The sequence below is a fragment of the Pseudomonas sp. CGJS7 genome, from assembly GCF_036961695.1.
Window position 1 is genome coordinate 1 of record NZ_JBAMDI010000017.1, and the last position, 56040, is coordinate 56040.

Here is a 56040-nt window from a genome sequence, read left to right on the forward strand (position 1 = left end):
CCGACCGTTCGCCGCTGCCGCCGCTACCGTATTCGCGGGTAAACCCGCCCCTACACGTCAGCTCAACGCATCCAGCAGCGCCTGGTTCATTTCCGGCGTACCGATGGTAATCCGCAGGAACTGGGCAATACGCGGCTGCTTGAAGTGACGCACGATCACGCCCTGCTCGCGCAAGCGTGCCGCCAGCTCGCCGGCATCCTGCTGCGGGTGGCGGGCGAAGATGAAGTTGGCAGCCGACGGCAGCACCTCAAAGCCCTTGGCCTGCAGCTGACCGACCAACACCTCGCGGCTGTCTATCACCTTGCGGCAGGTTTCCTCGAAGTACTCACGGTCTTCGAACGCCACCGCCGCGCCGACGATAGCTGCACGGTCCAGTGGATAGGAGTTGAAGCTGTTCTTGATCCGCTCCAACGCCTCGATCAGGTCCGGATGCCCCACCGCCAGGCCCACTCGCAGCCCCGCCAGCGAGCGCGACTTTGACAGCGTCTGGGTAACCAGCAGGTTATCGTAGCGGTCCACCAGGCTGATCGCCGTTTCACCACCGAAATCGATGTAGGCCTCATCCACCACCACCACCGAATCACGGTTGGCCTGCAGCAACTCCTCCACCACCTGCAACGGCATCAGGCAACCGGTCGGCGCGTTGGGGTTGGGGAAGATGATGCCAGCGTTGGGCTTTTTGTAGTCCTCAATGCGGATCTGGAACTGCTCATCCAGCGCCACCTGTTCGAAGGCAATGCCGTACAGGCCACAGTAGACCGGGTAGAAGCTGTAGCTGATGTCCGGGAACAGCAGCGGCGCATCGTGCTGGAACAGGCCGTGGAAGATGTGCGCCAGCACCTCGTCCGAGCCGTTGCCGACAAACACCTGCGCCGGGGTCACGCCGTAGTACTCGGCCACCGCTTGCTTGAGACGGTCACCGTTCGGGTCCGGGTACAGGCGCAGGTTATCGTTCAGCTCGCCGCGCATGGCCTCCAGCGCCTTGGGCGACGGGCCATAGGGGTTTTCGTTGGTGTTCAGCTTGACCAGGCGGGCCAGCTTGGGTTGCTCGCCCGGCACGTAAGGCACCAGGTCCTTGACGAAGGGGCTCCAGAATCGACTCATGCTCAGTTCCCCTTCTCTTGGGTCAAAATACGGTATTCAGCGCTGCGGGCGTGGGCGGTCAGCGACTCGCCACGGGCCAGGACCGAGGCAGTGTGGCCCAGTTCGGACGCGCCCTGTTCGGAGCAGAAGATGATCGACGAACGCTTCTGGAAGTCATACACCCCCAGCGGCGACGAAAAACGCGCGGTACCTGAAGTGGGCAGCACGTGGTTAGGGCCAGCGCAGTAATCGCCCAGCGCTTCGCTGGTGTGGCGGCCCATGAAGATCGCGCCAGCGTGACGAATGTGTGGCAGCCAGGCTTGCGGGTCGGCCACCGACAGCTCCAGGTGCTCCGGTGCAATGCGGTTGGCCACTTCCATGGCCTGCTGCATGTCACGTACCTGGATCAGCGCACCACGGCCATTGATCGACTTCTCGATGATATCGGCACGTTCCATGGTCGGCATCAGCTTGTCGATGCTGGCAGCCACGCGATCGAGGAAAGCAGCATCCGGGCTGACCAGGATGGCCTGGGCGTCTTCGTCGTGCTCGGCCTGGGAGAACAGGTCCATGGCGATCCAGTCCGGGTCGGTCTGGCCGTCACACACCACGAGAATTTCCGAGGGGCCGGCGATCATGTCAATGCCTACCTGGCCGAACACGTGGCGCTTGGCGGTGGCAACGTAGATGTTGCCCGGGCCGACGATCTTGTCCACCTGCGGCACGCTTTCAGTCCCGTAGGCCAGCGCAGCCACGGCCTGAGCGCCACCGACGGTGAACACCCGGTCGACACCAGCGATGCAGGCAGCCGCCAGCACCAGCTCGTTGACCTCACCCCGCGGGGTCGGCACCACCATCACCACTTCAGCCACGCCGGCAACCTTGGCCGGGATGGCGTTCATCAGCACCGACGACGGGTACGACGCCTTGCCGCCCGGCACATACAGGCCAGCACGGTCCAGCGGGGTGACCTTCTGGCCGAGCACGGTGCCGTCGGCCTCGGTGTACTGCCAGGAATCCTGCTTCTGCCGCTCGTGATAAATGCGCACACGGTTGGCGGCCTTTTCCAGGGCCTCGCGCTGGACCGGGGTAATACGGGTCAGCGCCAGTTCCAGGCGCGCGCGATTGAGGATCAGGTCGTCAATCGACTTGGCGTCAACACCATCGAAACGCTGGGTGAATTCCACCAGCGCCGCATCACCGCGTTCACGCACGGCCTTGATGATGTCGAGCACGCGCTGATTGACCGCGTCATCGGACACACTTTCCCAGCTCAGCAGATGATCCAGATGTCGGGCGAAATCCGGATCAGCGGCGTTGAGACGGGCAATTGCAGTGGACACGGTCATGGCGAGGGCCTCGTAATATTAGCGAATGCTCAGGCGCCCTAGGGGATTGTGCGAAAAGTGCCTGCGCGACGATCATGCTACGTTAAAAACAGGCTCGGAATGCTCATTTGCAACCAGCAAAGTCGGGCGCGACCCCGGCCGTTCCTCGCCTGTTTTCGTTCTTGCATGATCGCCGCTCGGCGACTTTTCGCACAATCCCAAGCTACCAGTCCATCCGCGCGGGCACCCGAGAAAAATGGCTATGACGCGGATAGACGGGCGCGACAGCGAAGGTCGCGCGCAGGAGTCAACCGCGGTGTCGCGACTCGACCGCTTGGCGCAGCGTGTCGATCAGGCTCTGGATACGGGCGTGCTGCATTTTCATGGAGGCTTTGTTGACCACCAGGCGCGAGCTGATCGTGGCGATCAGTTCCTGGGGCTCCAGGCCGTTGGCACGCAGGGTGTTGCCGGTGTCGACCACGTCGATGATCTTGTCGGCAAGGTTGATCAGCGGCGCCAGCTCCATCGAGCCATACAGCTTGATGATGTCGACCTGGCGACCTTGTTCGGCATAGTAACGCTTGGCTACGTTGACGAACTTGGTGGCCACACGCAGGCGGCCCTTGGGCTCGGCTGCGCCGACTACGCCCGCGGTCATCAGCTTGCATTGGGCAATCTGCAGGTCCAGGGGCTCATACAGGCCCTGGCCGCCGTACTCCATCAGCACGTCCTTGCCGGCCACACCCAGGTCGGCAGCACCATGCTCGACATAGGTCGGCACGTCGGTGGCACGCACGATCAGCAGGCGCACATCGTCCTGCGTGGTCGGGATGATCAGTTTGCGGCTCTTGTCCGGGTTTTCGGTCGGCACGATGCCGGCCTCGGCGAGCAACGGCAAGGTATCGTCGAGAATACGGCCTTTGGAAAGCGCGATGGTCAACATTGGAACGTCGGTCCTTAAGCGGCTGCTGCCGGCCAGGTCATCGACCTGGCCGCATTCAATTCAAAAGGTGCGTCCTTGCACCCGCGGGGTACTAGCCCGGTACGCGGCGGATTTTCGCGCCGAGCATCTGCAGTTTTTCCTCGATGCACTCGTAACCACGGTCGATGTGGTAGATGCGATCGATCAGGGTATCGCCTTCGGCAACCAGCGCCGACAGCACCAGGCTGGCGGAAGCACGCAGGTCGGTGGCCATGACCGGGGCACCCTTCAGCGCCTTGACGCCAGTGACGATGGCGGTGTTGCCTTCGACCTGGATCTGCGCGCCCATGCGGTGCATTTCGTAAACATGCATGAAGCGGTTTTCGAAGATGGTCTCGATTACCGCGCCAGTGCCTTCGGCAATGGCGTTCAGCGAGATGAACTGCGCCTGCATGTCGGTCGGGAACGCCGGATACGGGGCAGTACGCAGGTTCACGGCTTTCGGCCGCTTGCCATGCATGTCCAGCTCGATCCAGTCCTCGCCGGTGTTGATGTCGGCACCCGCTTCCTTGAGTTTTTCAAGCACGGCTTCAAGGATGGTAGGGTCGGTGTCCTTGACCTTGACGCGGCCACCGGTCACGGCAGCGGCAACCAGGTAGGTACCGGTCTCGATGCGGTCCGGCATGACGCGGTAGTTGGCCGAATCCAGTCGTTCGACACCATCGATGGTGATGGTGTCGGTACCTGCGCCCTGAATGTTCCCGCCCATGGCGTTGATGAAGTTGGCCAGATCGACCACTTCAGGCTCACGCGCGGCGTTCTGCAACACGCTGCGGCCCTTGGCCAAGGCAGCGGCCATCATGATGTTCTCGGTACCGGTCACGCTGACGGTGTCGAAGAAGAAGTGCGCGCCACGCAGGCCACCTTCAGGCGCCTTGGCCTTGATGTAGCCGCCTTCCACTTCGATCTTCGCCCCCATGGCCTCAAGGCCACGGATGTGCAGATCGACCGGGCGCGAGCCAATGGCGCAACCGCCAGGCAGGGCCACTTCGGCTTCGCCGAAACGGGCAACCATCGGGCCCAGCACCAGGATCGAGGCGCGCATGGTCTTGACCAGCTCGTACGGCGCGACCAGGGTCTTGATGGTGCGTGGATCGATCTCCACCGACAGCTTTTCGTCGATCACAGGCTCGATGCCCATGCGCCCGAACAGTTCGATCATGGTGGTGATGTCGTGCAGGTGCGGCAGGTTGCCCACGGTGACCGGGCCATCGGCCAGCAGGGTCGCTGCCAGAATCGGCAGGGCTGCGTTCTTCGCGCCCGAAATGCGGATCTCGCCGTCAAGGCGAGCGCCGCCAGTAATAATCAGTTTGTCCATTGGAGTCTCGCCGCCAAGTTGGCTCAGGTGCGCTCAGCCCAGGCTGCGCTGCTGAAAAATTTCATGGTTACCGCATGGATGCTGCCATTGGCGATCCACGGATTCAGGTGAGCATAGATCGCCTGCTGGCGTTTGACCGGACTCAGGCCAGCCAACTCGTCGCTGATCACGTTCAACTGGAAGTTGCAGCCTTCGCCTTCAACTTCGACCCGGGAACCCGGCAATTTCTCTTCAAGGAAGCTTTTAACTTCTACGGCCTGCATGCTCAACCTCAATCGGCGCCCGATGCGCACGGGTCGGCCATCATACAAAAAAGCCCCTCGCCTGCGAAGCCCAACGAAGGCTTCGCTGACCGAGGGGCCATCATCCGTGCCTGGCCACTAGCTTGCCAGCACTTCATCGAGATCATAGACCTCGGCAATTTCCCGCATGTCGTCAGGCATGCCACGCACTTCGCACGCCTTGCCAGTGGCCTGAGCATCACGCATGTACGCAAGCAATAACGACAAGCCGACACTCGACGACTTCTCGACAGCCGAGCAATCAAGCACCAGTCGCGGCTCGCGCGAGCCATCGATCAGCACCTTGCCTTGCTTGCGCAAGGCCGGGCCGCTGCGGTAATCCAGCACGCCAGCCAGACGCAGCACGCCCGGCTCTGCCATGCTTACAGCGGCCTCGCTCATTTGACGGTCTTCTCTGGCGAGTTGTCGGCAGCCTGCTTGGCCTTGGCCACTTCGCCAGCCCAGCCGTCGATCGTCTTGTCCAGGTCATTGCCGTTGCGCTGCATGGCATCGGCGAACTGGTCACGGAACAGCTTGCCGATGTTGATGCCGTTGACGATCACGTTACGCACCTTCCACTCGCCGCCAATGTTCTCCAGGGTGTACTGCACGGGGTACACGGCACCGTTGTTGCCGGTAACCTTCATGCCGACACTGGCGCGCTTGCCGTCATCGGCTTTAGCCGGGTCGACAGTGATGCCCTGGTTGTTGTACTCGAGCAAGGCATTGCCATAGAACTGCATCAGGCTGCGCTTGAAGTTTTCCTGGAAGCGCTGCATCTGCTCCGGGGTCGCCTTGCGGGAGTATTTCACGGTCATGATGCTGCGCGAGATACCGTCGGCATCCACCACCGGGCCGAGAATGCGGTTGAGCGAGTCATAGAAGGCGTTGGGGTTGGACTTGTACTGCTCCTTGTTGGCCTTGAGGTCACCGAGCAGTTCATTGGTGGTGCTTTGAACCACTTCGTGCGGTGTCTGCACAGCCAGGGCCAGCAGGGGGAAGGCCGCCAGCAGCACCAGCAAGCCACGTCGCAGGATCGAAATCATGGGTACTCCTTAATTAGCCGGTTGCGCTTCTTTCGGTTCCTTGCCAACAGAGTTGAGCAGGAACTTGCCAATCAGATCCTCCAGCACCAGTGCCGACTGAGTGTCATGGATGGTTGCACCATCCTTGAGCACTTCGTCTTCACCGCCAACGCTGATGCCGATGTACTTCTCGCCAAGCAAACCGGCGGTCAGGATCGAGGCAGTGGAGTCGGTCGGCAGGTTATCGACCGACTTGTCCAGCTGCAACGTCACCCGACCGGTGTAGGAATCACGGTCCAGATCGATGGCGGTGACCTTGCCGATGGTCACACCGGCCATGGTCACTTTAGCTCTGACCGTCAAACCGGCGATATTGTCGAAGTAAGCATAAACTTTATAGGTATCGCTGCTCGGGCTGGCCGACAGCCCGCTGACACGCAGGGCCAGCAGCAGCAGCGCCAGGATCCCGGCCAGGAGGAACAGGCCGACACCGATTTCCAGGGTGCGGTTTTGCATCAGAAATCTCCAAACATCAAGGCGGTCAGAATAAAGTCCAGACCCAGCACTGCCAACGAGGCATAGACCACGGTCTTGGTGGTTGCACGACTGATCCCTTCTGAGGTGGGCTCACAGTCGTACCCCTGGAATACGGCGATCCAGGTCGAGACGAAAGCAAACACCAGGCTCTTGACCAGCCCGTTGAGCACGTCGTCAGTGAAAGAAACACTGTTCTGCATGTTGGCCCAGAACGAGCCCTCGTAGACAGCCAGCCAGTCCACCGCTACCCACGAGCCACCCCAGATACCGACCACGCTGAAGATCAGCGCCAACAGCGGCAGCGAGATGAAACCGGCCCACAGGCGTGGCGCAACGATGTACTTGAGCGGGTCGACACCGATCATTTCCAGGCTCGACAACTGCTCGGTAGACTTCATGTTGCCGATTTCGGCGGTCAGCGCGGAACCGGCACGCCCGGCGAACAGCAACGCCGTTACCACCGGGCCAAGTTCACGCAGCAGGGTCAGGGCGACCATCTGCCCTACCGCCTGCTCCGAGCCGTACTTGGTCAGGATGCTGTAGCCCTGCAGCGCCAGCACCATGCCGATGAACACACCGGACACGACGACGATCGCCAGCGACAGCACACCCACCGAGTACAACTGCTTGGTCAGCAACTGGAAGCCGCCGCCAATACCACCGCGACCGACCAGCGCATGGAACAGGAACAGGCACGAACGCCCGAGCACGGCCAGCACGTCGATTGCCGAGCGGCCCAGCAGGCGGACACGTTCGAGTAAGGATTTTCTGCGCATCAACGCGCCCCCAGCAGGTCGGCGCGGTAGTCAGGCGCGGGAAAGTGGAAGGGAACCGGGCCATCCGGGTCGCCTTTCATGAATTGGCGGATCCGTGGATTGTCCGAACCCATCAGCTCATCAGGCGTCCCCTGGCCCAGCACCTGGCCGTCACCTACAACGTAGATGTAGTCGGCGATGCTGGCGGTTTCTGCCAGGTCATGGGAAACCACGATGCTGGTGATGCCCAGGGCATCGTTGAGCAGGCGAATCAGGCGCACCAGTACCCCCATGGCGATCGGGTCCTGGCCGACGAACGGTTCGTCGTACATGAGGATCTGCGGGTCCAGGGCAATCGCCCGGGCCAGCGCCACACGGCGCTTCATGCCACCGGACAGCTCGTCGGGCATCAGGTCGATGGCACCGCGCAGGCCCACGGCCTGCAGCTTCATCAACACGATGTCACGGATCATTTCGTCCGACAGCTGAGTATGCACGCGCAGCGGGAACGCGACGTTCTCGAACACATCGAGGTCGGTGAACAACGCGCCGCTCTGGAACAGCACGCCCATCTGCTTGCGGGCGTCGAACAGGTCGCTGCGCGACAGCGTCGGCAGGTTCTGCCCGGCAACCCATACCTCACCGCTCGCGGGGCGCAACTGTGCGCCCATCAGGCGGAGCAACGTGGTCTTGCCGCACCCCGATGGCCCCATGATGCCGGTGACCTTGCCGCGCGGGATGCTGATGTCCACGTTGCTGAAAATGCTGCGCGAACCACGTTTGAAGGTTACACCCTTCAACTCGACCGCGTAGGCGCTATCCACACTCATCTAGACTCCTTGCTAATGCAGCCTCGTCCTAATGGACGCCGGCCTCCATCTGGAAGGCACACGCACCCCTGACAGGCCGAATAGCGGCGAACTATAGCACCGCTGACAGCCCCGCCCCAAGGCCGGGCAAGCAGTCGTTCAGCCCAGGGACAGGCTTTGGTGGTATTCACTGCAACAATCGAGGAGGTGAGGGTTTTCATCATTGCGCGTATAATCGTCGCCCTTTCATCAGGCATTGCTTTTTCGACATGAGCCAATCCAGCGAGCTGATCCAATCCGCCCAACGCACTCTGCGCCTGGAACTCGAGGCCGTAGAGGCCCTTTTGGCGCGCATCGACGACAATTTCGTCAAAGCCTGCGAACTGATTCTGACCAGCAAGGGCCGGGTCGTCGTGGTCGGCATGGGCAAGTCCGGGCACATCGGCAACAAGATCGCCGCGACCCTGGCCAGCACCGGCACACCGGCGTTTTTCGTGCATCCGGCCGAAGCCAGCCATGGCGACATGGGCATGATCACCCGGGATGATGTCATCCTTGCGCTGTCGAACTCCGGCAGCACCGCCGAAATCGTCACCCTGCTGCCGTTCATCAAACGCCTTGGCATCAAGCTGATCAGCCTGACCGGCAACCCGGACTCGCCGCTGGCCCAGGCCGCCGAGGTCAACCTTGACGCACGTGTCGCACAAGAGGCCTGCCCGCTGAACCTGGCCCCCACCTCCTCCACCACGGCAGCGCTGGTACTGGGCGACGCCTTGGCCATCGCCTTGCTCGAAGCCCGCGGCTTCACCGCCGAGGACTTCGCCTTCTCGCACCCGGGAGGCGCGCTGGGCCGCCGCCTGCTGCTGAAGGTCGAGAACGTGATGCACGCCGGCGACGATCTGCCTCAAGTATCACGCGGCACCCTGCTCAAGGACGCGCTGCTGGAAATGTCCCACAAAGGTTTGGGCATGACCGTGATCGTCGAAGCCGATGGCAAACTGGCCGGGATCTTCACCGACGGTGACCTGCGCCGCAGCCTGGACCGCAATATCGATGTGCACACCACCCTGATCGACCAGGTCATGACCGTTCATGGCAAGACTGCGCGTGCCGACATGCTCGCCGCCGAAGCCCTGAAGATAATGGAAGACCACAAGATCAACGCCCTGGTGGTGGTGGACCGTGAAGACCGCCCGACCGGCGCCCTGAACATGCATGACCTGCTGCGCGCCGGCGTAATGTAAAGGAGCGATGGAATGAACCAGGACCTCATGCAACGCGGCAAAGGCATCAAGCTGGCAGTGTTCGACGTGGACGGCGTGCTCACCGACGGCCGCCTGTACTTCCTCGAGGATGGCAGCGAATTCAAGACGTTCAATACCCTCGACGGCCAGGGCATCAAGATGCTCATGGCCTCGGGCGTGACCACCGCGATCATCAGCGGGCGCAAGACCCCCGTGGTCGAACGCCGGGCCAGGAACCTCGGTATCCCGCACCTCTACCAAGGCCGGGAGGACAAATTGGTGGTGCTTGACGGCCTGCTCGCCGAACTGGGCCTAAGCTATGATCAAGTGGCTTACCTGGGCGACGACCTGCCCGACCTGCCGGTGATTCGCCGGGTGGCTCTGGGCATGGCCGTAGCCAACGCCGCACCGTTCGTACGCCAGCACGCCCACGGCGTGACCCAGGCACGTGGCGGCGAAGGCGCGGCCCGTGAATTCTGCGAATTGATCATGCAGGCCCAGGGCACCCTGGACGCTGCCAACGCCAACTACCTGTAAGGCTGCCCATGCTCAGCAAGAAAGCCCGAAACATTGCGCTGCTCGGGGCGATAGCCGCCCTGTTGGTAGCCATTGGCTACTGGAATGTCAGCCCGGAGAGCTTCCTCGACAAGCCCGTGGCCCAGGTCGACGAAAGCGCCATCGATTACTACGCGATCAACGCCCACAGCGTGCAGTTCCTGCCCGACGGCAAGCTGCAATACGAAATGACCGCCGACAGGATCGAACACCTCAAGACCAGCGAAATCACCCAGGTGACCACACCGGACCTGCACCTGTACCGCGGTACCGAGTACCCGTGGCATGTGCAGAGCACGCGCGCCGAGGTCAATCCTGACGGTACCGAGGTCGAACTGATCGACAAGGTGCGGATTGCCCGCACCGATGAAAAGCAGCGTGAAACCATCATCACCAGCTCACGCATGACCGTGTTCCCGCAGAAGCAATATGCGCAGACCGAGCAAGCCGTTAGAATCGACGGCGCCGGAGGCACCACTACGGGCAAAGGCATGAAAGCGTATTTGAAAGAAGGCAAGATGGACTTGCTCTCTAACGTAAGAGGACAGTATGAGGCTCGTTAAAACCCTCCCCCTTTTGCTCAGCCTGAGCGCAGCACTGGGAAGCGCGAGCGCCCTCGCCCTGCCGAACGACCGTGACCAGCCTATCCGCATCCAGGCCGACAACGCTCACCTGGATGACAAGCAAGGCGTGGCCACTTACACCGGCGACGTGATCATCACTCAGGGTTCTATGATGATCAAAGGCAACACCGTGACCATTACCCGCTCCGCCTCTGGCGATATCGACGTAGTGACCTCGGTGGGCAACCTGGCCTACTTCGAGCAGCAGCAGAGCGCAGCCAAGCCGGACAAGATGAAAGGCTGGGGCGTAACCATCCAGTACCAGTCGCAGAAGGACTTGGTCATTCTCACCGACCGCGCCAAGGTCGAGAGCGAAGGCAATACCACCGAAGGCGAAAAGATCGTCTACAACACTCAGACCCAGGTGGCGACCGCCGGCCGTGGCGGCAATGTGACAACACCCCGTCAGCGCATCGACATGGTGATCCAGCCCAAGAAGAAGGCCGAGTAAATGGCAACCCTCAAAGCCCAGCACCTGGCAAAGAGCTACAAGGGGCGGCAGGTAGTACGTGATGTCAGCCTGTCTATCGACAGCGGCCAGATCGTCGGCCTGCTCGGCCCCAACGGCGCCGGCAAGACCACTTGCTTCTACATGATTGTCGGGCTGGTCCAGGCCGAACAGGGCCGCGTACTGATCGACAACCTCGATGTCAGCCACCAGCCCATGCACGGCCGCGCCCGCGCCGGAATCGGCTACCTGCCGCAGGAAGCCTCGATCTTCCGCAAGCTGTCGGTCGCCGACAACATCATGGCCATCCTCGAGACCCGCAAGGACCTCGACCGGGACGGCCGCCGCAAAGAGCTGGAAAGCCTGCTGCAGGAGTTCCACATCAGCCACATCCGTGACAACCTCGGCATGAGCCTGTCTGGTGGTGAACGCCGCCGCGTCGAAATTGCGCGCGCCCTGGCGACCGCACCCAAGTTCATCCTGCTGGACGAACCGTTCGCCGGTGTCGACCCGATTTCGGTCGGCGACATCAAGCAGATCATCCACCACCTCAAGGCCAAGGGTATCGGCGTACTGATTACCGACCACAACGTGCGTGAAACCCTGGATATCTGCGAAACCGCATATATCGTCAACGATGGCCGACTGATCGCCGAAGGCGACGCTGAAACCATCCTGGCAAACGACCTGGTCAAAGAAGTTTACCTGGGTCACGAGTTCCGCCTCTGACCCGGCACGCGCCTGAAGTACTGGCAAACAGCCCTGAAACTGCGGGTAAAGTTGTTACGGTACTCTAGGCAAACGCTACAATTTAAGGCATAAAACTTGCTTGATCTGGCGCTCCGGCGCCCTCGTGTAGTGGATGGCGCATGCGCGCCGGCGAACAAGGTATTAAGCCCCTGCCATGAAACCATCGCTCGTCCTAAAAATGGGCCAGCAACTGACGATGACACCTCAGTTGCAACAGGCCATCCGCCTGCTCCAGCTCTCTACCCTGGACCTCCAACAGGAAATCCAGGAAGCGCTGGAGTCGAACCCGATGCTCGAACGTCAGGAAGACGGTGAAGACTTCGACAACAGCGACCCGATGGCCGACAACGCCGAGAACAAGCCGGCCGCCGAAGTTCAGGACAACAGTTTCCAGGAAAGCACCGTCAGCGCCGACAACCTGGAAGACGGAGAGTGGAGCGAGCGCATCCCCAACGAGCTCCCGGTCGATACCGCCTGGGAAGACATCTACCAGACCAGCGCCAGCAGCCTGCCGAGCAACGATGACGACGAATGGGACTTCACCACGCGCACATCGGCCGGCGAAAGCCTACAAAGCCACCTGCTGTGGCAGTTGAACCTGGCGCCGATGTCCGACACCGACCGCTTGATTGCCGTGACCCTGATCGACAGCATCAACGGCCAGGGCTACCTGGAAGACACACTCGAAGAAATCTGCGCCGGTTTCGACCCCGAGTTGGATATCGAACTGGACGAGGTCGAAGCCGTACTGCACCGCATCCAGCAGTTCGAGCCGGCTGGCGTCGGCGCCCGCAATCTGGGCGAATGCCTGTTGCTGCAACTGCGCCAGCTGCCCGCTACAACTCCGTGGATGACCGAAGCCAAGCGCCTGGTCACCGATTTCATCGACCTGCTCGGCAGCCGTGACTACAGCCAGCTGATGCGGCGGATGAAAATCAAGGAAGACGAGCTGCGCCAGGTCATCGAACTGGTGCAAAGCCTTAACCCGCGCCCTGGTTCGCAGATCGAGTCCAGCGAGCCGGAGTACGTGGTGCCCGACGTCATCGTGCGCAAGGACAGCGACCGTTGGCTGGTAGAACTGAACCAGGAAGCCATCCCACGCCTGCGCGTCAACCCACAATACGCCGGCTTCGTGCGCCGTGCCGACACCAGCGCCGACAACACCTTCATGCGCAACCAGCTGCAGGAAGCGCGCTGGTTCATCAAGAGCCTGCAAAGCCGTAACGAAACCCTGATGAAGGTTGCCACGCAGATCGTCGAGCACCAGCGCGGCTTCCTCGACCACGGCGACGAAGCGATGAAGCCGTTGGTACTGCATGACATTGCCGAAGCCGTAGGCATGCACGAATCGACCATTTCGCGGGTTACCACGCAGAAATACATGCACACCCCGCGTGGCATCTACGAACTGAAATACTTTTTCTCCAGCCATGTCAGCACCTCCGAAGGCGGAGAATGCTCGTCCACGGCGATCCGCGCGATCATCAAGAAACTGGTTGCGGCGGAAAATCAGAAAAAGCCATTGAGTGACAGCAAGATCGCTGGTTTACTGGAGGCACAAGGCATCCAGGTAGCCCGTCGCACCGTCGCCAAGTACCGCGAGTCCCTCGGCATCGCACCGTCGAGCGAACGCAAGCGACTGATGTAGCCCCTGAGATGTGCCACAGCGTTTTCGTGGCAGGTGCAAGACCTGCCTCTTTATGCACGGGCAACAAAGGAGAAGCTGTATGCAAGTCAATATCAGTGGACAGCATGTAGAAGTCACCCAGCCACTGCGCGATTACGTGCTTGAAAAGCTCGCCCGCGTGGAGAGTCACTTCGACAAGATCACCAACGTGCAGGTAATCATGAAAGTCGAGAAGCTTCAGCAGAAGGTCGAGGCGACCCTGCAGATTCCCGGCGGCGAAGTGGTAGCCAACGCCGAACACGAAGACATGTATGCAGCGATCGACGCCCTGGCCGACAAGCTCGACCGCCAACTGAAAAAACACAAGGAAAAACAGCAAAGCCTGCTGCAAGGTGCAGCTGCCCGCTGATCCCCCTCATCCATGATCCGACTTGAAACCATCCTGACCCCCGGCCGTTCCCTCGTGAACGTGCCGGGCGGCAGCAAGAAGCGCGCCCTGGAAAAGGTCGCCACTGTCATCGCCGACCAAGTGCCAGAACTGGAGATGCAGGACGTCTTCGAAAAACTGGTAGCCCGGGAAAAGCTCGGTTCTACCGGTTTTGGCAATGGCATCGCCATCCCGCACTGCCGGCTTGAAGGATGCTCTGCCCCAGTCAGCGCCCTGCTGCACCTGGAAGCGCCTATCGACTACGACGCCATTGATGGCGCGCCGGTGGACCTGCTGTTTGTGCTGCTGGTGCCCGAAGCGGCCACCGATGCCCACCTTGAACTTCTGCGTCAGATCGCCAGCATGCTCGATCGCAAGGAGGTCCGTGATCGACTGCGTGCGGCCACCAGCAACGAGGCCCTGTTCCAGGTTGTCCTGGACGTACAGAACGAGCACTGAACATGCGCCTGATCATCGTCAGCGGCCGGTCCGGCTCCGGCAAGAGCACCGCCCTCGATGTCCTGGAAGACAGCGGTTTCTATTGCATCGACAATCTGCCCGCCGGGCTACTGCCGCAGTTGGCGGAAAATGCACTGATCAACACCGAATTGCTGCAGCCCAAGGTGGCGGTTTCGATCGACGCGCGCAACCTGCCCAGCCACCTGATGCGTTTTCCCGAGCTGCTTGAAGAAGCCCGCGCCCGGCACATCCAGTGCGACGTGTTGTACCTGGATGCCGATGAAGAGGTCCTTCTCAAGCGTTTCTCGGAAACCCGCAGGCGGCACCCCCTGACCAACGCCAACCGCTCGCTCGCGGAAGCGATCCGCGTGGAAAGCGACTTGTTGGGGCCCATTGCCGACCTGGCCGACCTGAAGATCGACACCACCAACCTGAACCTGTACCAGTTGCGTGACTCGATCAAGCTGCGCCTGCTCAACCAGCCCGAGCCTGGCACAGCGTTTCTGGTCGAGTCGTTCGGCTTCAAGCGGGGCATGCCGGTCGACGCCGACCTGGTTTTTGACGTGCGCTGCCTGCCGAACCCCTACTGGAAACCGGAACTGCGTGAGCACTCGGGCCTCGATCAACCCGTGATCGACTACCTGGCCGCACAACCGGATGTCGAAGACATGTACAACGACATCTCCAGCTACCTGCTCAAATGGTTGCCCCGCTTCGCTGCCAGCAACCGCGCCTACGTAACCATTGCCATCGGCTGCACTGGCGGACATCACCGTTCGGTGTACATCACCGAGCGCCTTGGTCGACAGCTGCAGCAAACCCTGAAAAACGTCCAGGTCCGCCATCGCGACCTCTAGCCCAAGGATCCGCCCCAGATGCCCGCCCGCGAAATCACCATCATCAACAAGCTGGGTCTGCATGCCCGGGCGGCAGCCAAGTTCGTCGGTGTGGCCGGCCGCTTCCCCTGCCAGGTACGGGTGGGTCGCGCCCCGGACAAGCTGGTGGATGGCAAGAGCATCATGGCGGTGATGATGCTGGCCGCAGGCAAAGGCACCCAGGTGCACCTGCATACCGAGGGCGAACAGGACAGCGACGCCATGGACGCACTGGTCGAGCTGATCAACAATTTCTTTGACGAAGGCGAATAGGCCTCGCAAACCTGCGCTTGCACCAGGTCAGGACATCGCGGTATCCATCACCATCATCAGACAGAAGCCTGTACACAGCCCAAGGCTGGCCAGACGATGATGGCCGTTGCTGCGCGATTCGGGGATGATTTCCTGGGTGACCACCAGCAACATCGCCCCCGCTGCACAGGCCAGCCCCAGCGGCAGCAGCAGTTCGGCAACATTTACCAGCCAGGCACAGATCAACGCCGCCAGCGGCTCGACCAAGCCTGAGGCTGCGCCGATCAGGAAGGCCTTGAAGCGCGGCATGCCCGCCCCTGCCAGCACCAGCGCGATCACCAGCCCCTCAGGCACATCCTGCAAGGCAATGCCCATGGCCAGGCTGTCGGCGTCGGCCATGCCACCCCCGGCCGACACACCAATGGCCATACCTTCGGGGATGTTGTGGGCAATGATGGCAATCACGAACAGCCAGATGCGCGCTGCAATCACCGGTTGGTTTGCTGTGCCCACCAACGCCTCCGGCGAAGCCCAGGATACCTTGAGGTCGACCAGGAACAGGCACAACGCCCCGAACATCAGGCCAAAACTGACCAGGCCACCTGCCCCCCAAGGGCTGAAGCCAATAGACTGAGCCGCCGCCAGGCCCGGCATGATCAGGGAAAACGCGGTGGCCGCCAGCATCACGCCAGCACCGAAGCCCAAGAGCGTATCCGCCAGCGCCACCGGCATATTGCGAATGACCAGTACCGGTACTGCGCCCAGTGCCGTACCCAGTGCGCATAAAGCACCGCCCTCCAGGGCGCGCAGCATGCGCGGGTCGAGGTCTAGCCAGGCGAGGCCGCGCGCCACCAATAACGCGGCGCCAGCCAGCAAAAGCAAAGTCCCAAGCGCCAGGCGGAACAGGCGCACACTGCTGACAGACATCACCTCAGAGCGCATACCGGTCCGACTCACTTCAGGGCTTCAAGGTAACGACGTTCAACTTCCACCCAGTCAATGACGTTGTAGAAGGCACCGATGTATTCCGGACGACGGTTCTGGTACTTGAGGTAGTACGCGTGCTCCCACACGTCCAGGCCCAGGATCGGCGCATTGCCGTGCATCAGCGGGCTGTCCTGGTTGCCGCTACTCTCCACCATCAAGGTTTTTTGCGGCGTCACGCTGAGCCAGGCCCAACCGCTGCCGAAGCGGGTCAACGCGGCTTTGGTGAAAGCCTCCTTGAAAGCCTCGAAGCCGCCAAGTTGTGCAGTGACGGCTTGCGCCAGCTGGCCCACAGGCTCGCCACCGCCCTGAGGTGACATGACAGTCCAGAACAGGCTGTGGTTGGCGTGACCGCCGCCGTGGTTGGTCACGGCACCACGCAGGTTCTCCGGCAGTTGCTTGACGGCAGCGACCAGTTTTTCCACCGGCCATTCGGCCCACTCGGTACCTTCGAGGGCGGCGTTGAGGCCGTTCACGTAGGTCTGGTGATGCTTGGTATGGTGGATTTCCATTGTCTGGGCATCAATGTGTGGTTCCAGCGCATCGTAGGCGTATGGCAATGCAGGCAAGGTATGGGGCATGTCAGTGAATTCCGTAGGCATGGTTTCTGGGTGCCACATCCGGCAGGGCAGCGAGCTCGCTGGCCCCGGCGCTGTGGCGGTTGAGCAAGCGCTCGGTACGCGGGTACTGGCCATACTCGGCAATGAAACTCAGCAGCTCGGTGTAAGTGCGCGCACTGTGGCGCAAGGCTGCATCACGCAGCCCCTGAGGCAGGCGCGCTTCCTGGCAGGCCTGCAGCAGTCGCTGGTGAGCAGCGCACAGGTAGTCGGCGCTTTCATGCGGCTGGTCAAGGCGCAGGTGCAGGTCAGCCAGGTTGTGGTGGGCGATGACGAATGCAGCCACCGCTTCGTCCACGTCATGCCAGCGCTCGAACAGCACCTGGGCCAACGCCAAGGCTTGCAGGTAGTGTTCCCGGGCGTCCACCAGTTCGCCTTGTTCGAATAGGCGGTTGGCGGTTTCCGTGGTGCGTTTCCAGTGCTGCATGGTTGTCTCCTGGGCGGTGACGCAGTGTCAGATGCCGCCGGCGGTGAGTTTTTCCGGGTCCAGCAGCGCTTCAAGCTGGTCGCGGGACAGGTCGGTGTGCTCCAGCGCCACATCGATGATTGGACGACCCTGCTTGTAGGCGGTCTTGGCGATTTCGGCGGCCTTGAGGTAGCCGATGATCGGATTCAACGCCGTGACCAGAATCGGGTTGCGCGCGAGGGCTTCCTTGAGTTTGTCTTCGTTGACCTTGAAGCTGGCGATGGCTTTGTCGGCCAGCAAGCGGCTGACATTGGCCATCAGCTCGATGCTTTCCAGCAGGTTGCGAGCGATCACCGGCAGCATCACGTTCAGCTCGAAGTTACCGGCTTGGCCTGCGACGGCGATGGTCGCGTCGTTGCCAATCACTTGGGCGGCGACCATGGCAGTGGCCTCCGGGATCACCGGGTTGACCTTGCCTGGCATGATCGAAGAGCCCGGCTGCAGAGCTTGCAGCTCGATTTCGCCCAGACCGGCCAGCGGGCCGGAGTTCATCCAGCGCAGATCGTTGGCGATTTTCATCAACGCCACAGCGGTGGTCTTGAGCTGGCCCGACAAAGCCACGGCAGTGTCCTGCGAGCCGATCAGGGCGAACAGGTTCTGGCCGGGCGTGAACTCGACCTTGGTCAGGCCACTGAGCTGGCGAGCGAAACCGACAGCGAACTGCGGATGGGCATTGATGCCGGTACCCACGGCGGTTCCGCCCTGGGCCAGCGCCTGCAAGTGCGGCAGTATCCCTTCGATGTGCGCCTTGGCAGCATTGATCTGCGCAGCCCAGCCATCCAGCACCTGGCTCATGCGCACGGGCATCGCGTCCATCAGGTGAGTACGGCCGGTCTTCACGAATTGATGTACTTGTGCCGACTTGACCTCAATCACCTGTACCAGGTGCGCCAGGGCTGGCAGCAACTGCTCGTGCAGGGCCAACGCGGCGCTGACATGGATGGTGGTCGGAATGATGTCATTGCTGCTCTGGCCACAGTTGACGTGGTCATTGGCATTGACCGCCTCACCCAGTACATGGGTAGCCAAGGTGGCGATCACCTCATTGGCGTTCATGTTCGAACTGGTGCCAGAACCTGTCTGAAACACATCCACCGGGAAGTGCTGGATGAAGTCCTCGGCCAGCAGTTGCTCGACAGCCTTGACGATAGCCTGGCCCTGCCCGGCAGACAGTTGCTCCAGTTCGACGTTGGCCTTGGCCGCAGCGGCCTTGGCCAGCAACAAGGCACGAATGAACTGGGCCGGCATACGCTGGCCGCTGATCGGGAAGTTGTCGACCGCGCGCTGGGTCTGGGCGCCGTAGAGGGCCTGGGCCGGCACCTGCAGCTCACCCATGCTGTCACGCTCGATACGGGTATCACTCATCATCAAATCCTTGCATCAGTTCATCGGGAGAAATCGAAGGCAGCAGACGGCAATTGGCCAACTGCAGGGCATAGGGTTGCCAGCGTTGGTTCTGTTCCTGGCGGTCGAGGTTGCGCAGGTCCAGCAGAGGGCGCCACGCCTGATCCAGGCACAGGCAACGCCAATGCCAGGGGAGCATGCGATCGCAGGCGGTATCCAGCAGCAGGCGAAACGCTGTCAGCGCCACCGTCCATGGCGAGGTTTCGGTGCAGCACACCAGATAGCGGCCTTCGGCCAGGTAATGCTCGATCAGGCGCGGCTCGTCGGGGTCGAGCGCACAGCGAATGCGCCGGCTGAGCCAGCGCCAGTTTTCCAGGTAGGGCAGTTCGCGGAGGACGGATTTCATGAACATCATCGCCGGGTTACTGGATAATGATATTAATTATTAAATGATAAACAGAATCACTTCAAGGAGGAGGTGATGAAATAAAAACCCGGCGCGAGGGCCGGGTCTTCGGATTTGCAGGGAAAGGTGTAGGGCTGTGCCGGCCTCTTCGCGGGTGAACCCGCTCCTACAACGGCCTATGTCCTCGCCCCGATGTGCGTCTAATATCGTGTAGGTGATGGATCCGCGCTAGGGCCGGCGCAGGCTAAAGATCAGCTACCAGCAACGGTCATCCGCTCGATCAGCACCGAGCCCGTATGAATGTTGCTACGGGTTTCAAGATCGCTACCGATCGCGACAATCTGCTGGAACATGTCCTTCATGTTTCCGGCGATGGTGACTTCCTGTACGGCATGCTGAATCTCGCCATTCTCGACCCAGAACCCCGCCGCACCACGGGAATAGTCCCCCGTCACCATGTTCAAGCCATGCCCCATCAGTTCGGTCACCAGCAGCCCGCGCCCCATACGGCGAATCAGCGCGGCCTGATCTTCGACACCGTGGCTGACGAACAGGTTGTGCACGCCACCGGAATTGGCCGTACTCGGCAAACCCAGCTTGCGCCCCGAATAGGTACCCAGCAAGTACGACACCAGCTCGCCTTTGTCGACAAACGGTTTGGCATAGGTGGCCAGGCCATCACCGTCGAAGGCGGCGCTGCCCAACGCGCGCGGAATATGCGGGCGTTCGTCGAGGGTCAGCCAGGAAGGGAACAGGCGCTGGCCAATGGTACCCTCCAGGAACGACGACTTGCGGTACAGGTTGCCGCCGGAAATGGCCGACAGGAAGCTGCCGAACAGGCCTCCGGCCAATTCGGCCGAGAACAGCACCGGTACCTCGCAAGTCGGCACCGGCCGGGCGCCAAGGCGGCTGGCGGCACGCTGGGCAGCGCGCAGGCCGATGCTGCTCGGGTCGGCCAGCAGGTTGCCCTGGCGGTTCACGTCGTACCAGTAGTCACGCTGCATCTGCCCGTCGCCTTCGGCAATCATCACGCAGCTCAGGCTGTGCCGGGTCGAGGCGTAACCACCGATGAACCCATGGCTGTTGCCATACACGCGGCAGCCCTGGTGGGTATTGAGGGTGGTGCCATCGGCGTTGAGGATGCGCGGGTCGGCGTCGAACGCCGCCGCCTCGCAGGCCAGGGCCATTTCGATGGCCTTCTCGGGCTCGATATCCCAGTCGTGGTACAGGTCCAGATCCGGGATTTCACGCGCCATCAGCGCTGCGTCGGCCAAGCCCGAGCATTCATCCTCGGAGGTATGCCTGGCAATTGCCAACGCTGCGGCGACGGTCTCGCGAATCGCCTCCGGTCCACTGGCCGAGGTGCTGGCCGAACCTTTGCGCTGGCCAACATAAAGGGTGATACCAAAGCCCTGGTCGCGGTTGAACTCGACCGTTTCGACCTCACGCTGGCGTACGGTGGTGGACAGCCCTTGCTCCAGCGACACCGCCACTTCGCAGGCACTGGCCCCCTGAAGACGCGCCTCGGCGATGATCGCCTCGACCTGTTCCTGCAATGCTGGCAGGTCTTTCGGACCTACGCTCTGGACTGCACTCATGGTTCTCTCCACTCAAATTCTGCGTTCGGCTTGGGGTCATTCTACGACCGGGCCGGACAAGCGGCCCCCGACTGGTTATCATGGCGGCGATTTCTAGCGGACTGCCACCATGGTTGATTCAAACGACGACGCCTTCGACGGCGAAAAAAGCAAAACCCAGATCAAGCGCGAACTGCATGCGCTGGTCGAACTCGGCGAGCGGCTTACCACGCTCAAGGCCGATACCTTGGCGCGCCTGCCTTTGACCGACGAGCTGCGCAAGGCACTGGCCGAGGCCAGCAAGCACACCGCTCATGGCGCCCGTAAACGCCACATGTCGTTCGTCGGCAAGCTCATGCGCGTGCAAGACCTCGATGCCATCCATGCCTTGCTCGAACAGATGGACAGCTCGACTCGCCAGTACAACGAACGTTTCCACAGCCTGGAGCGCTGGCGTGACCGGTTGATCGACGGTAACGACGAAGACCTCGAGCGCTTCGTCAATGAGTACCCCGACACCGACCGCCAGCAGCTGCGCTCGCTGGTGCGCCATGCCCAGCACGAGAAGGCGCGGAACAAGCCGCCTGCCGCCGCGCGCAAGGTGTTCAAGTACATCCGCGACCTCGACGAGTTGCAGCGCGGGTTGCGCTGACGGACTGGGGCCCTGTGGGAGCGGACGTGCCCGCTCCTGCAAGGGCCCCCGAAGCCATCAAGCCCCGGTACCGCCCACGGTAATCGCATCCAGTTTCAAGGTAGGTTGCCCCACCCCGACCGGCACCGACTGCCCGTCCTTTCCGCACGTTCCTACCCCGCTGTCCAGTGCCAGGTCGTTACCGACCATCGAAACCCGGCTCATCGCCTCGGGACCATTGCCGATCAGGGTTGCGCCCTTCACTGGCGCGGTAATCTTGCCGTCTTCGATCAGGTAGGCCTCACTGGTGGAGAACACGAACTTGCCGCTGGTGATATCCACCTGCCCACCACCGAGGTTGGCGCAGTAGATACCCTTCTTCACCGACGCGATGATCTCCTGTGGGTCGCTTTCGCCGGCTCGCATGTAGGTATTGGTCATGCGAGGCATCGGCAGGTGCGCGTAGGATTCACGGCGGCCGTTACCGGTCACCGCCATGCCCATCAGGCGCGCGTTCAGCTTGTCCTGCATGTAACCCTTGAGCACGCCATTCTCGATCAGCGTGGTGCACTCGGTCGGGGTACCTTCGTCGTCCACGCTCAACGAGCCGCGGCGGCCTTCGAGGGTGCCATCGTCGACGATGGTGCACAGGCTCGACGCCACTTTCTCGCCAATGCGGCCACTGAACGCCGAACTGCCCTTGCGGTTGAAGTCGCCTTCCAGGCCATGGCCGACCGCTTCGTGCAACAGCACGCCCGACCAGCCCGAGCCCAGCACCACCGGCAAGGTACCGGCCGGTGCCGGGATCGCTTCAAGATTCACCAGGGCCTGGCGCAGGGCCTCGCGGGCATAGCCCATCACCCGCTCTTCGGTGAAGTAGCGGTAATCGGTACGCCCGCCACCGCCCTGCCCGCCACGCTCGCGACGGCCATTCTGCTCGACGATGACGCTGACATTGAAGCGCACCAGCGGGCGTACGTCGGCGGCCAGGCTGCCATCGGCCGCGGCAATCAGAATGCGTTCCCAGACCCCGGCCATGCTCACGCTGACTTGCTGAATGCGCGGGTCCAGGGCACGGGTGGCGGCATCGACACGCTTAAGCAGCTCGACCTTTTCGGCACGGCTGAGCACGTCCAGCGGGTTGTCCGCGGTATACAGGGCGGCCACTTCCTGGCTGCGGAAGGCTTGCACCGTGCCGTTTTGCCCGGCACGGGAAATCGAACGGGCGGCACGGGCCGCCGAGGTCAGCGCTTCGAGGTTGATCGCGTTACTGTAGGCGAAGCCGGTTTTTTCGCCGGACTGGGCACGCACGCCCACGCCCTGGTCGAGGTTGAAGCTGCCCTCTTTGACGATGCCGTCTTCCAGCGCCCAGGTTTCCGAGATCTGGCCCTGGAAATACAGGTCGGCGGCATCGATGCCGGGGCCAGCCAACTCACCCAGCACGCTCTGCAGGCTGTCCAGGGTCAAGCCGCCTGGGGCCAGGAGCTGCTCACTGACGGTGGATAACATCTGGCTCATAGTCACTCCGAGGTATGCGCAGGCCGCAACGCGCCCTGCGAAAAAAAGCGCCGGTGCGATACCACCGGCATGCGCGTCCGAATGGACGCTTGTTCTTCAATGTCGCGCTCGGCAAGCAGTACCGCTTCACCTTGCGCCTGTTCTGCGAGAATGCGCCCCCAAGGGTCGACGATCGCCGCATGGCCATGGGTCTCCCGTGGGCCAGGGTGGGCACCGCCCTGTGCCGCAGCCAGCAGGTAACACTGGGTTTCGATGGCCCTGGCACGCACCAGCACCTCCCAATGTGCTGCGCCGGTCACTGCAGTAAAAGCTGCCGGTGCGGTGATCAGCTCCGCGCCGGCCGCGCGCAGCGCGCTGTACAGTTCGGGAAAGCGCAGGTCGTAACACACGCTCAGCCCCAGCCGCCCGACCGGCGTATCAGCCACCACCACCTGAGCACCCTGTGCGTAGTCATCCGACTCGCGGTAACGGCCCCGGTTGTCGGCCACGTCCACATCAAACAAGTGCAGCTTGTCATACCTTGCCGCCACCTCGCCGTGTTCATCGACCAGCAGCGAGCACGCATGGGCCTTGGCATCGGGCTGGCCGAACGGTGGCAAGGGCAAAGTACCGGCAACAATCCATAACTTGAGGTCGCGGGCGGTGCGTTTCAACCACGGCAGAATGGGCCCTTCCCCCAAGGCTTCGGCACGGCCGATGGCAGCCGCGTCCTTGCGCCCCATGGCGGCAAAGTTTTCCGGCAGCACCGCCAGCCGTGCGCCGCCCAGCGCGGCCTGCTCCAACAGGGCGCCGGCACGCTGCAGGTTGGTCTGCACGTCGTCCTGGCTGACCATCTGGATTACCGCTGCCTTCATGGGTACTCCTAGCGGGATTTCTCGAAAGGTTTCACAAATGTGATTCTAGGCTCTTTCCACGGCCCTTCGACACGGTAGTGCACGCTGGCAAAGCGTGACACGCGGTCACCGATCAGCCGATCGACCAGGAACAGCGCACCGCCCACCGCCGGCGCGCCGACGATCAACGCCGCCAGCGGCAGGTTGTTGGTCACCGGCAGGCTCACCTGCAAGTCAGCATCGACCCGGTCCCTGACCATGTCCAGCGTGCCGTCGAGCTCGAAGTTGCTCGACGGGCCGGTCACGGTAATCGGTTCGCGGGTCACGTACACGCCACTGCTGGCCACCAGCAAGCCCTTGACCCGGTCATAGGCCAGGCCCTTGTCAAACAGGTCGGAAAAGTCCAGACGCAGGCGCCGGCCAATCGAGTTGAAGTTGAGCAGGCCGAACACCCGCAGTGCCTGTGCGCTGCCTTCGACCTCGACGAACTGGCCGGTGCGCAGCGCCGCATCCATGCTGCCCGAGAAGCGCTTCAGGCCCACTGCGGCCGGCGAACCCGGCCAGCGGCCATCCACGTCCAGGCGGAAGTCGCGGCTGGTCACCGTCGGGGCAAAGCCCCAGGCGCTGAGCACATCCGCCAGGTTCTTGCCGTCAAGGCGCCCTTTGTACCAGCTGCTGGTTTTGCCCGTTTCCCCCTCCCAGCCACCACCGCCATCGATGCGCAGCCCCTTGAGGTCGAGGTCGATATCACTGGCAGTAACGCCACGTGGGGTCGGCCGCAGCTTGATCGCGGCACTACCGTAAAGATCGTCACCGCGATAGAGCTTGTCGATGCTCAGGTCCAGTGCCGGTACTTTGCGCGGATCGAACGAGGCCAGCGGGTCGGGACCGTCTTCAGCCTGCTGTTCAGCGGCGCTGGCGGCAGGCAGCCGCAAGGTCTGCATGCGCACGACCATCGGCGCGCCCTTGGCATCCGGAACGCGTGCGTTACCGATGACTTCCTTGCTGTCGAGGCGCAAATCCCAGGCCGGGCCGCCCCGGGCCAGGCGCACCACGGCCTGGTTCAGGTCCATGCCGAAGGCTTTCAACTGGCCGATGCTCAGGTCGACGCTTTGCAGGTTCTGCCGCGCGCTGCCACCGGGGTCGTCCCCAGCCAGCCGGCCCGCCTGCTCTTGCCAAGGGGCCAGGTCCAGGGTCTCCAGGCGCCCGCGTACCCTCAGCCCCTGGCTGGCAGGTACCCGGGCGTCGCCTGTGCCCAGCACTAGCTCGCCACGGCCCTGGGTCAAGTTTTCAGCCGGTGCAGCATAGGCAAAGCGGGCAAGGTCGGCGTAGGCAGCATCGAATTGCCGCTCCGGGCCCTGAAGGCTCATGCTGAAACGGCTGTCGCGGGTATCTGCTGCCGCTTTGCCGAACGGAGCCGGCAGGTCGATGGCCAGCCCCTTGAGGCTGGAAGTGACACTCAGGCGGTTGTCCCGGCTCCCCAGACTGAGCTGCAACTGATAGGGCAGTTCACCGGAGGCCGGCAAGGCCTGCTTGAACTGCAACCAGTCAGTCAGCGCCTTGAGCGATACCTGGCCATTGGCATTGATGCGGGTCTGCATCTGCCCAGCCTGACCTTCAGCGGTTATTTGCGCCGTTACCGGCTTGCCGAAGGCCTGCAGGCTGATGCCTTTGCCACTCAGGCCCTTGTCGAAGTCGAAGCTGAAGTCGCCCTTCAGGCGATTCAACTCCAGGCTTGGCGGGGCAACTTTCAGGCGCGCATCGTGGGTGGCGAAGTCCACCTGCACCTTTGGGCGCTGCCCATGGGCCAGCGGGATATCGAGCTTGACCTTGCCCTTCAGCGGCCCCTCACCTTCCCAGCCGGCGAAAATTTCACCGGTGCCGATTGGCGCTTCCTTGAGAATCTTCAGGCCATCACCCAGGCTACCGTCGAAGTTGCCATCCAGGTAGAGATGGCTGTGCTGGTCGCCGTCGACATGCGGGATATCGACATTCACATCGCTGACCTTGGTGTCGAGCAGCACGCCCTGCTGAGCCTTGATGCGCACGCCACTGTCCTCGATGAACACATCGCCATCGACATGCTGCACCTGTGGCCAACCGGGCTGGAAGTCCAGCGCGGCGTCATGCACCTTGAAGAACAGGCTGATGCTGCGCGCTTGCGGGGATGCGCCATGGTTCAGCGAGCCCTGATACTGGAAGTAGCCTTCATCCACAGCGCCTTTGACGATAGCGCTGCGCAGCCACTCGTCGAGGGCCGGGCTGAGCACCTCGGGCAGATACTTGGCAGTAAAGCGGCCATCGCCTTCGGTCAGGCCGACGCGCAGGTCCATGTAGTCCTCGCGGCCTTCCTCGAACAACAGGCGAATCAGGAAGTCACCGGCGATCTTGCCCTCCTCGCCCAGCACCTTGAGGTAGGGCGCAATCAGGGTGAAACCGTCTTTGTCCAAGGTCCAGGTCAAGCGCGCATTCGCCTTCTGGTAATGCCAGGGCTTGGCGAAGATCGGGTACAGATGCAGCATGAACGCATCGGTATCCAGGCGCAGCTCGCCGTGGCCCAGGTCACCACTGATGCTGCCACTGACGTTACCGGCCGCCGGGGCGTTGTGATAAGCATCGAAGCCTACCTTCTCCAGGTTGGCTGCGAACTGCAGCCGCTGGTCACCCTCGGCCTTGGGCCTGGCCTCGAGGCGCACATTGCGCAACGCACCGGTCACCTTCAAGCCATCGACCACATCCTTGACCTTGTCCGGCAGGGGGGCCAGGGCATCAATCAGCGGAGTCAGCGGGGTGAGGTCGAGGCGGTCGGCCTGTAACTGCCAGCTTTCATCGGCTGCGCTCTGGCCAGGGCGCTGCTGCAACTGCAGGTGAGACTCCCAGCGGGCCTTGCCGAGGTCCATGGCCAACGAGTCGACGACCACATCGAAGCCTTGCTCCCGGCGCTGGAACCAGGCGCCCAAAGCCAGGTTATTCAGGTTGGCAGCCTTGCGCCCGGCATAGGCCCCCTCCAGCCTGGGTGCATTGAGCCTTACGACGGCCCGTTGCAACTGCCCCTTGCCCCAGCCGATCCAGACCTCACCGCCTGCCCGCAGGGTGTCAGCATGCCACTGCCCCAACACCCTGGGCGGCAACCAATGTGCCCAGTCACTTTGCGGCAGGCTCACATAGGCTTCTACCTCGCCATCACGCCAGGCTTCGGCCGACATACGGCTGTTCAGGCTCAACGCCAGGGGCTGGCCGTCAGGCAGGGTCGCACGCAGATCCAGGGCCTGGCGTTTAGCACCGGCCTGCAGGCCGGCACTCACATATGTCAGGGTCAGCGGGTCGCGCTGCCAGGGGTGCAGGGTGACCAGGCTGTCGAACACATCGATACGCCCCAGCTGGCGCAGGCGCTGCAGCAAGTCGGCAGGGTCCAGCGGCGCGTCGTCCTTCTTCGGCAGGCCTTCCAGGCTCCAGGCGCCCTGCTCGTTCTCGCGAAGGATCAGTTGCAGCCCGCCCAGCTGGATGCGCGCCAGGCGCACTTCGCGGGCGGTGAGGCTGGCCCAGATGTCGGGCACCACCATGACGTCATCCAGCCGGAGCGCCTTGGCGCCTTCGCCCAATTGCAGGTCGCGCACCCGCAGCACAGGGGCCAGTCCGCTCCAGTGCCCTTCCAGGGCACCGACATGCACGGGCAGGCCCAGCGCCTGCTCGGCCTTGCTTTCTACGTCGGCACGGTACTCGGCTACCAGCGGCACCAGTTCCCGACCAAGGCTGACATACAGCGCCACCAATACGGCCAGCAGGGCACATATGCCCAACCCCCAGCGGGTCAGAGCAACAAGAACGCGGTTCAGACGTCCCATGGCCATGGCCCTCCAAGTCGTTTATCCATGATGGCCCGTCGTGCCGGTTTTACCAGCGCGACGATGCAGTGGCGTGTTTCAGAAGGCCTCAGAGCAGCACCACGTCGTATTGTTCCTGCGAATACATCGACTCGACCTGGAAGCGAATGGTTCGACCGATGAAGGCTTCCAGTTCCGCCACGTTGCCTGACTCTTCATCCAGCAGGCGGTCGACCACCTTCTGGTTGGCCAGCACACGGTAGCCTTCAGCCTGATAGGCACGGGCCTCACGCAGGATCTCGCGGAATATTTCGTAACAGATGGTCTCGGGCGTTTTCAGCTTGCCGCGGCCCTGACAGGCCAGGCACGGCTCGCAAAGCACCTGTTCCAGGCTTTCCCGCGTGCGCTTGCGGGTCATCTGCACCAGGCCCAGCTCGGTGATGCCGATGATGTTGGTCTTTGCGTGATCGCGCTCCAGCTGTTTTTCAAGGGTACGCAGTACCTGGCGCTGGTGATCTTCGTCTTCCATGTCGATGAAGTCGATGATGATGATGCCGCCAATGTTGCGCAGGCGCAGTTGTCGGGCGATGGCGGTAGCAGCCTCGAGGTTGGTCTTGAAGATGGTTTCTTCGAGGTTGCGATGGCCGACGAAAGCCCCGGTATTGACGTCGATGGTGGTCATCGCTTCGGCCGGGTCGACCACCAGGTAACCGCCGGACTTCAACGGTACCTTGCGCTCCAGAGCCCGCTGGATCTCGTCTTCGACGCCGTACAGGTCAAAGATTGGGCGCTCGCCCGGGTAGTGTTCGAGGCGGTCGGCAATTTCCGGCATCAACTCGCCGACGAACTGCGTGGTCTTCTGGAAGGTTTCCCGCGAGTCGATGCGGATCTTCTCGATCTTCGGGTTGACCAGGTCGCGCAGGGTACGCAGGGCCAGGCCAAGGTCTTCGTAAATGACCGTGGGCGCGCCGCAGGTCTTGATCTGGGTGCCAATCTGCTCCCACAGGCGGCGCAGGTAACGGATGTCCTGCAAGATCTCCTCGGCACGCGCGCCTTCGGCGGCGGTGCGCAAGATGAAACCACCGGCATCCTTGATGTTTTCGCCATCCATGCAGTCGCTGACCACTTGCTTGAGGCGCTCACGCTCGGCTTCGTCCTCGATTTTCAGCGAAATACCGACATGGCTGCTGCGTGGCATGTACACCAGGTAACGCGACGGAATCGATAGCTGGGTGGTCAGGCGTGCACCCTTGGTGCCGATCGGGTCCTTGGTCACCTGCACCACCAGGGCCTGGCCTTCATGTACCAGTGCGGTGATGTTCTCTACCGCCGAGCCTTCGCGCTGGGAGATTTCCGAGGCATGGATAAACGCTGCGCGTTCGAGGCCGATGTCGACGAAGGCCGCCTGCATGCCTGGCAGCACACGCACCACCTTGCCCTTGTAGATATTGCCGACGATGCCACGGCGCTGGGTGCGCTCGACGTGCACCTCCTGCAGCACCCCGTTTTCCACCACCGCCACACGTGACTCCATCGGGGTGATGTTGATCAGGATCTCTTCACTCATGGCAGGCTCTCGTCAAAGGTTCTTCTAATGATGGATGGCGTATGCACTGCTGGCTACTGCGGGTTTGTTACCTCTGGCGTATGCGCGAGCGACTGCCAGCAGGCGATGCCGAACTGGCCAAGCAAATCGGCCGTTTCACAGAGTGGCAAGCCGACCACCGCCGAATAGCTGCCGGAAAGGCCGCTGACGAAGACCGCACCCAGCCCCTGGATGGCATAGCCGCCAGCCTTGTCAGATGGCTCGCCGCTGGCCCAATAGCGTTGCGCTTCATCGGTGCTGATGGCGCGAAAGCGCACCGTGCTGGTCACGCAAAAACTGTGCACACGCTGGCCATCGTCCAGGGCGACAGCGGTCAGCACCTGATGCTCACGGCCTGACAGGTCAGCCAGCATGGCCAAGGCATCTTCACGGTTTTCCGGTTTGCCGAGAATACGACCATCGAGCACCACGGCAGTGTCTGCGCCGAGCACTACAGCCGGGCCGTCGACACTGTCCAGGCCGGCGGCGGCCTTTGCCCGGGCCAGGCGCTCGACGTAGGCAGGGGCGCTTTCGCTGGGTAGCGGAGATTCATCGACCGGGGCACTGATGACAATGAACGGCACGCCGATCTGCGTCAGCAGTTCACGACGACGGGGCGAGCCTGAAGCCAGGTATAGCGGGGTCATGCAGACATCTCCCTGTCAGTGGCGCGTTGCCGTCAGTTGATGTGCAAGCGTCGACGCAGGTCGCGCAAGGCAAAGCTGATCCACGGCCAGAGCAAGGCGCTGATCACCGCCGACCAGACCAGCGCCAGGGTGGGCAGGCGGTTGCCGGTCAGTGCACTGAGCCACAGCTGGATCAACTGGGCGATACCGAAGATCACCAGAATGACCAGGCTTTGCTGCCACATGGGGAACATGCGCAGACGCTGCTGCAGGGACAGCACCAAGAAGGTGATGAGGGTAAGGACCAGCGCATTCTGCCCCAGCAGCGTGCCATACAGCACGTCCTCGGCAAGGCCCAGCACGAATGCCGTGGTCATGCCGACCTTGTTCGGCACGGCAAGGGTCCAGAACGACACCAGCAAGGCCAGCCACATGGGCCGGAACACTTCCATGAACTGCGGCATGGGGGAAACGCTGAGCAGCAGGCCGATGGCGAACGTAAGCCAGATGACCCAGCCGTTATTGCGGCGTGATGCAGCCATCATTGCCTCCGGGGTTGAGCGGGTGCGGCCGGCGTGGCAGGTGCAGCAGACGGGGCTGCTGGCTGCGCGACCGGAGTGGCCGGCGCTGCCGGTGTGACCGACGCGGCAGGCGTGCCAGCGGCGGGTGCGACCTGATCACGGGTAGCGGCCGGCTGGCCAGCAGGTGCAGCGCCCTTGCGGTCAGCCTCTTCCTGGGCAATGGCGGCATCGGTGGCGCGCTGCTCCGGGCTACGCCGGTCACTGAACACCAGCAACATATAGCGGCTGCGGTTGAGCGCGGCGGTGGGGATGGCACGGACGATGGCAAAGGGCTGGCCGGAATCGTGGATCACTTCGTTGACCGTGGCCACCGGGTAGCCGGCAGGAAAGCGCTGCCCCATGCCGGAACTGACCAGCAGGTCGCCTTCCTTGATGTCGGCAGTGTCGGCCACATGGCGCAACTCCAGGCGCTCCGGGTTGCCAGTGCCGCTGGCAATGGCACGCAGACCGTTGCGGTTGACCTGCACCGGAATGCTGTGGGTGGTATCGGTCAGCAACAGCACCCGCGCGGTATAGGGCATCAACTCTACGACCTGGCCCATCAGGCCGCGGGCATCGAGCACCGGCTGGCCCAGGAACACACCATCACGCTCACCCTTGTTGATCAGAATGCGGTGGGTAAACGGGTTGGGGTCGACGCCGATCAGCTCGGCCACTTCAACCTTTTCGTTGACCAGCGCCGAAGAGTTGAGCAACTCGCGCAGCCGCACGTTCTGCTCGGTCAGGGCCGCCAGCTTCTGCAGGCGCCCCTGCAGCAGCAGGGCTTCGGTCTTGAGCTTCTCGTTTTCGGCAATCAGCTCGGTGCGGCTACCGAACTGGCCGGCCACACCCTGCCAGGCACGCTGTGGCAAATCGGTGATCCAGTACGACTCCATCAGCACCAGGCCCATCTGACTGCGCACGGGTTTGAGCACGTCAAAGCGCGCGTCGACAACCATCAACGCGACCGACATCACCACCAGAACGAGCAGGCGAACGCCCAGCGAAGGGCCCTTGGAGAAAAGCGGTTTAATGGGCCGTTCCTCGTGGACGACTCAGGAGGTCATTGGACATGGAACAACGCACCAGCCTGGTTGCGGGTTGACGGATACGGCGCCCCAAACGGGCGCCAGCCCAGCGCATACAGGTAGCACTGTACGTACTACCTGTAAACCGGGCGCTCGTGAACAGCGAGCGGGATCACTCGCTGGAGAGCAGGTCCATCGCGTGCTTGTCCATCATCTCCAGGGCGCGACCGCCGCCACGGGCGACGCAGGTCAGCGGGTCCTCGGCGACGATCACCGGCAGGCCGGTTTCCTGGGCCAGCAGTTTGTCGAGGTCACGCAGCAGCGCACCACCACCGGTCAGCACCAGGCCGCGCTCGGCGATGTCCGAGGCGAGTTCCGGCGGCGATTGCTCGAGGGCGCTCTTGACCGCCTGGACGATGGTCGCCAGCGATTCCTGCAGCGCTTCGAGCACTTCGTTGGAGTTCAGGGTGAAGGCACGCGGTACACCTTCGGCCAGGTTACGACCACGCACGTCGACTTCACGTACTTCGCCACCTGGGTAGGCAGTGCCGATTTCCTGCTTGATACGTTCGGCGGTGGATTCGCCGATCAAGCTGCCGTAGTTGCGGCGCACGTAGGTCACGATGGCTTCGTCGAAGCGGTCACCGCCAACGCGGACGGACTCGGCATAGACCACGCCGTTCAGCGAGATCAGGGCGATTTCAGTGGTACCGCCACCGATATCGACGACCATCGAACCGCGGGCCTCTTCAACCGGCAGGCCTGCACCGATGGCAGCGGCCATCGGCTCTTCGATCAGGAACACTTCACGGGCACCCGCGCCGAGGGCCGACTCGCGGATGGCGCGGCGCTCGACCTGGGTCGACTTGCACGGCACGCAGATCAGCACGCGCGGGCTCGGCTGCAGGAAGCTGTTCTCGTGAACCTTGTTGATAAAATATTGCAACATTTTTTCGCAGACGCTGAAGTCGGCAATGACGCCGTCCTTCATCGGACGAATGGCTGCAATGTTGCCGGGCGTACGGCCCAGCATGCGTTTGGCTTCGGTACCGACGGCGACGACGCTTTTCTGGTTGCCATGGGTACGGATGGCAACAACCGAGGGCTCATTCAGGACGATACCGCGCTCACGCACGTAAATAAGGGTGTTGGCAGTACCCAGGTCGATAGAAAGATCGCTGGAAAACATGCCACGCAGTTTCTTGAACATGGGAAAGTGACCCTGGGGAAAGCGTGGGTAAAAAAGTGCGGCAAACTCTAACAATGGCAGGGATTTTGGGCAAGGAGCCAATATGTTAAATTGGCTGTTTTTCCGAGCACGCCAGCAGAATTTCGCGGCCGTTAGACCGCCAGAAAGCTGACATGTTCCTCACCGCGGACCCAAATTCCGTTCTTTGTTTCCCTTGGAGATCCTCATGGCGCTTGAACGCTGCGACGTGGAAAAGATCGCCCATCTGGCCCGCCTGGGCCTGAATGATGGCGAACTGCCACGCATTACCGACGCCCTGAACAGCATTCTCGGCCTGGTCGACCAGATGCAAGCGGTCGATACCACTGGCATCGAGCCCCTGGCCCACCCGCTGGAGGCCAGCCAGCGCCTGCGTCCTGACCAAGTCACCGAAAGCAACCAGCGCGATGCCTACCAGGCCATCGCGCCGTCGACCGAAAGCGGTCTGTACCTGGTTCCCAAAGTCATCGAGTAAGGGATAGAGCCTGCCATGCATCAATTGACCCTGGCCGAGATCGCCCGCGGACTCGCCGACAAATCGTTTTCTTCCGAAGAGCTGACCGGCGCCCTGCTGGCGCGCATCAAACAGCTCGACCCGCAGATCAACAGCTTCATCAGCATCACCGACGACCTGGCCCTGGCTCAGGCGCGTGCCGCCGATGCCCGTCGCGCCGCTGGCGAAACCGGCGCGCTGCTGGGTGCACCGATCGCCCACAAAGACCTGTTCTGCACCAACGGCGTACGCACCAGCTGCGGCTCGAAGATGCTCGACAACTTCAAGGCGCCCTATGACGCCACCGTGGTCGCCAAGCTGGCCGAAGCCGGCATGGTCACCCTGGGCAAGACCAACATGGACGAATTCGCCATGGGTTCGGCCAACGAATCCAGCCATTACGGCGCGGTGAAGAACCCGTGGAACCTCGAGCACGTTCCGGGCGGATCGTCCGGTGGTTCGGCCGCTGCCGTGGCCGCGCGCCTGCTGCCCGCCACCACGGGCACCGACACCGGCGGCTCGATCCGCCAGCCAGCGGCACTGACCAACCTCACCGGCCTCAAGCCGACGTACGGTCGTGTGTCGCGCTGGGGCATGATCGCCTACGCCTCCAGCCTCGACCAGGGCGGCCCGCTGGCCCGCACCGCCGAGGACTGCGCGCTGCTGCTGCAAGGTATGGCCGGTTTCGACGCCAAGGACTCCACCAGCATCGAAGAACCGGTGCCGGACTACAGCGCCAGCCTGAACGCTTCGCTGCAAGGCCTGCGCATCGGCCTGCCGAAAGAGTACTTCGGTGCCGGCCTCGACCCACGCATCGCCGACCTGGTCCAGGCCAGCGTCAAAGAGCTGGAAAAGCTCGGTGCAGTGGTCAAGGAAATCAGCCTGCCGAACATGCAGCATGCCATTCCGGCCTACTACGTGATCGCTCCGGCTGAAGCCTCTTCCAACCTGTCGCGTTTCGACGGCGTACGCTTCGGCTACCGCTGTGAAGAGCCCAAAGACCTCACCGACCTGTACAAGCGCTCACGCGGCGAAGGGTTCGGCGTTGAAGTACAGCGCCGCATCATGGTCGGTACCTACGCCCTGTCGGCCGGCTACTACGACGCCTATTACGTGAAGGCGCAGCAAATCCGCCGCCTGATCAAGAACGACTTCATGGCCGCCTTCAACGATGTCGACCTGATTCTCGGCCCGACCACGCCAAACCCGGCCTGGAAGCTTGGCGCCAAGAGCAGCGACCCGGTTGCCGCCTATCTCGAAGACGTCTACACCATCACCGCCAACCTGGCGGGCCTGCCAGGCCTGTCGATGCCTGCGGGCTTCGTCGACGGCCTGCCGGTCGGCGTGCAACTGCTGGCGCCGTACTTCCAGGAAGGCCGCCTGCTCAACGTCGCGCACCGCTACCAACAGGTGACCGACTGGCATACCCGCGCCCCCAACGGCTTCTGAGGAATTCACACATGCAATGGGAAGTTGTGATCGGGCTGGAAATCCACACTCAGCTCGCCACCCAGTCGAAGATCTTCTCCGGCAGCGCTACCACCTTTGGCTCCGAGCCGAATACTCAGGCCAGCCTGGTTGACCTGGGCATGCCCGGCGTATTGCCGGTGCTGAACGAGCAAGCCGTGCGCATGGCGTGCATGTTCGGCCTGGCCATCGATGCCGAGATCGGCAAGCGCAACGTGTTCGCACGCAAGAACTACTTCTACCCCGACCTGCCCAAGGGCTACCAGATCAGCCAGATGGACCTGCCGATCGTCGGCAAGGGTCACCTGGACATCGCGCTGGAAGACGGCACCATCAAGCGCATCGGTGTAACCCGCGCGCACCTGGAAGAAGACGCCGGCAAGAGCCTGCACGAAGACTTCAGTGGTTCCACCGGCATCGACCTGAACCGTGCCGGCACCCCGCTGCTGGAAATCGTCTCCGAGCCTGACATGCGCAGCGCCAAGGAAGCCGTGGCTTACGTCAAGGCGATCCACGCGCTGGTGCGCTACCTGGGCATCTGTGACGGCAACATGGCCGAAGGTTCGCTGCGCTGCGACTGCAACGTATCGATCCGCCCGAAAGGCCAGACCGAGTTCGGCACTCGCTGTGAAATCAAGAACGTCAACTCGTTCCGCTTCATCGAGCGCGCGATCAACAGCGAAATCCAGCGCCAGATCGACCTGATCGAAGACGGTGGCAAAGTGGTGCAGGAAACCCGCCTGTACGACCCGAACAAGGACGAAACCCGCTCCATGCGCAGCAAAGAGGAAGCCAACGACTACCGTTACTTCCCCGACCCCGACCTGCTGCCGGTGGTCATCGAGGACAGCTTCCTCGAAACCATCCGCGCCGGCCTGCCGGAGCTGCCGCCACAGAAGGTCGAGCGCTTCCAGACTCAGTACGGCCTGTCGGCCTACGACGCCAACGTATTGGCCTCCAGCCGCGAACAGGCAGACTACTTTGAACAAGTGGTGAAGATCGGTGGTGATGCCAAGCTGGCGGCCAACTGGGTCATGGTCGAACTGGGTAGCCTGCTGAACAAGCTGGGTGTCGAAATCGATCAGGCGCCGGTCAGCGCCGCGCAACTGGGCGGCATGCTGCTGCGCATTCGTGACAACACCATCAGCGGCAAGATTGCCAAAACCGTGTTCGAGGCCATGGCCGCCGGTGAAGGCGATGCCGACAGCATCATCGAGAGCAAAGGCCTGAAACAGGTTACCGACACGGGTGCGATCGACAAGATGCTCGACGAAATGCTGGCAGCCAATGCCGAGCAGGTCGAACAGTATCGCGCAGCCGATGAGGCCAAGCGCGGCAAGATGTTCGGCTTCTTCGTCGGCCAGGCCATGAAAGCCTCCAAAGGCAAGGCCAACCCGGGGCAGGTGAACCAATTGCTCAAGGCCAAGCTCGAAGGGTGATGGTTTTACCCCTGTAATGCTGCGAGGGCTTCGCCCTCGTTCGCGGCTGAAGCCGCTCCTACACAAGCCAGCGTTTTCACTGTAGGAGCGGATTTACCCGCGAATGGTCGCACCGGAGAGCACCTGACTTGCTAAAACGTTCCCTCGGCACCCTCGCCCTGTTTTCTTTCCTGGCCGGCTGCGCCAGCCATGACATCGACCCGCGCGGCTACGACCAGACGGGCACCGCTTCCTACTACGGCTCGCGCCACCATGGCAAACGCACCGCCAGTGGCGAACCGTTCAACCAGCACGGCCTTACCGCCGCCCACCGCAGCCTGCCCTTCGGCACACGTGTACGGGTGACCAACATGGCCAACCAGCGCAGTGTGGTGGTACGCATAAACGACCGTGGCCCGCACACCCGCGGCCGCCTGATCGACCTGTCTCGCGCAGCAGCGGAAAAAATCGGCATGCTCCGTAGCGGAACAGCGCGCGTGCGAGTACAAGGGCTTAGCGACTGACGCGACAGGAGTCCGACCATTTTCGACCTGGCCACCCTTCCCACTTTTAGCCTGCTGCAAATGGGCGTTGCCCTGCTGTTGCTGGTCGGCGGCGCCGAGCTACTGGTGCGCTCCGCTTTGCGCCTGGCGCAGCGCCTGCACGTGCGCCCGCTGATCATAGGCCTGAGCCTGGTGGCCTTCGGCAGTACCGCGCCACAATTGACCGTAAGCCTGCAGGCCGCCTACCAGGGTGCGCCGGATGTGGCAGTAGGCAGCGTGATCGGCAGCAACATCTTCAACGTACTGGTCATTCTCGGCCTGGCCGCGCTGATCATCCCGCTGCGGGTGTCACGCCAGCTGGTGCGGCTGGACATTCCTTTGATGATCCTTGCCAGCGGGCTGGTGTATGCGCTGTCCGCCAATGCCCATCTGGGCAGGGTTGAAGGGGCACTGCTATTGCTGGGGCTGGCCGGTTACCTGGCAATGCTCTGGCATCAGTCGCGCCATTACGCACGCACCTACCCTGCCCCGGACGCCGCCAGGTCCGGGGCCGGGCGCTTCTGGTCAGGTACGCTGCTGCAGATACTGGTCGGCCTTGGCCTGCTGAGCCTGGCGGGCCACTTGCTACTGGAAGCTGCCATCGAGGTGGCCACCGACCTGGGCCTGTCCGAGCGTATTATCGGCCTGACGGTCGTCGCCATCTGCACCTCCCTGCCGGAACTGGCCGCTGCGCTGATCGCCGCCTTGCGTGGCGAACGGGAGATCGCCGTGGGCACGGTGATCGGCAGTAACCTGTTCAACCTGCTGGCTGTACTGGGCCTGACCGCACTGATCACCCCGGAACCCCTGTCGATCTCGCCTAACGCGCTGTCTTTCGATCTGCCTGTAATGCTCGGCGTTGCTGTCCTGAGCCTGCCAGTGTTCTATTCCGGTTACCGCATCACTCGCGCAGAAGGCCTGGTGTTTCTTTGCCTGTACCTGGCCTACGGCCTTCATGTGGCGGCTTTTACCATGGGTATGCCGCTGGCTGGCCGCCTGGAGCGATTGATGCTGTTCTATGTACTGCCGGTGCTCGCTACGGTGTTGCTGTACACCACTGTGCGTGCCTGGCGGAGGCAGCATTGAGGGGCATGGAAGGGAAACGCGTCAGGGCCGCCAGACGCATGCCTTTAGGCTTTCATCGCCTGTGAGATCGAGCGCCGCCCGCGCGGCGCTTCGCGGGTAAACCCGCTCCTACGTTTGTTTCGGGCCAATTATTCCTGTGGGATTTGCGCGCGAACGCTTTGGCGCATGGCTCGATATCGCGTCGTACAAACAAGGCGGTCGCGCGCGCCTGGCACAGAACGGTTTGTTTCGGGCCAATTATTCCTGCGGGATTTGCGCGCGAACGCTTTGGCGCATGCCTCGATATCGCGTCGTACAAACAAGGCGGTCGCGCGCGCCTGGCACAGGACGGTTTGTTTCGGGCCAATTATTCCTGTGGGATTTGCGCGCGAACGCTTTGGCGCATGCCTCGATATTGCGTCGTACAAACAAGGCGGTCGCGCGCGCCTGGCACAGGAGGGACTGGCCCGAAACAAACGTAGGAGCGGGTTTACCCGCGAAGCGCCGCGCGGGCGGCGCTCGATCTCACAGGCACCGAAAACCTAACGGCATACCCCTTACGAACAAACCCGATCAGCCCTTGGCCTGGCGAGCCTTCTTCAGCTTGAAAGCCACCCACAGCACAGCGATCCATGCCGGGATCAGCATTACCGAGATGCGAATCGGCGGCGTCAGGTACATCACCACCAGGATCAGCACGATGAACGCCAGGCACAGGTAGTTGGTCAGCGGGTGCCCCAGGCTTTTGTAGAAGGGGGTGATCCCGGCGGCCAGCTTGGCCTTGCGGAATTTGAGGTGGGTAATGCTGATGCTCGCCCAGTTGATCACCAACGCGGACACTGCCAACGCCATCAGCAAGCCAAAGGCCCCGCCCGGCATCAGGTAATTGATCAGCACGCACAGGCCGGTCGCAAAGGCCGACACGGCCAGCGCGGTCAGCGGCACGCCGCTACGGCTCACCTTCAGCAACTGACGCGGCGCATCGCCCTGGCTGGCCAGGCCGAACAGCATACGGCTATTGGCGTACACACAGCTGTTGTACACCGAGAGCGCAGCCGTCAGCACCACGATATTGAGGATGGTCGCCACCAGGTCGCTGTCCAGTTCGTGGAAGATCATCACGAACGGGCTGCCGCCCTGCACCACCTTCTGCCAAGGGTACAGCGACAACAGCACTGCCAAGGCACCGATGTAGAAAATCAGGATACGGTACACCACCTGGTTGGTGGCCTTGGGGATGCTCTCGCGCGGGTTGTCAGCCTCGGCAGCCGTGATGCCGACCAACTCCAGCCCACCGAACGAGAACATGATCACCGCCAGGGCCATTACCAGACCCGTGACGCCGTTAGGGAAGAAGCCGCCGTACTGCCACAGGTTGGCCACGCTGGCATCCGGGCCACCATGACCGCTACCCAGCAACCAGGCACCAAAGCCGATCATGCTGACGATGGCTACCACCTTGACCAGGGCGAACCAGAACTCCATCTCGCCATAGACCTTTACCTGGGTCAGGTTGATCAGGTTGATCACCACGAAGAAAATCGCCGCCGTGGCCCAGGTGGGGAAGTCCGGCCACCAGTACTGCACGTAGATACCGACCGCCGTCAGCTCGGCCATGCCGACCAGCACGTACACCACCCAGTAATTCCAGCCTGAGACAAAGCCGGCAAACTCGCTCCAGTATTGGTGGGCGAAGTGGCTGAAGCTGCCGGCGACCGGCTCTTCCACCACCATTTCACCCAGCTGGCGCATGATCAGGAAGGCCATCAGGCCGGCGATGGCGTAGCCCAGCAACACGGAGGGGCCGGCCAACTGGATGGTCTGGGCAATGCCCAGGAACAACCCGGTACCGATGGCCCCGCCCAGCGCGATCAGCTGGATATGGCGATTCTTCAGCCCGCGCTGTAACCGCTCGGGCGTGCTCTGGTCTTGCATGAAGTGTCCTTTAGCTCAGTGAGGCAGTGTTGTTGCTGTTATTTGCAGTCAAGGATCTAGATCCATCCGCCCCACTGCAAGATGAAAATACCAATGTTGGTGGTGATCGCCGCCATTAGCGTGGTAATCACGATGATCGACGCAGCCAGTTCATGATTGCCGTTGGCTGCCCGCGCCATCACGTAGCTGGCCGCAGCGGTCGGGCTGCCTATGTACAGGAACAGGATGCCCAGCTCCGCCCCGCGAAACCCGCACAACCAGGCCCCAAGGGTGCCGAGCAGCGGCAGCCAGAGCATTTTCACGAAGCTGGCATCGATGGCCAGCCGACCACAGTTACGCAGCGCTGCCAGCGACAGCGTGCCGCCGATACAGATCAGCGCCAGCGGCAGGGTCATCTGTGCCAGGTAGTCGCCCGAGGTCAGTAGCCAGTTGGGCAGCGGCACCTGGCCGTAAGCCATGGGCGCGGCCACCAGCACGCTGATGATCAGCGGGTTGCTGAAAATGCTCTTGCAGATGCTCCACGGATCGGACTTGAGGTCCGGGCTGTACACCGCCAGTACCACCGCTGACAGCGAGTTGTACATGAGGATGACCAGGCCTGCGAGTACCGCCCCCAGGGAAATGCCATAGTCACCGTACAGGCTGGCGGCCAGAGCCAGGCCGATCACACCGTTGTTGCCGCGGAAGGCGCCCTGGGTATAGATGCCCCGGTCGGCCATCGGGCTGCGCCAGATGGCCATGCCCCAGGCAATGGCGAAACCGACCAGGGTGGCGACGATGAAATACAGGATGACACCGGGCTTGACCGCTGCGGCCAGGTCGGCGTGGTAGATGCCGAGGAAGAGCAGCGCCGGCATGCAGACGTTGAATACCAGCTGCGAGGCGACGCGGTTGAAGTTGTCGTCGATCAAGTGAATGCGTTTGAGCAGGACGCCCATGAACAGCATGGCGAAAACCGGTGCCGTGATGTTCAGGGTCTGGATAAGAAGGGCGAGCATGCGCAAGCGATCCTGGAGGGGTTGCCGTCAGGCGGCCAATGATACGTCAACGGCTGGGATTTGCGGGGATCAAGCGCGATAAAAGGAAATGTCTTTCAGGTTTTCTGCTGCCAGTACCGGCCGCTTTGCACCTAACCCCGCCCCCCACAGGTACCACGCCGCGATTCATCGGTTCACACAAACCTGTCAGCCATTCACGAAAAGCCCGCAGCAGCCCAGGCCTTGTTCAGCCGCTTCTCCCGCGCCGACGCCGCCAGTGCCATCACCCCTTGGTCACGCTGCCAGATTTGCGCCCAGTGCACCGGCCCTGTCGCCAACGCCGCATCGATCTCCCCCCGCAAGGCCTGGAACTGCGCAAACAACCCGCCAAGCAACAAGTGACAACCCATGCTATCGGCACACTGGCGGCTACCCTCGGCGCAGCCGGCCAACAGCCCAAGCAACTGCAGGCGCAGCCCCTGCGGCCAGGCGCACTCCTGCCCAACGCCATACAACCAGGCGGTCAGCGCCGCGAGCACATACAAATCCTCCAGCGAACGGAACGGCTTCACGTAGGCATCCCAGCCGTCACCGGCCAGCAACTCGCACGATGCCTGCTCCAGCAGCAGCCGGGCGTGCCCGACTTCCGGCATCAGCGGCAGGGTCGGCAATGGCTCCAGTGTCACCCCCGGCTCCCCGGGATAGACCACCGCCAGGCTCAGTTGCGGCGCCGCGCCAGCCGCTTCGCTACGCGCCGCCACCAGCAACCACTCCGCCTCCAGGCCTGCGGTAACGAAGTCTTTGCAGCCCGACAGCCGCAGAGCGTCCAGCCGTGTGTGCATGTCTGCAGGCCGCACGCTGCGCCGCTCGGTGGCACACAAGGCGCCAAGGCTGTGCGGCGCACTGGGCCACAGCACGCGAAGGGCGGCCTGGTAACCCACCAGGAAGGCCAGGCCCGGGGTGGCCATTGCACACCCACCCAGTACCGCCAGTTCGAACGGGGCAACCGGGCCGAGGCGCTCAAGCAGCGCGGCGTAGGTTTCGCCCAGGGTGCCTGTCGGCGCGAGGCGAAGCGGATCGTTGAGTCGTTGCAACCAGGCCATGGAACAGCTCCTTGCTGGAGGGCTTTCAGTTAAGGCTCAGGGTGTGTCACGCAAGCATCACCAAACATTCACAGGGGTGACACTGGGTCTACCTAGGCTGACTTTGCACAACAAAGCCGACCGGCCGCAACCCTTCTTGGCTGGCTTATGGAGACTCGTAATGACTCGGATCGCTACCGCTGGCGACTACAGCACCGAACGCCGTCTGCAAGCCGAACGCCTGGTTGGCGCCGCGGCGTTGCAAGAAGCCCAGGCTCTGCGCTACACCGTATTCAGCGCAGAATTCAAGGCCAAGCTCAAAGGTGCCGAGCAGGGCCTGGACATGGACGACTACGACGTGCACTGCCGCCACATTGGTGTACGCGACCTGAGCACCGGCGAACTGGTTGCCACCACCCGCCTGCTCGATCACCAGGCCGCCAGTAGCCTGGGCCGTTTCTACAGCGAAGAAGAATTCAGCCTGCACGGCCTGTTGCAGCTGCAAGGCCCGATCCTCGAACTGGGCCGTACCTGCGTCGCCCCCGACTACCGCAACGGCGGTACCATCGCCGTGCTCTGGGGCGAACTGGCCGAGGTGCTCAACGAGGGCCGCTACAGCTATCTGATGGGCTGCGCCAGTATCCCCATGCAGGACGGCGGCGTGCAGGCCCATGCAGTGATGCAGCGCCTGCGTGAACGTTACCTGTGCACCGAACACCTGCGTGCCGAGCCGAAGAACCCACTGCCGAAACTGGCCCTGCCCAACAACGTCATTGCCGAAATGCCACCGCTGCTCAAGGCCTATATGCGCCTGGGCGCGAAGATTTGCGGCGAGCCATGCTGGGACGAAGACTTCCAGGTGGCAGACGTGTTCATCCTGCTCAAACGCGACGAGCTGTGCCCACGCTACGCCCGCCACTTCAAGGCGGCGGTCTGATGCCCAAGTTGCGGGTACTGGCCCGCCTCATCCGACTGCTGCTGGTGCTGGCGCAGGGCATGCTGATGGCCAGCATTATCGCCTTGGGCGAACGCTTGGGCTTCAAGGCGCCGATCGAACGGCGCCAGCGCTGGACTTGCCTGTTCATGAAGCGCCTGGTCGCTGCCCTGCCCTTCGACGTCAAGGTAGTCGGCGAACTTCCGCAGCGGCCGATGCTGTGGGTCAGCAACCATGTTTCCTGGACCGACATTCCCCTGCTTGGCATGCTCACGCCGCTGTCTTTCCTGTCCAAGGCCGAAGTGCGCCACTGGCCGGTGGCCGGCTGGCTGGCGGAAAAGGCCGGCACGCTGTTCATTCGCCGAGGTGGTGGCGACAGTCAGCGCCTGCGCGAACAGATCGCCGGGCAACTGGGGCTGGCTCGTCCGCTGTTGATCTTCCCCGAAGGCACCACTACCAGCGGCCGCACGTTGCGCACCTTTCATGGCCGCCTGCTTGCAGGTGCCATCGACCGTGGCGTGGCAGTGCAGCCAGTCGCTATCCAGTACCTGCGTGATGGCCGGATCGACCCGGTAGCGCCGTTCATTGGTGAGGACGACCTGGTGTCCCACCTTATGCGCCTGTTCGCCCTGCCGCGGGGCGAGGTGTGCATCCACCTGCTGCAGCCAATAGGTAGCGTGGGCAAGGAACGTGCGGTGCTGGCGTTGCAGGCACAACAGGCGATTCACCTGGCGCTGTTCGGGGTTGAAGACGTGGAGATGGCGCCACGTCGGCAGGCGCGGGCTGCCTGAATGCGTGTACTGCCTGTTCTGGCCCTTTCGCGGGTGAACCCGCTCCTACACCGAGCGCATTGCCCGTAGGAGCGGGTTTACCCGCGAAGGGGCCAGTATCACCCACACACCTCTAACTGTCAGACATCCGCCCTACCGCCGCAAACGCCTGCAACTGCGGGTAGAACTCGCGAAAATCCGCCAGCAGCGGCTCATACAGCCGCTCCAGCTCCACCATCACCCCGGCCATCCCCTCAGGCCGCGACAAGCGCCGGGCAATGCCGTTGAACACCTGCGCCAGCGTATCGAAGTCGCCATACGCCCCTAGCCAGTCATCCGCTGCCATGAACGGCGCAATCCGCGCCAGCCGCCCAGGCAGCTCAGGCTCTGCCAGCAATATTCGATAGAACGCGCCAGTGAACTGCTCCAGCGGCTGATCGGCGTAGTTGCCCCAGTGCCGTGCCAGGCAATGGTCGAAAAACACATCCAGAACGATGCCGGCAAAACGCCGCCGCTCGCGCGGAAAACGTGCCAGAGCCGCCAGCACCACTGGGTGCCGGTCAGTGTAACTGTCGATTTGCCGGTGCAGCCGGATGGCCGCCTCCAGCGCAGGCGGAAAGCGCCCTTCCAATGAGCCTTTGACAAAGTCGCCATACAGGCTGCCAAGCAGTTGTTGCGGCGCCGGGCCGCCCAGGTGCAAGTGTGCGAGGTAGTTCATGAGCGCAGTCTAGCATCGTCACCGAACATATCGTTATAACGCGATATATCGATTCGTGCTCAGCTCAGAACACGTTCGTATTTGTATATCGGAATTCAGCGAACTATATTTCGCCCCATCGCGATATACCGCTACAACGAGCCTCAAACCATGCCACTCGATCTCGACGAAATCATAAAAGCACTGGCCCACCCGGTCAGGCGAGAAATTCTCAGTTGGCTGAAAGACCCGGCAACCCAGTTCCCGGACCAGTACCACAGCACCGAAAACGGTGTGTGTGCCGGGCAGATCGACCAACGCTGCGGCCTGTCGCAGTCGACCGTCTCTGCCCACCTGGCCACGTTGCAGCGCGCCGGGCTGATCAGCAGCCAGAAGATTGGCCAATGGCACTTCTTCAAACGCGACGAAGCCACCATACAGGCGTTCCTCGAACAACTGCGCCAAGCACTTTGACAAGGCAGGTAACCGCTATGACCACACTTTTCGATCCGATCAAACTGGGCGACCTGCAACTGCCCAACCGTATCATCATGGCCCCGCTCACCCGCTGCCGCGCCGATGAAGGCCGCGTGCCCAATGCGCTGATGGCCGAATACTACGTACAACGTGCCAGCGCCGGGCTGATCCTCAGCGAAGCGACTTCGGTCAGCCCCATGGGCGTCGGCTACCCAGATACCCCCGGCATCTGGAACGATGAACAGGTACGTGGCTGGAACAACGTGACAAAGGCCGTGCATGCTGCGGGCGGTCGCATTTTCCTGCAGCTGTGGCACGTGGGTCGTATCTCCCACCCCAGCTATCTGAATGGCGAACTGCCTGTGGCCCCCAGCGCGATCCAGCCCAAGGGCCATGTGAGCCTGGTGCGCCCACTGAGTGACTACCCTACCCCACGGGCGCTGGAAACCGAAGAAATCAACGACATCGTCGAGGCCTACCGCAGTGGCGCCGAAAATGCCAAGGCTGCCGGTTTCGATGGTGTGGAGATCCATGGCGCCAACGGTTACCTGCTCGACCAGTTCCTGCAAAGCAGCACCAACCAGCGCACCGACCGTTACGGTGGCTCGCTGGAAAACCGCGCGCGCCTGTTGCTGGAGGTGACCGATGCGGCCATTGAAGTGTGGGGCGCACAGCGCGTAGGTGTGCACCTGGCACCGCGTGCCGACGCCCACGACATGGGCGACGCCGACCGCGCCGAGACCTTCACCTATGTGGCCCGAGAGCTGGGCAAGCGCGGCATCGCCTTCATCTGCTCACGAGAACGGGAAGCCGACGACAGCATCGGGCCGCTGATCAAAGAGGCATTCGGTGGCCCGTACATCGTCAACGAGCGGTTCGACAAGGCCAGTGCCAATGCGGCCTTGGCCAGTGGCAAAGCGGATGCCGTGGCGTTTGGTGTGCCGTTCATCGCCAACCCCGACCTGCCGGCACGGCTGGCAGCGGATGCGCCGTTGAACGAGGCACATCCCGAAACCTTCTATGGCAAGGGGCCGGTGGGTTACATCGATTATCCGCGGTTGTGATTGAGGGCCATTCGCGGGCATGCCCACCACCGGTACAGCGACAGGCTTGAAAGCTGCGCTTGATCCTGTGGGAGCGGGCTTGCCCGCGAACAAGGCTCAGCTGATGTCACGGACGGGCGTTGATCTGTTGCTGCAGGTTCTGAATCTGGCTCTGCAGCGTATTCAGGTTACGCGTCATCTGCGCACGGAAGGCATCGAACTCCTGCACCGAAGCACCACCGGATGACGCCGCAGCCGGGCGGTTGTCGACCTGGCTCTTCAAAACCAGCATGTCCTGCTGCAGGCTCTGAATGTCAGCGCTCGGGTTGCCCTGTTTCTTCAAGGCCGCCACCTCGCTACCCAAACTCTTGAGCTGGCCGTCCAGCTGAGCGCCATCCACCTGTGAGGCCTTCAGCGCGGCAACCTGCTCGCTCAGGCTCTTCAACTGGGCATCCAGCTTGCCACCATCGACCTGGCCCGAACGCAGCGCCGCCAACTCGCCATTCACCAGCTTCAGTTGCGCCTGCAACTGGCTTTGCAGCTCGGTCACAGCCTTCTGCTGTTCTCGGGTATCGGCCAGCACCTGCTCCAGACGCTTGCCCAGGTCGCCGGTCTGCCCGGCAACACCCTGCTGCAACTGGCGCAGCTGTAGCTTCAATGCCTCGCTGCTGGTAGTGGCGCCAGACTCACTGGCCGCCACCTTGCCACTGATTGCCTGAAGGCGGCCAGCCGCCTCTTCACTGATGCGGGCAAAGCTTTCCTGGGTCGCCACCAGTTGCTGCTCCATCAGCGAGATCTGCTGGAAGCTCCACCAGCCCAGACCCGCCAAGGCGATGAACGAGGCACCGAGCAATGCCCACAACGGCGCCGTGCTGGCCCCGCGGGCGGCTTTCTGGCGGCTGCGCATCACATGCGCCGGCATCAGTTCGTCATCATCAACGGTGCCCGCCCGCAAGGCAGGCACGTCATCAAAGTCATCGTGAGCATGGTTACGCATGGATACATTCAACCGCGGTAGTCACAAAGAGGCACGAGTATAAACCGCCAGCGCAGCGCATTGATGACCATTGTCAGCCGGGCGGCAAATGCTTCCACCAGCCGCAGAATTCATCCACCGCCGTCCACAGGCTGACCTTGGGCTGGTAGTCCAGGTACTGCCGGGCACGGCTGATATCCAGGGTGAAATCACGGCTCATCACCTGCATCCCCAGGCGCGACAAGGTCGGTTGCGGGCGCCCTGGCCATAACATGCAGGCCGCCTCGTTCAGCGCGGCCAGGCTGTAGGCAAGGCCATAGGAACGGTAGCGGGTCACCTGGGGAAGCTGCATCTGGCGCATCACGTAGTTGACCACGTCCCACAGCGGCAGTGGCTGGCCGTTGCTTATGTTGTAAGCCTGGCCCAGCGCCCGGTCATCAGCGAACAATGCACTTAGCAGCGCCTCGTTGAGGTTGTGCACACTGGTGAAATCGACCTTGTTCAGGCCGTTGCCGATGATCGCCACACGCCCTTTGCGCTGCATCTGCATCAGCCGCGGGAAGATACTGGCATCGCCCGCGCCGGTGACGAAGCGCGGGCGCAGCGCCAGCACTTCAAGGCCAAACTCCTGGGCGCCGAACACTTTCTGCTCGGCCAGGTACTTGGTTTGCCCATAGTGATCGTGGAAGCGACGCGGTACCTGGTCTTCACGGACGTCCAGACGCGAACGGCCATTGAAGTAGATCGACGGCGAAGACAGATGCACCAGGCGCCGTACGTGCTCTTTCAGGCAGCCCTCGACCACGTTCTCGGTCACCACCACGTTGCCTTGGTAGAAATCCTGATAGCGCCCCCAGTTACCCACTGCGCCAGCGCAGTGCACCACGGCTTCGACACCCTGGCACAAACGCCGGGCCAGCTCGGCGTCACCCAGGTCGCCCGGGATGAACTGTGCGCCACGCTTGACCAGATGCTCGACCCCTTCGGCACGGCGGCCGCTGACGCGCACGTCCAGGCCTTGCTCCAGGGCGAAACGCGCAAAGCGCCCGCCAATGAAGCCACTCGCGCCGGTGACCAGAATTCGCATGTAACACTCCGTCTTGCCAGATTTCAGATGCAACTGACGCCAGCCATGGCTACAAGGGCACCAGCCAATGCTGTGCGGTGTGCCGCAGGTGGTCGGTCAGTTGCGCGAGCAATTGCCCGCCATTGCGCCAATGATGCCAGTACAGCGGCACATCGATAGGGGTATCGCGGCAGATTTCCACCAATTGCCCACTGGCCAGTTGCTCCCGGGCCTGCAATTCGGGCACCAGGCCCCACCCCAACCCGGCCTCGGTCATGCGCAGGAAGCCTTCGGATGAAGGGCACAGGTGGTGCAGGAAACCACCCTCTATGCCCAGCGATGCCAGGTAGCGATGCTGCAGGAAATCGTCCGGCCCGTACACGATCGCTGGCGTACGGGCCAGGCGGCTGGCGACAAAACCTTGGGGGAAGTGCCGCGCCATGAACACGGGACTGGCCAATGCCCGGTAGCGCATGGCCCCCAGTGGCAAACTGCGTGCGCCGGCTACCGGCCGCTCACTCCCACACAGGCAGGCCGCCACTTCGCCGGCACGCATGCGTTTCAGGCCCACTTCCTGGTCCTCAACCACCAGGTCGGTCAGCACGTTCTGTTGTGCGCAGAAGTTGCCCACCGCGCCGGCCCACCAGGTGGCCAGGCTATCGGCGTTGAGGGCGATGCGCAGGCGCTCCGGCATGCCCTCTTCGTCCAGCGCCGGTACCTGGCGCTGCAGGTCGCGTTCGAGCAGGCGCACCTGCTGCACATGGTTGAGTAGCTGGCGGCCGACTTCGGTCGTGCCGGGCGGCGAGGCACGTACCAGCACCGGCTGGCCGACCCGCGCCTCAAGCAACTTGATGCGCTGGGAAATCGCCGATTGCGACAAGCCCAGCACCTGCGCCGCACGCTCGAAACCGCCTTGTTCGATCACTGCCGCGAGGGCAGCCAGCAGTTTGTAGTCGAACATCGATTTTCCTAATGGGTGATCAGCTTTATTTGTTTTTCTTATACAGCGCCGAACATCACAATGGCCAGCATCTTTCGTGACCCTTTTTGGAGAGCCCTGCCATGTGGCAAAGCTATCTCAATGGCATGCTGGTGGCCTTCGGTCTGATCATGGCCATTGGCGCCCAGAACGCCTTCGTCCTCGCCCAGAGCCTGCGCCGTGAGCATCACCTGCCGGTGGCAGCGCTGTGCATCATCTGTGACGCCATCCTCGTGGCCGCCGGGGTATTCGGCCTGGCTACCGTGCTGGCACACAACCCGACCTTGCTGGCGATTGCCCGCTGGGGCGGCGCAGTGTTCCTGATCTGGTACGGCGCCAAGGCGCTGCGCAGTGCCTGCTCCAAGCAGAGCCTGCAGCACCAGCAAGGCCAGGGCGTTCGCTCACGTCGCGCCGTACTGCTCAGCGCCCTGGCAGTGACCCTGCTGAACCCGCACGTGTACCTCGACACCGTGTTGCTGATCGGCTCGCTGGGCGCCCAGCAGTCCGCCCCTGGCGCCTACGTGGCCGGAGCGGCCAGCGCTTCGCTGCTGTGGTTCTCGACCCTGGCCATTGGCGCGGCGTGGCTGGCACCGTGGCTGGCGCGGCCGGCGACCTGGCGCATGCTCGACCTGATGGTGGCGGTGATGATGTTCGCGGTGGCGGCGCAATTGATCTTCAACTGACCTCGGGGCGCGGCATATTCATCAACGGCAAGATCGTGCAGCACGCGGTCTTGCAGGCAACACCCGCGCAACGCCGAGCCGCCGGTCGGCACAGCCCAGCCCCTGCGGAACCTCTATTCCCTATGTTTGTTGCGTGGTTATGCGCCGGGCCCGGTGCTATGATCCAGCCCTTGCGTCGCAAAGAGTACAGACTCGCCGACGCTTATCGGGCCGCCCGTGATCGGCCTTGCGCAAACCGCAAACAGACCTGAATCAGGAGATCCACCATGGCTTTTGAATTGCCGCCGCTGCCGTACGCCCATGACGCCCTGCAGCCGCACATCTCCAAGGAAACCCTGGAGTATCACCACGACAAGCACCACAACACCTACGTCGTGAACCTGAACAACCTGGTCCCAGGCACCGAATTCGAAGGCAAGACCCTGGAAGAGATCGTCAAGAGCTCTTCGGGCGGCATCTTCAACAACGCCGCTCAAGTCTGGAACCACACCTTCTACTGGAACTGCCTGTCGCCAAACGGCGGCGGCCAGCCTACCGGTGCACTGGCTGACGCCATCAACGCCGCTTTCGGTTCCTTCGACAAGTTCAAGGAAGAGTTCACCAAGACTTCGGTGGGCACCTTCGGTTCCGGCTGGGGCTGGCTGGTGAAGAAAGCTGACGGTTCCCTGGCCCTGGCCAGCACCATCGGCGCCGGCTGCCCACTGACCAGCGGCGACACCCCGCTGCTGACCTGCGACGTCTGGGAACACGCCTACTACATCGACTACCGCAACCTGCGTCCGAAGTACGTCGAGGCGTTCTGGAACCTGGTCAACTGGGCCTTCGTTGCCGAGCAGTTCGAAGGCAAGACCTTCAAGGCCTGAGTCCCTCAGCCTTGAGCAAGAAACCCGGCCTCGTGCCGTAATGCTGGCAGTCCAGCATTGCCATCCACGCCGGGCTTCCTCGAAAAACCGATGCCAGTCTTCTGGCATCGGTTTTTTTTCAAGGGTTCTGGAACGGGCCAGCGCACAGGGCGTTCATGAGGCGTACTGACCAAGCCAGCCAAGGCTATCTGCAGTAGCGCCCGTAGGCCGGTACTCACACCCGACCCAGCCCGCATACCCGCGCTGCTCCAGCGTCGCAAACAACCCTGCAATGTCCATCTGCCCCGTCCCCGGTTGATGCCGCCCAGGACAGTCGGCCACCTGCACATGCACCGTCCGCTCAAAGAACTGTGCCAGCACATCGGCCGCATTTCCGGTCAACAACTGCGCATGGTAAAGATCAAGGATCAGCCCGAGACTCGCATACGTCTCCAGCACCTGCTGTGCCTTGCTGAAGTCGGACATGTAATACCCTGGCATTTCCTGCGTGCAGATCACTTCGATCAATGGCCGCAGCCCTTGGTCCTCGAAGTACTTCACGGCATAGTCCAGGTTGCTCGCGTACACCTTGCCGGCGCCATCCTCGTGGGTTATCCCGGACATCAGGTGCACATCCGTACATGCCAGTGTGCGGGCATAGCTGGCTGCCTGGCGCAACCCGTCACGAAACTCGGGTTCCCTGCCCGCCACTGCAGCAATGCCCTTGGAAACGCCAGCCGGTGCGGCAAACTGGACCAATGGCAACGCGTACTTCGCCAGTTCATCAGCCAACAAACTCGCATCCAACTCATAGGGCGAGGGGAATTCCACCGCGCGAAATCCGGCGGCAGCGGCGGCTTCGATACGCTGCAGAAAAGGCATTTCGTTGAACTGGAAGCCGAGGTGAGCATTGAATTTGAGCATGTGTAAAGATCCATCCCGGGAAGAAAACATTCGTCGTTCCAAATCCTGAGCCGCGGCTCAGGCACTGCGCTGGCGGCAACTGCGCCAGCTCGCTGCGTGCAGATACTCAGGTTCTTCGTGTGTGGTATTTTCCTGCCCCAGTCCGACCCAAATCTGCCGGATCGACTGAAGTCAAACATTCGGAATACAGCCTGTGATCAAGAAAGACCTCGCCCTGCAATTGGCCCCTCGCGTCATCGAGATGATCCGCGCCCGGTCGATGAAGGCCGGCGAGCCATTGCGCGAGCAAACCTTCGCCCAAGCCTTCGATGTCTCCCGCTCCCCCATCCGCAGGGTATTCGCCCTGCTCGCCGAGTGGAACATCGCGGTCCAGGAGCCCAATCGCGGCTATTTTCTGAAACAGGACGCCGGGCAGATCCAGGAAGCCACCGTACCGCCCGCCTGCGACCCCTTCGAAGACTTCTACCTGCGTGTGGTGGACGACATCCTCAACGGGGAAATCCCTGCCGAATTCTTCGAAGCCCAGCTCCTGCGACGCTACTCTGTGCCTCGCGGGCAACTGCTCAAGGTCCTCAACCGGCTGGCAAGCGAAGCCATGGTCGAGCGCAAGCCTGGGCAAGGCTGGAGCCTCAACGAATTCGTGCACAACGCCCAGACCCACATCCAGAGCTACCGCTTCCGCATGGCCATCGAGCCGGCCGCACTGCGTGAGCCGGGCTACAACGTGAACCAGGCCGCCTTTGCCAAAGCCAGGGCGCAACAGCAGGCCATGCTCGACGGCGAGATTCACACGCTGTCACGTGCCCAACTGTTTGAAATCGGCGCCCAGTTTCACGAAATGATCGTGCAATGCTCGGGCAACCTCTTCTTCATCGATGCCATACGCCGGCAAAACCAGCTCAGACGCTTCATGAGCTACAAAGCCAACGTCGACCGCAGTCGCCTGATGACGCAATGCCTGGAGCACCTGCACCTGCTCGACCTGATCGAGTCCGGTCGGCGCGAAGAAGCCGCACGGTTTCTGTGGAAACATCTGGACGAAGTCGGCCGCCTCAAAACCGGCCAGGATGCCTTGCAGGAAAGCCAGCAGGCATAACCCCTCTCCTCCTTCCTTCAAACCCGCGCGTGAATCAGGTATGGCAGCTTAGCCATTGCCTCCTTTTGACACAAGATACAAAGCAGCCTGAAAAATCAGCGCTCGCTGTAAAATTTGCGCCACTTATTGTATTTCATTGCAACAATAAGCAATATGCGCACCGCTCGGACGCACTGTGGCACCGAATCACACAGGAATGGATGCAATGGAACAAGGAACGTTGGCTAAAGGGACGGGGGTCTCGAGCCTTCTGTTCGGGGTGTACACGATTCTGCTGGCCCTGCTTGGCCTGACACTGGCCTATCAGGGAGGCACGCTGGTCAATGCCGGTGGCACGCCTTACTACGCGATGATGGGCACCGTATTGCTGCTGGCCGCAGCACTCATGGGCCTGAAGAAGGCGGCCGGAATCTACCTCTATGGCGCAGCATCCCTGGCCACCTACGGTTGGGCGATCTGGGAGTCGGGCTACAACGGCTGGGCCTATATTCCACGCCTGGCCTGGCTGGTACTGCTCAGTGTGATCTTTCTGGCTTTCTGGCCACTGGTCCGCCGCGACTTCGCCAAAATCAACAAGGCACTGTACTTCAGCATCATGGGCGTGCTGCCGCTGCTGATGGCAGCCACCATCCTGGTACCGCTGTTCTTCCCGAACACCGTTCATCTGGCCGACTCGCCGGCTATCACCGCGCATTCACAGCAACCGTTCAGCCGCAGCACGGTGGCATCACCAGACGCCAACGTCGCCGCGTCTCACGACAAGACCAATTGGACCGCCTATGCCGGCTCGAACCTCGGCAACCACTATTCCGCTGCAGCGCAGATTACTCCAGCTAACGTTTCCGGCCTGGTCAAGGCGTGGGAATACCACCATGGCGATGTCAAACAGCCTGGCGAAAAAACCAAGTATCTGAACGAGGCCACCCCCATCAAGGTTGGCGACTCGCTGTATACCTGCACGCCGAAGCAAATCATCATTTCGTTGAACGCGACCACCGGCAAAGAGAACTGGCGCTACGATTCGAAGGTCGACCCGGACTACTTCGCCAACGGCGGTGCCTATTGCCGTGGTGTCTCGTACTACGAAGTACCCAATGCCAGCGGGCTTTGCGCCAAACGCATCATCTGGGGCACCAACGACATCCGCCTGGGTGCAGTTGATGCGCTTACCGGGCAGGCCTGCCCAGACTTCGGCACGGCAGGCTTTGCCGACCTCAAGGACGGCCTGGGTACGTTCCGTAAAGGCTCCACCGGCATCACTTCCGCACCGCTGGTCATCCGCGGGGTGGTCATCACCGGTGGCCGGGTGCTGGACTCGGATGTGCGCCCGGCACCGTCAGGCGTGGTTCGCGCCTACGATGCAGTCAGCGGCAAACAAAAGTGGGCCTGGGATCTTGGCCGTCCCGATAGCACTGCCCCTGCCGACGCAGATGAAACCTATACACTCAGCACGCCCAACTCATGGGCGCCGATTTCCGCCGACGACGAGCTGGGGCTGGTCTACATCACCACGGGTAATGCTGCAGGTGACTTCTATGGCGGTACCCGCACCGAACAGGAAGACAAGTTCAGCTCTTCGCTGGTGGCCCTGGATGCCCTCACCGGCAAGGTCAAATGGCACTTCCAGACCGTCCATCACGACCTCTGGGACTACGACCTGAGCCCACAACCGGCGCTGATCGATTTCCCCACCGCCAACGGCACACGCCCGGCAGTCATCCAAGCCACCAAGTCAGGCCAGTTGTTCGTCCTGGACCGCGCCACTGGCGAACCGCTGGTCGATATCTCGGAGGCTGCCGTCCCACAGGGCACGGCCCCTGGGGACTACACCGCGGCGACACAACCGTTGTCACCGGGCATGCCGAGCACCATGGGCCGCCCATCGAAAAACCCGGAAGTGCTGAACGAAGCCGATGCCTGGGGCCTGACGCCGTTCGATCAGCTGCAATGTCGCATCGAGTTTCGCCAGGCGCGTTACGAAGGGATCTTTACACCACCGGTAGTCGGCCAGCAAAGCCTGATCTTCCCCGGGCACCACGGCGGCCTGAACTGGGGCGGGGTGATGGTGGACCTGCAGCGAGGCCTGCTGATCATCAACAACCAGCGGCTGCCGTACATGCAGGGGCTGGTTCCACGCGAGCAGCTCGATGCGATCAATGCCAAATCGTTCCAGGAATCGCCCGGCAATAACCAGGGGTTCCGCGTCCAGGCCGGCCTGCCGTACGGGGCCATCAAGGACCCATGGATGTCGGCGCTGGAACAACCGTGCATCGCGCCACCCTGGGGGTTCATCTCCGCTATCGACCTGCGCACCCGTGAAGTGCGCTGGAGCCGCCCATTCGGCACCGGCTATGACAGCGGTCCCTTGGGCATCGCCTCGAAACTGCGCTTCGAAATCGGTACACCGAGCGATGCCACCGGCGTTGCTACAGCCGGCGGCGTAACCTTCATCGGCGCTGCCATCGACCGTTCCATGCGCGCCTACAACAGCGAAAGTGGTGAATTGCTGTGGGAAGAACGCCTACCGGCCGGCAACCAGGCGTCGCCCCTGACCTACGTGAGCGAAGGCCGCCAGTACGTGGTTGCCGTGGTCGGCGGGCATGACCGGATTCCGACCAAGCTGGGTGACAGCATCATTGCCTGGGCGCTGCCGGAGAAATAGCGCTGCCTTTCAGGGACAGCCATCGGTTACTTCCGCTCCACAGGCCCTCTGTTCGAGGAGTGTGCCATGCCTGTGGGGGCGGGCTATCCGCGAAGCAGCCAGCACATATTTCACCTGCGCCCCACCCGCAAAACGCTTGCTCAGACCGCATACCACGCTAACATCAAACCTCTGGAAGATTGATACAGCGCATTCAAGTTGCGGGGTCAGGCAACCGATACACTGCTAATGGTCGGCCGGTAGTGTATCGTCATCGTTGATGGCAAAATGATGCCATGCGCATGGATTAAGGAAACCCCATTGAAGCTGGAATTGCGGAACAGCTTGTCGGTCAAGTTGCTCAGGGTCGTGCTGCTGTCGGCGCTGGCGGTCGGCGTCGTGCTCAGCTGTGCGCAAATCATCTATGACACCTACAAGACCCGCCAGGCCGTGGACAGCGACGCCCAGCGCATCCTCGACATGTTCCGCGATCCTTCGACCCAGGCGGTTTACAGCCTCGACCGTGAAATGGGCATGCAGGTCATGGAAGGCCTGTTCCAGGACGAATCAGTGCGCATGGCCTCCATTGGCCATCCCAACGAAACCATGCTGGCAGAAAAGTCCCGCCCGCTGCAGGACATGTCCATGCGCTGGCTCACCGACCTCATCCTCGGCCAGGAGCGCACCTACACCACGCAACTGGTCGGCCGTGGACCTTACAGCGAATACTACGGCGACCTCAGCATTACCCTCGATACCTCCTCCTACGGCAAAGATTTCCTGATCAACGCGGTGATCATCTTCATATCCGGCGTGCTGCGGGCCATGGCCATGGGCCTGGTGCTTTACCTGGTCTACCACTGGCTGCTGACCAAACCGCTGTCGAAGATCATCGAGCACCTCACCCAGATCAACCCTGACCGCCCCAGCCAGCACCAGATACCGCTGCTCAAGGGCCACGAGAAAAACGAGCTGGGCCTGTGGGTGAACACCGCCAACCAGTTGCTGGCCTCGATCGAGCGCAACACCCATTTGCGCCACGAGGCGGAAAACAGCCTGCAGCGCATGGCCCAGTACGACTTCCTCACCGGCCTGCCCAACCGCCAGCAACTGCAGCAGCAACTGGACAAGATCCTCGTCGACGGCGGCCGCCTGCAGCACCGAGTGGCAGTGCTGTGCGTTGGCCTGGACGACTTCAAGGGTATCAACGAACAATTCAGCTACCAGGTCGGTGACCAGTTGCTGCTGGCCCTGGCCGATCGACTACGCGCCCACAGCGGCCGCCTGGGCGCTCTGGCGCGGCTGGGCGGCGACCAGTTCGCCCTGGT

General features: G+C 62.3%; 57 protein-coding genes (1 of these 57 only partly in view). 25 read left to right on the forward strand and 32 right to left on the reverse strand.

Going from position 1 to position 56040, the window contains the following annotated elements; translation table 11 throughout:
- Positions 1–57 precede the first annotated feature (57 nt).
- The 10 genes from hisC to V7787_RS12865 form a co-directional block, all read right to left on the reverse strand.
- A complete protein-coding gene (gene hisC / locus V7787_RS12820) occupies positions 58–1104 on the reverse strand; it encodes a histidinol-phosphate transaminase (protein ID WP_104960859.1) in 1047 nt (348 codons plus the stop codon).
- 2 nt (positions 1105–1106) lie between these two features.
- Positions 1107–2432, reverse strand: coding sequence for a histidinol dehydrogenase (gene hisD, locus V7787_RS12825; protein WP_064492416.1), 1326 nt, complete (start codon positions 2430–2432; stop codon positions 1107–1109).
- Positions 2433–2718: 286 nt separating this feature from the next.
- On the reverse strand, positions 2719–3354 hold the full coding sequence (hisG, locus tag V7787_RS12830; RefSeq protein WP_003255118.1) for an ATP phosphoribosyltransferase: 636 nt from the start codon (positions 3352–3354) through the stop codon (positions 2719–2721).
- A 91-nt stretch (positions 3355–3445) separates the two neighbouring features.
- Positions 3446–4711 carry a UDP-N-acetylglucosamine 1-carboxyvinyltransferase gene (gene murA, locus V7787_RS12835; protein ID WP_003255119.1) on the reverse strand — a complete coding sequence of 422 codons (1266 nt, stop codon included), beginning with the start codon at positions 4709–4711 and terminating at the stop codon, positions 3446–3448.
- Between the two features lie 23 nt (positions 4712–4734).
- Positions 4735–4974, reverse strand: a complete 240-nt coding sequence (locus V7787_RS12840) for a BolA family protein (RefSeq protein WP_003255121.1) — start codon at positions 4972–4974, stop codon at positions 4735–4737.
- Positions 4975–5091: 117 nt separating this feature from the next.
- Positions 5092–5394: an STAS domain-containing protein gene (locus tag V7787_RS12845; RefSeq protein ID WP_003255122.1), complete on the reverse strand. Its 303-nt coding sequence runs from the start codon at positions 5392–5394 to the stop codon at positions 5092–5094.
- Positions 5391–6038: an MlaC/ttg2D family ABC transporter substrate-binding protein gene (locus tag V7787_RS12850; protein WP_003255123.1), complete on the reverse strand. Its 648-nt coding sequence runs from the start codon at positions 6036–6038 to the stop codon at positions 5391–5393. The genes V7787_RS12845 and V7787_RS12850 overlap by 4 nt, the downstream gene beginning before the upstream one ends.
- Before the next feature lie 9 nt (positions 6039–6047).
- Complete coding sequence (gene mlaD / locus V7787_RS12855) at positions 6048–6533, reverse strand: outer membrane lipid asymmetry maintenance protein MlaD (RefSeq protein WP_010952152.1); 486 nt, start codon at positions 6531–6533, stop codon at positions 6048–6050.
- Positions 6533–7330 (reverse strand): lipid asymmetry maintenance ABC transporter permease subunit MlaE, encoded by a 798-nt coding sequence (mlaE, locus tag V7787_RS12860; RefSeq protein ID WP_336088531.1) that lies wholly within the window; start codon positions 7328–7330, stop codon positions 6533–6535. Before mlaE ends, mlaD begins: the two co-directional genes overlap by 1 nt.
- Positions 7330–8139: an ATP-binding cassette domain-containing protein gene (locus tag V7787_RS12865; protein ID WP_003255127.1), complete on the reverse strand. Its 810-nt coding sequence runs from the start codon at positions 8137–8139 to the stop codon at positions 7330–7332. Before V7787_RS12865 ends, mlaE begins: the two co-directional genes overlap by 1 nt.
- Positions 8140–8387: 248 nt before the next feature.
- On the opposite strand from V7787_RS12865, the gene V7787_RS12870 reads away from it, so the two are divergent.
- The 10 genes from V7787_RS12870 (at position 8388) to V7787_RS12915 (ending at position 15399) form a co-directional block, all read left to right on the forward strand.
- On the forward strand, positions 8388–9362 hold the full coding sequence (locus V7787_RS12870) for a KpsF/GutQ family sugar-phosphate isomerase (protein ID WP_003255128.1): 975 nt from the start codon (positions 8388–8390) through the stop codon (positions 9360–9362).
- 12 nt (positions 9363–9374) lie between these two features.
- Positions 9375–9899 carry a KdsC family phosphatase gene (locus V7787_RS12875; RefSeq protein ID WP_020192841.1) on the forward strand — a complete coding sequence of 175 codons (525 nt, stop codon included), beginning with the start codon at positions 9375–9377 and terminating at the stop codon, positions 9897–9899.
- Between the two features lie 8 nt (positions 9900–9907).
- Positions 9908–10480: an LPS export ABC transporter periplasmic protein LptC gene (gene lptC / locus V7787_RS12880; RefSeq protein WP_019438078.1), complete on the forward strand. Its 573-nt coding sequence runs from the start codon at positions 9908–9910 to the stop codon at positions 10478–10480.
- The gene (gene lptA, locus V7787_RS12885; protein ID WP_003255131.1) at positions 10467–10991 is read left to right on the forward strand and encodes a lipopolysaccharide transport periplasmic protein LptA; all 525 of its coding nucleotides are present in this window, start codon (positions 10467–10469) and stop codon (positions 10989–10991) included. Before lptC ends, lptA begins: the two co-directional genes overlap by 14 nt.
- Complete coding sequence (gene lptB, locus V7787_RS12890; RefSeq protein ID WP_003255132.1) at positions 10992–11717, forward strand: LPS export ABC transporter ATP-binding protein; 726 nt, start codon at positions 10992–10994, stop codon at positions 11715–11717.
- Positions 11718–11892: 175 nt separating this feature from the next.
- Positions 11893–13386, forward strand: a complete 1494-nt coding sequence (locus V7787_RS12895; RefSeq protein WP_003255133.1) for an RNA polymerase factor sigma-54 — start codon at positions 11893–11895, stop codon at positions 13384–13386.
- A gap of 79 nt (positions 13387–13465) precedes the next feature.
- Positions 13466–13774 (forward strand): ribosome hibernation-promoting factor, HPF/YfiA family, encoded by a 309-nt coding sequence (gene hpf, locus V7787_RS12900; protein ID WP_003255135.1) that lies wholly within the window; start codon positions 13466–13468, stop codon positions 13772–13774.
- A gap of 12 nt (positions 13775–13786) precedes the next feature.
- Positions 13787–14251: a PTS IIA-like nitrogen regulatory protein PtsN gene (ptsN, locus tag V7787_RS12905; RefSeq protein ID WP_003255137.1), complete on the forward strand. Its 465-nt coding sequence runs from the start codon at positions 13787–13789 to the stop codon at positions 14249–14251.
- Positions 14252–14253: 2 nt separating this feature from the next.
- Complete coding sequence (gene rapZ, locus V7787_RS12910) at positions 14254–15108, forward strand: RNase adapter RapZ (protein WP_010952145.1); 855 nt, start codon at positions 14254–14256, stop codon at positions 15106–15108.
- An 18-nt stretch (positions 15109–15126) separates the two neighbouring features.
- Complete coding sequence (locus V7787_RS12915) at positions 15127–15399, forward strand: HPr family phosphocarrier protein (RefSeq protein WP_010952144.1); 273 nt, start codon at positions 15127–15129, stop codon at positions 15397–15399.
- 27 nt (positions 15400–15426) lie between these two features.
- Here the strand turns inward: V7787_RS12915 and V7787_RS12920 are convergent, their stop codons facing one another.
- From V7787_RS12920 to pmbA, 6 genes are all read right to left on the reverse strand, one after another.
- Entirely contained in the window at positions 15427–16320 is an 894-nt protein-coding gene (locus V7787_RS12920) for a ZIP family metal transporter (RefSeq protein ID WP_049586462.1), read from the reverse strand.
- An 11-nt stretch (positions 16321–16331) separates the two neighbouring features.
- Positions 16332–16943: a superoxide dismutase gene (locus V7787_RS12925; protein WP_014589823.1), complete on the reverse strand. Its 612-nt coding sequence runs from the start codon at positions 16941–16943 to the stop codon at positions 16332–16334.
- A gap of 1 nt (position 16944) precedes the next feature.
- Positions 16945–17406, reverse strand: a complete 462-nt coding sequence (locus tag V7787_RS12930) for a hypothetical protein (RefSeq protein ID WP_064492413.1) — start codon at positions 17404–17406, stop codon at positions 16945–16947.
- Positions 17407–17433: 27 nt separating this feature from the next.
- The gene (locus V7787_RS12935; protein ID WP_064492412.1) at positions 17434–18810 is read right to left on the reverse strand and encodes a class II fumarate hydratase; all 1377 of its coding nucleotides are present in this window, start codon (positions 18808–18810) and stop codon (positions 17434–17436) included.
- On the reverse strand, positions 18803–19204 hold the full coding sequence (locus V7787_RS12940) for a hypothetical protein (RefSeq protein ID WP_012051310.1): 402 nt from the start codon (positions 19202–19204) through the stop codon (positions 18803–18805). The genes V7787_RS12935 and V7787_RS12940 overlap by 8 nt, the downstream gene beginning before the upstream one ends.
- A gap of 242 nt (positions 19205–19446) precedes the next feature.
- Complete coding sequence (pmbA, locus tag V7787_RS12945) at positions 19447–20793, reverse strand: metalloprotease PmbA (protein WP_336088532.1); 1347 nt, start codon at positions 20791–20793, stop codon at positions 19447–19449.
- Positions 20794–20902: 109 nt separating this feature from the next.
- Between pmbA and yjgA the strand changes: the two genes are divergently transcribed.
- Entirely contained in the window at positions 20903–21424 is a 522-nt protein-coding gene (gene yjgA, locus V7787_RS12950; RefSeq protein WP_003255152.1) for a ribosome biogenesis factor YjgA, read from the forward strand.
- A gap of 57 nt (positions 21425–21481) precedes the next feature.
- On the opposite strand, the gene tldD is transcribed toward yjgA, so the two are convergent.
- The 8 genes from tldD to mreB form a co-directional block, all read right to left on the reverse strand.
- On the reverse strand, positions 21482–22921 hold the full coding sequence (gene tldD / locus V7787_RS12955; protein ID WP_003255154.1) for a metalloprotease TldD: 1440 nt from the start codon (positions 22919–22921) through the stop codon (positions 21482–21484).
- A 2-nt stretch (positions 22922–22923) separates the two neighbouring features.
- Complete coding sequence (locus V7787_RS12960; RefSeq protein WP_014589818.1) at positions 22924–23775, reverse strand: carbon-nitrogen hydrolase family protein; 852 nt, start codon at positions 23773–23775, stop codon at positions 22924–22926.
- Positions 23776–23783: 8 nt separating this feature from the next.
- Entirely contained in the window at positions 23784–27605 is a 3822-nt protein-coding gene (locus V7787_RS12965; protein ID WP_064492411.1) for a YhdP family protein, read from the reverse strand.
- Positions 27606–27687: 82 nt separating this feature from the next.
- Entirely contained in the window at positions 27688–29145 is a 1458-nt protein-coding gene (rng, locus tag V7787_RS12970; protein ID WP_010952135.1) for a ribonuclease G, read from the reverse strand.
- Positions 29146–29198: 53 nt separating this feature from the next.
- The gene (locus V7787_RS12975) at positions 29199–29810 is read right to left on the reverse strand and encodes a Maf family protein (protein ID WP_198747337.1); all 612 of its coding nucleotides are present in this window, start codon (positions 29808–29810) and stop codon (positions 29199–29201) included.
- Between the two features lie 32 nt (positions 29811–29842).
- Positions 29843–30331 carry a rod shape-determining protein MreD gene (gene mreD / locus V7787_RS12980; RefSeq protein WP_003255161.1) on the reverse strand — a complete coding sequence of 163 codons (489 nt, stop codon included), beginning with the start codon at positions 30329–30331 and terminating at the stop codon, positions 29843–29845.
- Positions 30331–31383 carry a rod shape-determining protein MreC gene (gene mreC / locus V7787_RS12985; protein ID WP_079732573.1) on the reverse strand — a complete coding sequence of 351 codons (1053 nt, stop codon included), beginning with the start codon at positions 31381–31383 and terminating at the stop codon, positions 30331–30333. Before mreC ends, mreD begins: the two co-directional genes overlap by 1 nt.
- 166 nt (positions 31384–31549) lie before the next feature.
- Positions 31550–32587, reverse strand: a complete 1038-nt coding sequence (gene mreB / locus V7787_RS12990) for a rod shape-determining protein MreB (RefSeq protein ID WP_003255163.1) — start codon at positions 32585–32587, stop codon at positions 31550–31552.
- 205 nt (positions 32588–32792) lie between these two features.
- On the opposite strand from mreB, the gene gatC reads away from it, so the two are divergent.
- From gatC to V7787_RS13015, 5 genes are all read left to right on the forward strand, one after another.
- A complete protein-coding gene (gene gatC, locus V7787_RS12995; protein WP_003255165.1) occupies positions 32793–33080 on the forward strand; it encodes an Asp-tRNA(Asn)/Glu-tRNA(Gln) amidotransferase subunit GatC in 288 nt (95 codons plus the stop codon).
- Between the two features lie 15 nt (positions 33081–33095).
- On the forward strand, positions 33096–34547 hold the full coding sequence (gene gatA / locus V7787_RS13000) for an Asp-tRNA(Asn)/Glu-tRNA(Gln) amidotransferase subunit GatA (RefSeq protein WP_004574465.1): 1452 nt from the start codon (positions 33096–33098) through the stop codon (positions 34545–34547).
- A gap of 11 nt (positions 34548–34558) precedes the next feature.
- Positions 34559–36004 carry an Asp-tRNA(Asn)/Glu-tRNA(Gln) amidotransferase subunit GatB gene (gatB, locus tag V7787_RS13005; protein ID WP_064492409.1) on the forward strand — a complete coding sequence of 482 codons (1446 nt, stop codon included), beginning with the start codon at positions 34559–34561 and terminating at the stop codon, positions 36002–36004.
- A 128-nt stretch (positions 36005–36132) separates the two neighbouring features.
- Entirely contained in the window at positions 36133–36507 is a 375-nt protein-coding gene (locus V7787_RS13010; protein ID WP_003255170.1) for a septal ring lytic transglycosylase RlpA family protein, read from the forward strand.
- 60 nt (positions 36508–36567) lie between these two features.
- Positions 36568–37611 carry a calcium/sodium antiporter gene (locus V7787_RS13015; RefSeq protein WP_064492408.1) on the forward strand — a complete coding sequence of 348 codons (1044 nt, stop codon included), beginning with the start codon at positions 36568–36570 and terminating at the stop codon, positions 37609–37611.
- 552 nt (positions 37612–38163) lie between these two features.
- On the opposite strand, the gene V7787_RS13020 is transcribed toward V7787_RS13015, so the two are convergent.
- The 3 genes from V7787_RS13020 to V7787_RS13030 form a co-directional block, all read right to left on the reverse strand.
- The gene (locus V7787_RS13020) at positions 38164–39525 is read right to left on the reverse strand and encodes an amino acid permease (protein WP_003255172.1); all 1362 of its coding nucleotides are present in this window, start codon (positions 39523–39525) and stop codon (positions 38164–38166) included.
- A gap of 56 nt (positions 39526–39581) precedes the next feature.
- Positions 39582–40523, reverse strand: a complete 942-nt coding sequence (locus tag V7787_RS13025; protein WP_049586457.1) for an AEC family transporter — start codon at positions 40521–40523, stop codon at positions 39582–39584.
- Positions 40524–40717: 194 nt separating this feature from the next.
- Complete coding sequence (locus tag V7787_RS13030) at positions 40718–41605, reverse strand: acyl-CoA dehydrogenase (RefSeq protein ID WP_104886644.1); 888 nt, start codon at positions 41603–41605, stop codon at positions 40718–40720.
- A 160-nt stretch (positions 41606–41765) separates the two neighbouring features.
- Between V7787_RS13030 and olsB the strand changes: the two genes are divergently transcribed.
- Both olsB and V7787_RS13040 read left to right on the forward strand, forming a co-directional pair.
- Positions 41766–42521 (forward strand): L-ornithine N(alpha)-acyltransferase, encoded by a 756-nt coding sequence (gene olsB / locus V7787_RS13035; RefSeq protein ID WP_003255175.1) that lies wholly within the window; start codon positions 41766–41768, stop codon positions 42519–42521.
- Positions 42521–43309, forward strand: coding sequence for a lysophospholipid acyltransferase family protein (locus V7787_RS13040; RefSeq protein WP_104886645.1), 789 nt, complete (start codon positions 42521–42523; stop codon positions 43307–43309). Before olsB ends, V7787_RS13040 begins: the two co-directional genes overlap by 1 nt.
- A gap of 112 nt (positions 43310–43421) precedes the next feature.
- Here V7787_RS13040 and V7787_RS13045 read toward each other — a convergent pair whose 3' ends face one another.
- Positions 43422–44006, reverse strand: coding sequence for an acyl carrier protein phosphodiesterase (locus tag V7787_RS13045; RefSeq protein ID WP_064492404.1), 585 nt, complete (start codon positions 44004–44006; stop codon positions 43422–43424).
- A gap of 150 nt (positions 44007–44156) precedes the next feature.
- Here V7787_RS13045 and V7787_RS13050 point away from each other — a divergent pair, with 150 nt between their 5' ends.
- Positions 44157–44459 carry an ArsR/SmtB family transcription factor gene (locus V7787_RS13050; RefSeq protein WP_003255178.1) on the forward strand — a complete coding sequence of 101 codons (303 nt, stop codon included), beginning with the start codon at positions 44157–44159 and terminating at the stop codon, positions 44457–44459.
- Positions 44460–44476: 17 nt separating this feature from the next.
- Positions 44477–45526 carry an alkene reductase gene (locus V7787_RS13055; RefSeq protein ID WP_010952123.1) on the forward strand — a complete coding sequence of 350 codons (1050 nt, stop codon included), beginning with the start codon at positions 44477–44479 and terminating at the stop codon, positions 45524–45526.
- Between the two features lie 106 nt (positions 45527–45632).
- Here V7787_RS13055 and V7787_RS13060 read toward each other — a convergent pair whose 3' ends face one another.
- The 3 genes from V7787_RS13060 to V7787_RS13070 all read right to left on the reverse strand — a co-directional run bounded on the left by V7787_RS13060 (position 45633) and on the right by V7787_RS13070 (position 48508).
- Complete coding sequence (locus V7787_RS13060; RefSeq protein WP_064492403.1) at positions 45633–46502, reverse strand: hypothetical protein; 870 nt, start codon at positions 46500–46502, stop codon at positions 45633–45635.
- Positions 46503–46575: 73 nt separating this feature from the next.
- Positions 46576–47568: an NAD-dependent epimerase/dehydratase family protein gene (locus V7787_RS13065; protein WP_064492402.1), complete on the reverse strand. Its 993-nt coding sequence runs from the start codon at positions 47566–47568 to the stop codon at positions 46576–46578.
- Between the two features lie 49 nt (positions 47569–47617).
- Positions 47618–48508 carry a LysR family transcriptional regulator ArgP gene (locus V7787_RS13070; RefSeq protein WP_003255184.1) on the reverse strand — a complete coding sequence of 297 codons (891 nt, stop codon included), beginning with the start codon at positions 48506–48508 and terminating at the stop codon, positions 47618–47620.
- Positions 48509–48609: 101 nt separating this feature from the next.
- Between V7787_RS13070 and V7787_RS13075 the strand changes: the two genes are divergently transcribed.
- Together V7787_RS13075 and V7787_RS13080 are read left to right on the forward strand one after the other, a co-directional pair.
- Positions 48610–49209: a LysE/ArgO family amino acid transporter gene (locus tag V7787_RS13075; RefSeq protein WP_020191198.1), complete on the forward strand. Its 600-nt coding sequence runs from the start codon at positions 48610–48612 to the stop codon at positions 49207–49209.
- Between the two features lie 266 nt (positions 49210–49475).
- Positions 49476–50072 (forward strand): superoxide dismutase, encoded by a 597-nt coding sequence (locus tag V7787_RS13080; protein ID WP_003255187.1) that lies wholly within the window; start codon positions 49476–49478, stop codon positions 50070–50072.
- Positions 50073–50225: 153 nt separating this feature from the next.
- Here the strand turns inward: V7787_RS13080 and V7787_RS13085 are convergent, their stop codons facing one another.
- On the reverse strand, positions 50226–50975 hold the full coding sequence (locus V7787_RS13085; RefSeq protein ID WP_104886647.1) for a hydroxypyruvate isomerase family protein: 750 nt from the start codon (positions 50973–50975) through the stop codon (positions 50226–50228).
- Positions 50976–51168: 193 nt separating this feature from the next.
- On the opposite strand from V7787_RS13085, the gene V7787_RS13090 reads away from it, so the two are divergent.
- The 3 genes from V7787_RS13090 to V7787_RS13100 all read left to right on the forward strand — a co-directional run.
- Entirely contained in the window at positions 51169–52071 is a 903-nt protein-coding gene (locus V7787_RS13090; protein ID WP_104886648.1) for a GntR family transcriptional regulator, read from the forward strand.
- A gap of 205 nt (positions 52072–52276) precedes the next feature.
- Positions 52277–54733: a membrane-bound PQQ-dependent dehydrogenase, glucose/quinate/shikimate family gene (locus tag V7787_RS13095; protein WP_336088533.1), complete on the forward strand. Its 2457-nt coding sequence runs from the start codon at positions 52277–52279 to the stop codon at positions 54731–54733.
- Positions 54734–55033: 300 nt separating this feature from the next.
- Positions 55034–56040: the 5' portion of a putative bifunctional diguanylate cyclase/phosphodiesterase gene (locus tag V7787_RS13100; protein WP_020192983.1), read on the forward strand. It continues 1045 nt past the right edge of the window; 1007 of the gene's 2052 nt are visible here — the first part of the coding sequence; its start codon is at positions 55034–55036; its stop codon lies beyond the right edge, outside the window.

What these genes read in the sequence shown, in the direction of transcription:
- hisC (WP_104960859.1), bottom strand. Translation starts at nt 1,104, where the DNA reads ATGAGTCGATTCTGGAGCCCCTTCGTCAAGGACCTGGTGCCTTACGTG.
- hisD (WP_064492416.1), bottom strand. Translation starts at nt 2,432, where the DNA reads ATGACCGTGTCCACTGCAATTGCCCGTCTCAACGCCGCTGATCCGGAT.
- hisG (WP_003255118.1), bottom strand. Translation starts at nt 3,354, where the DNA reads ATGTTGACCATCGCGCTTTCCAAAGGCCGTATTCTCGACGATACCTTG.
- murA (WP_003255119.1), bottom strand. Translation starts at nt 4,711, where the DNA reads ATGGACAAACTGATTATTACTGGCGGCGCTCGCCTTGACGGCGAGATC.
- V7787_RS12840 (WP_003255121.1), bottom strand. Translation starts at nt 4,974, where the DNA reads ATGCAGGCCGTAGAAGTTAAAAGCTTCCTTGAAGAGAAATTGCCGGGT.
- V7787_RS12845 (WP_003255122.1), bottom strand. Translation starts at nt 5,394, where the DNA reads ATGAGCGAGGCCGCTGTAAGCATGGCAGAGCCGGGCGTGCTGCGTCTG.
- V7787_RS12850 (WP_003255123.1), bottom strand. Translation starts at nt 6,038, where the DNA reads ATGATTTCGATCCTGCGACGTGGCTTGCTGGTGCTGCTGGCGGCCTTC.
- mlaD (WP_010952152.1), bottom strand. Translation starts at nt 6,533, where the DNA reads ATGCAAAACCGCACCCTGGAAATCGGTGTCGGCCTGTTCCTCCTGGCC.
- mlaE (WP_336088531.1), bottom strand. Translation starts at nt 7,330, where the DNA reads ATGCGCAGAAAATCCTTACTCGAACGTGTCCGCCTGCTGGGCCGCTCG.
- V7787_RS12865 (WP_003255127.1), bottom strand. Translation starts at nt 8,139, where the DNA reads ATGAGTGTGGATAGCGCCTACGCGGTCGAGTTGAAGGGTGTAACCTTC.
- V7787_RS12870 (WP_003255128.1), top strand. Translation starts at nt 8,388, where the DNA reads ATGAGCCAATCCAGCGAGCTGATCCAATCCGCCCAACGCACTCTGCGC.
- V7787_RS12875 (WP_020192841.1), top strand. Translation starts at nt 9,375, where the DNA reads ATGAACCAGGACCTCATGCAACGCGGCAAAGGCATCAAGCTGGCAGTG.
- lptC (WP_019438078.1), top strand. Translation starts at nt 9,908, where the DNA reads ATGCTCAGCAAGAAAGCCCGAAACATTGCGCTGCTCGGGGCGATAGCC.
- lptA (WP_003255131.1), top strand. Translation starts at nt 10,467, where the DNA reads ATGAGGCTCGTTAAAACCCTCCCCCTTTTGCTCAGCCTGAGCGCAGCA.
- lptB (WP_003255132.1), top strand. Translation starts at nt 10,992, where the DNA reads ATGGCAACCCTCAAAGCCCAGCACCTGGCAAAGAGCTACAAGGGGCGG.
- V7787_RS12895 (WP_003255133.1), top strand. Translation starts at nt 11,893, where the DNA reads ATGAAACCATCGCTCGTCCTAAAAATGGGCCAGCAACTGACGATGACA.
- hpf (WP_003255135.1), top strand. Translation starts at nt 13,466, where the DNA reads ATGCAAGTCAATATCAGTGGACAGCATGTAGAAGTCACCCAGCCACTG.
- ptsN (WP_003255137.1), top strand. Translation starts at nt 13,787, where the DNA reads ATGATCCGACTTGAAACCATCCTGACCCCCGGCCGTTCCCTCGTGAAC.
- rapZ (WP_010952145.1), top strand. Translation starts at nt 14,254, where the DNA reads ATGCGCCTGATCATCGTCAGCGGCCGGTCCGGCTCCGGCAAGAGCACC.
- V7787_RS12915 (WP_010952144.1), top strand. Translation starts at nt 15,127, where the DNA reads ATGCCCGCCCGCGAAATCACCATCATCAACAAGCTGGGTCTGCATGCC.
- V7787_RS12920 (WP_049586462.1), bottom strand. Translation starts at nt 16,320, where the DNA reads ATGCGCTCTGAGGTGATGTCTGTCAGCAGTGTGCGCCTGTTCCGCCTG.
- V7787_RS12925 (WP_014589823.1), bottom strand. Translation starts at nt 16,943, where the DNA reads ATGCCCCATACCTTGCCTGCATTGCCATACGCCTACGATGCGCTGGAA.
- V7787_RS12930 (WP_064492413.1), bottom strand. Translation starts at nt 17,406, where the DNA reads ATGCAGCACTGGAAACGCACCACGGAAACCGCCAACCGCCTATTCGAA.
- V7787_RS12935 (WP_064492412.1), bottom strand. Translation starts at nt 18,810, where the DNA reads ATGAGTGATACCCGTATCGAGCGTGACAGCATGGGTGAGCTGCAGGTG.
- V7787_RS12940 (WP_012051310.1), bottom strand. Translation starts at nt 19,204, where the DNA reads ATGATGTTCATGAAATCCGTCCTCCGCGAACTGCCCTACCTGGAAAAC.
- pmbA (WP_336088532.1), bottom strand. Translation starts at nt 20,793, where the DNA reads ATGAGTGCAGTCCAGAGCGTAGGTCCGAAAGACCTGCCAGCATTGCAG.
- yjgA (WP_003255152.1), top strand. Translation starts at nt 20,903, where the DNA reads ATGGTTGATTCAAACGACGACGCCTTCGACGGCGAAAAAAGCAAAACC.
- tldD (WP_003255154.1), bottom strand. Translation starts at nt 22,921, where the DNA reads ATGAGCCAGATGTTATCCACCGTCAGTGAGCAGCTCCTGGCCCCAGGC.
- V7787_RS12960 (WP_014589818.1), bottom strand. Translation starts at nt 23,775, where the DNA reads ATGAAGGCAGCGGTAATCCAGATGGTCAGCCAGGACGACGTGCAGACC.
- V7787_RS12965 (WP_064492411.1), bottom strand. Translation starts at nt 27,605, where the DNA reads ATGGCCATGGGACGTCTGAACCGCGTTCTTGTTGCTCTGACCCGCTGG.
- rng (WP_010952135.1), bottom strand. Translation starts at nt 29,145, where the DNA reads ATGAGTGAAGAGATCCTGATCAACATCACCCCGATGGAGTCACGTGTG.
- V7787_RS12975 (WP_198747337.1), bottom strand. Translation starts at nt 29,810, where the DNA reads ATGACCCCGCTATACCTGGCTTCAGGCTCGCCCCGTCGTCGTGAACTG.
- mreD (WP_003255161.1), bottom strand. Translation starts at nt 30,331, where the DNA reads ATGGCTGCATCACGCCGCAATAACGGCTGGGTCATCTGGCTTACGTTC.
- mreB (WP_003255163.1), bottom strand. Translation starts at nt 32,587, where the DNA reads ATGTTCAAGAAACTGCGTGGCATGTTTTCCAGCGATCTTTCTATCGAC.
- gatC (WP_003255165.1), top strand. Translation starts at nt 32,793, where the DNA reads ATGGCGCTTGAACGCTGCGACGTGGAAAAGATCGCCCATCTGGCCCGC.
- gatA (WP_004574465.1), top strand. Translation starts at nt 33,096, where the DNA reads ATGCATCAATTGACCCTGGCCGAGATCGCCCGCGGACTCGCCGACAAA.
- gatB (WP_064492409.1), top strand. Translation starts at nt 34,559, where the DNA reads ATGCAATGGGAAGTTGTGATCGGGCTGGAAATCCACACTCAGCTCGCC.
- V7787_RS13015 (WP_064492408.1), top strand. Translation starts at nt 36,568, where the DNA reads ATGGGCGTTGCCCTGCTGTTGCTGGTCGGCGGCGCCGAGCTACTGGTG.
- V7787_RS13020 (WP_003255172.1), bottom strand. Translation starts at nt 39,525, where the DNA reads ATGCAAGACCAGAGCACGCCCGAGCGGTTACAGCGCGGGCTGAAGAAT.
- V7787_RS13025 (WP_049586457.1), bottom strand. Translation starts at nt 40,523, where the DNA reads ATGCTCGCCCTTCTTATCCAGACCCTGAACATCACGGCACCGGTTTTC.
- V7787_RS13030 (WP_104886644.1), bottom strand. Translation starts at nt 41,605, where the DNA reads ATGGCCTGGTTGCAACGACTCAACGATCCGCTTCGCCTCGCGCCGACA.
- olsB (WP_003255175.1), top strand. Translation starts at nt 41,766, where the DNA reads ATGACTCGGATCGCTACCGCTGGCGACTACAGCACCGAACGCCGTCTG.
- V7787_RS13040 (WP_104886645.1), top strand. Translation starts at nt 42,521, where the DNA reads ATGCCCAAGTTGCGGGTACTGGCCCGCCTCATCCGACTGCTGCTGGTG.
- V7787_RS13045 (WP_064492404.1), bottom strand. Translation starts at nt 44,006, where the DNA reads ATGAACTACCTCGCACACTTGCACCTGGGCGGCCCGGCGCCGCAACAA.
- V7787_RS13050 (WP_003255178.1), top strand. Translation starts at nt 44,157, where the DNA reads ATGCCACTCGATCTCGACGAAATCATAAAAGCACTGGCCCACCCGGTC.
- V7787_RS13055 (WP_010952123.1), top strand. Translation starts at nt 44,477, where the DNA reads ATGACCACACTTTTCGATCCGATCAAACTGGGCGACCTGCAACTGCCC.
- V7787_RS13060 (WP_064492403.1), bottom strand. Translation starts at nt 46,502, where the DNA reads ATGCGTAACCATGCTCACGATGACTTTGATGACGTGCCTGCCTTGCGG.
- V7787_RS13065 (WP_064492402.1), bottom strand. Translation starts at nt 47,568, where the DNA reads ATGCGAATTCTGGTCACCGGCGCGAGTGGCTTCATTGGCGGGCGCTTT.
- V7787_RS13070 (WP_003255184.1), bottom strand. Translation starts at nt 48,508, where the DNA reads ATGTTCGACTACAAACTGCTGGCTGCCCTCGCGGCAGTGATCGAACAA.
- V7787_RS13075 (WP_020191198.1), top strand. Translation starts at nt 48,610, where the DNA reads ATGTGGCAAAGCTATCTCAATGGCATGCTGGTGGCCTTCGGTCTGATC.
- V7787_RS13080 (WP_003255187.1), top strand. Translation starts at nt 49,476, where the DNA reads ATGGCTTTTGAATTGCCGCCGCTGCCGTACGCCCATGACGCCCTGCAG.
- V7787_RS13085 (WP_104886647.1), bottom strand. Translation starts at nt 50,975, where the DNA reads ATGCTCAAATTCAATGCTCACCTCGGCTTCCAGTTCAACGAAATGCCT.
- V7787_RS13095 (WP_336088533.1), top strand. Translation starts at nt 52,277, where the DNA reads ATGGAACAAGGAACGTTGGCTAAAGGGACGGGGGTCTCGAGCCTTCTG.